This is a genomic window from Oribacterium sp. NK2B42, assembly GCF_000424445.1.
GTDB lineage: Bacteria > Bacillota > Clostridia > Lachnospirales > Lachnospiraceae > Oribacterium.
This window is the reverse complement of the sequence record NZ_AUJX01000031.1, coordinates 1-50377: the sequence shown is the minus strand read 5'-3', so window position 1 is coordinate 50377 and position 50377 is coordinate 1. Positions and strand designations below refer to the sequence as shown.

Sequence of the window (50377 nt, the reverse complement as noted above, 5' to 3'; positions counted from 1 at the left end):
GTTATGTAGGTTTTATGGCATTCCTTACAGAGGAAACGCTGTTTACCGTGCTTCTTGCCATAACGGATAACCTTTTTACCAGAGCAATATGGACAGTCATACAACTCGGTTTTCTTTTTATCCGAGTGTACGCTCTCCATAATAGTATTGAAAATGATAAGGATTTCCTCTTTGGAGAAATCCCTCAGAATGTCGATGGCTTTTTTGATATCTTTCATAGTCATATCCGCCTTTCCTTTGATATGACCATTATCTCAAATGCCTCGTGCAAAATAATGCACTACCGACCCATTTTCACACTAACACCAAAGTTAATAATGACGATGCTTTGGTGAGGGTGTTGGAGAAGTTGGAGCTAGCTACTCCACATAGAAAAGACTTATCTATGTATAGGGATATTTTGTATAAGGAATTTCAAGAAGACCGGTGCTTTTACTGTGGAAAGAAACTGACTAACAATATTCATGTGGACCATTTCATTCCTTGGACCTTTGTAAAAAACGATAATTTGTGGAATTTTGTATTGTCATGTCCGAGATGTAATCTGCGGAAGAGCAATAGCCTCGTAAGCCATGATTACATTATTAAAATAGAACATCGAAATGAGCTTATTATCGGAACCTCAACTGAAAATATTATTAGAAATGAGTTTAACGGATATTACAATGGTCTTCTTGAACGCATGTGGCGTTATGCAAAAATGAGTGGAATTAGAGAGCGGGTAGGTATTGCAGAGGCTCCTGTGAAGTAACAACTTAATAGAATGTTTTTGAAAAACATTTGATAAAAAACAGAGGATGAGACCCTCTGTTTTTTATTTTGAAAAATGTTTGCAGAAAACATACATCAAAACACTTGACAAAAAATAATACATGAAGTATCATGATCATGGATGTTTTTGAAAAACATAGGAGGTGTCGCGTGAAAACAATATGCGTACAGAAAGGAAAGCTGGGCACCACAGAGTATTATCTTGGGAAAATGCCCGTTGGTGAACTTGTAGATACAGTTGGACTGGCGGTTGAACTGCCAGAATGGAAAGATATGACTGCAGATGAAAAAATGCAGCGTGAGCCAGATATTAATAGAGTTGTAAATGAGATTTGCCCATATTTTACAGAGGATAAGGATCGGTTCTTTGGATGCGTAATCGTTGACATTTATTCGGGCTTTGAGGATATGATTTTTGAGCCTATAACGGATGTCATTCCACAGCTTAGTGCTGCATATAGAATCCCTTTAAAAGATGTTGGATTCCTTACATTACCAGGACAAGAACGGCTTATAGCTTTGGACGGGCAGCATCGTATTATTGCGATGAAGTTGTGCTTAAAAGGATCAAGTGCTATTTCTGCGGCGATGCTTGGTGGGAAGAAAATGACAACGCAGATGTTAGCCTTGGAGCCGCATCCCGAATTAGCAAAGGAAGAAATAAGCGTAATATTTGTAGAGCATACGGACAACATGAAAATCCGTAAAATCTTCAACAAGGTGAATAAATACGCAAGACAGACGGGGCGTGGACAAAACATAATCACCGCTGATGATGACATTTGGGCGTCACTGGCAAGGCGCTTATTTAGTGAAGGAGAAGTCCTTGCTAAGATTGGGGATATCGAACTGGTAAACTGGAGAAGTAATACCCTGTCGAAGCGCAGCAAACAACTTACAACAGTGAGTGCATTGTATACAATCGCGGAAACATTGGAAAAGGACCGTGGATGGTCAGCAAAGGTGCTTCCTACTGATGAAGAGTCAATAGAGGAGGCTTTTGAGAATAACACCTATTTTTGGGAACAGTTACTAAAAGGGCTGTCCATATACAGAGAGTATTTGGCTTTAACCCGTGAAGATAAAACAGTTTCAAAACTACGAGAACAGAGTCTTCTTATGAAACCTGTTACGCATATGGCACTGGCTCATGTTGCATATATGGCGCAGAAGAAGGATCTCGATTGGGCTGATATTGTTATGAAGCTTGATAAAGTTGATTGGTCTATGGATAATCCTCTCTGGTTCAATATCCTCGTTATAGGTAGTGCAAATAAGAAGATGATCACGGGCAAGGAATCTATAAAAGCTGCAGGACTAGTCATTTCTTATATGGTTATGGGTGATTATATGACCACTGAAGAAATTGAGGAAGTACGTAGAGTTATTAGCAATTCTACAAACGGAGAAAAGGACGAACTTCCACAGAAGATACAGTAACATTTGGAGGAAATTCATGAGAAAAATACTTGAAGTAAAAAATGCTACTGATGACAGAGCTTGTGATTTAGTTCGTGAGGACGATGATTCACTCTGTTATCACATGAAATACCGTGATAAACACGGCCATGCAAAAGATGTAGTAATTGCTGTCAGCGACTTGATTTACCCTGCTTGGGTACACATGACAGAACGCGAACGTAAGAGCACGTTAAGGCGCTTATCGTCATATCACGTATAAAAAAGAATAATGAGCCGAGCTCAGATCCGTTAATATCGAGGTCGTCATGCCGGAGTTGGTTTTTTCACTGGAGGTGAAGGAATTGGCTTCGGCTTTATTATTTTTGATACCACAGGAATGGGAGGTGAGGCCTATTATAAGGGCGGAAACAACTTACCAAGACCTGGTTGGGATGTTTGGATCAGACTATGAAATGCCGCCAGAAGCGGATTTCGAGAAAGGAGATGAGATTGAATATCGTTGTCCATACATTCCGAAATGTCCGGCGAAGGCTAACTGCTTTGTAGTAGGAACGCCTAAGCCGCTTCAAGAGAAGGAGGTCTTGAATATAAAATGCCGTCTTTGCGGTAATCGAAAGATACCGGTTTATGCAGGATCGGCGGCCAGACGAAAAAGATAATAGTGAGTCACTCGTAAGCCACTCAGATGCGTATTACAGGACTCAAAGACATGAAAGGTTATAGGTTTCATGCTTTGAATTCTGAAAGTAGCATCTGAGTGGCTTTTTTTCGTTTTGTGAGTTTTCAAAAACAGAAAATATCCCCTGTTTAAGTATTAGGATTCTAAAGATTTGGGTACGGATCAGAGCAGCTATCTGCGGATGACTGCTCTGATGGGTATCCACGGATGCTCAAATAAAAAATTCATATCGGCCACATGTGCGCAGTGAGGCAGGATACGACATACCACGTGAAAGCAGTTGCGATAAAGGCAACTGATGGAACGTGGGTGTAAGTACCCTTGTTTTTCTGCGCTTTTCTTAGCCGGTTCGGGGGTACTTCGATCGAAAGTTCGTACCGGGTACCCTGCTCTCACTGCCTCCAGGCCAGAACGGAGGCAAAAGATGTTATTCAGGAAAACACCGACAAGTGAGAGAGACAAGTATGTGTACAGGTTCAATGACGGGACGGTATCTGTCATTACCGAAGGCAGCGAGGCAGAGGTTTGGATCAAGGCCCTGCATTCCTTCGATGACGCTGAGGTCTACAACAACATTAAGAACAGCAGACCGCAGATGGAATCCTGGCAGAAGAAGGCAGTTGAGGAATGGAAGGCACAGCATCCGGGCGAAGAACCTGAGAAGAACTGGAATCTTTCGATGGACGGCCTTATGAAGACGGAGAACCAGGATACCAGTATCTATTCCAGACAGCTTGCGGAGATGACAGCGGAAGAGCCTGATCCGCAGAAGGAACTTCTTTATGAGAAACTGGCGGAGCTGCCGGAGGAAGACCAGGATCTGTACAGACTGTATTTCACGGAAGGCTATTCTCAGGAAGAGATTGCGGAGAAGAAAGGTGTGTCGCAGAACACCATTTCAAAGAAGCTGCGTCGCATCCAGAAGACACTGACTGAGATGTGCAGGAAAGAAATTTAAAAGTTTTTCGGAAGAGGGGTTTAAAACGCCCCTCTTTCTTTGACTGGGATATGCAAGGGAGAGGAACTTCCTGCAGAAAGCGAGGTGGAAAAGATGGCATTGAAACACAGAATCACCATCAACGTCACTGATCCACACGGCAATACCGGGACGGTTCTCAAAGGAGCGGATGTAAGGCTTCCTGCGAGACTGATCAGATTCCTGTTCGGGGATTTTACGCAGGTGTATCTGCTTAAGCCTGGACAGTCGGTCGAGTCGGTGGATGTGAAAGAAGTCAAAGAAGGAGGAAGCGGCAATGGGAAAAATGAGCGAGCTTGCGGCGGAACTTGCAGAGCTTAAGCACTGCGGCGAGGTGCTGATCGGGATCTCTGAAACGCTGACGGAGATGTTCTCCGGAGCGGACGCGGAACCGGCAGCAGAGACAAAGGAAGAAAAGCCTGCAAAGAAGACGGAGAAGAAGCAGAAGGCAAAAGAGGTCACACTTGCAGAGGTCAGGGCGGTTCTTGCGGAGAAGTCCAGACAGGGACACACCAGCGAGGTGAAGGAGCTGCTTTCCAAGTATGGCGCGGACAAGCTGTCTGAGGTAGATCCGGCGAAGTACGGTGAACTGAAGGCGGAAGCGGAGGTGCTGGGAGATGGCTAAACACGCATTTCTGTCGGCATCATCGGCGCACAGGTGGCTTGAATGTCCGCCGTCAGCGAAAGCCTGCGAAGGTGTGGATGAGAGGGCAAGTCCCTATGCACGGCAGGGGACGGACTGCCATGAGCTCTGTGCCTATCTGGTAGAAAAGGCTCTTGGAAGGGATGTGGAAGATCCGACGGAGAACCTTGACTACTACGATCAGGAAATGCAGGACTGCGCTGAAGGATACTGCTCCTATGTAATGGAACAGGTGGAAGAGGCGAAGAAGCACTGTCCGGATCCACAGATCATGGTGGAGCAGAGACTGGACTTCTCCCGATGGGTAGAGGATGGTTTCGGAACCGGTGACTGCGTGATCGTGGCGGATGATGTGCTTCAGATCATTGACTACAAACATGGTCTTGGCGTTTTGGTATCGGCAGAGAAGAATCCGCAGATGATGTGTTATGCGCTGGGAGCGGTGGAATTGTTTGACGGTATCTACGATATCAGAGAGATCCGGATGACGATCTACCAGCCACGCAGGGAAAATGTCAGCACATATTCCATGACAAAGGAAGAACTGCTTGCCTGGGCGGAAGAGGTCCTGGTGCCGACCGCAAAGCTGGCATATGAAGGCAAGGGTGAGTTTAAAGCCGGAGAACACTGCCAGTTCTGCAAGATTAAGGCGACCTGCAGGAAGCGTGCAGAGTACAATCTGGAGCTTGCACGGTATGACTTTGAGATGCCGGACACGTTGGATGAAGAAGAGATCGCGGCGATCCTGCCAAAGATCGACAGTCTTGTTTCATGGGCGGGCGATGTTAAGGAATATGCACTGCAGCAGGCTCTTTCCGGAACAGAATATCCGGGCTTCAAAGTGGTCGAGGGCAGGAGCAACCGGAAGTATACCGATGAAGCTGCAGTCGCTGAAGCGGTACAGGCAGCAGGGGAAGATCCTTTTGAAAAAAAGCTGCTTGGTATTACAGCGATGACTTCCCTGCTTGGGAAGAAGAGATTTGAGGAACTGTTGGGCGGACTTACTCATAAGCCGCCAGGTAAACCGGCGCTTGTGCCGGAGAGTGACAAACGGCCTGCCATGAATACGGCGGCTGAAGATTTCAAAGACAATTAGGAGGAAATACATTATGTCTAACAAGAATTTTATCAATCCGACAAAGGTTATCACAGGTCCTGAGACCAGATGGTCTTATGCAAACGTCTGGGACGCGAAGTCCATCAACGGCGGTGCTCCGAAGTTTTCGGTGTCGTTGATCATTCCGAAGTCTGACACAAAGACGCTGGAAAAGATCAGGGCGGCGATTCAGGCAGCATACGATGAGGGACAGAGCAAGCTGAAGGGCAACGGCAAGAGTGTTCCTGCTCTTTCCGCACTGAAGACTCCCTTAAGGGATGGAGATACGGAGAGACCGGATGATGAGGCCTATGCCAACGCTTACTTTGTCAACGCGAACAGCGGAATGGCTCCGGGGATCGTGGACGCCGACAGACAGCCTATCATTGACCGTTCGGAGGTTTATTCCGGTGTGTACGGCAGGGCTTCCATTAACTTCTACGCATTCAACAGCAACGGAAACCGTGGTATCGCCTGCGGTCTGAATAACCTTCAGAAGATCCGTGACGGCGAGCCTCTTGGAGGTAAGTCCAGGGCAGAGGATGACTTTGCTACGGATGAGGATGACGATTTCCTGTCATAACTGAAAACCAAAGCTGGCGGTAGTATAAGCTGCCGCCGGTGACAATCTAAGAATCGAGGTAAAAAGAATGGATCAGACAGTATATTCGCAGGTGCTTATTACCTGCACGACCATCAATGTGGTGATTATCATTTCAATGCTCACTATGTGGATCGGCACAAAGATCCACGACCATCGTGAGAAGAAAAAGCAGGAACGTGAAGAGCAGGCTAAGAAGGAAGAAACTGCTCAGTAAATCAGACGGAGGGCATCGGTCGGGAGCGGTCGGTGCCTTCTTTGAATGGAGGTGGATACAGTGTCTGATATTAAGACTTTGAGTATAGATATCGAGACTTACTCAGGATATGACCTGAACAAGTGCGGCGTGTACAAGTATGTGGAGCATCCGGATTTTGACATCCTGTTGTTTGGGTACGCCGTAAATGGCGGCGAAGTGCAGGTGGTCGATCTTGCCTGCGGGGAAGAGATACCGGAGAACGTGATCTCTGCCTTATCGGATGAGTCTGTGGTGAAATGGGCGTTCAATGCTTCCTTTGAGAGGGTGTGTCTGTCCATGTGGCTGCGGCGGAACCATCCGGAGCACTTCCGCAGCTATAGCATAGATGGAGATTCTGTCCGGAATTATCTGGATCCGGAGGCGTGGCGGTGTTCAATGGTGTGGTCTGCCTATATGGGTCTTCCGCTGTCACTGGAGGGTTCCGGTGCGGTGTTAGGTCTTGAACAACAGAAACTGAAGGAAGGCCGTGATCTGATCAGGTATTTCTGTGTGCCGTGTAAGGCTACGAAAGTAAACGGAGGCAGGACAAGAAATCTGCCGGAGCATGATCCGGAGAAATGGGATCTCTTCAAATCCTACAACAAGATGGACGTGGAGGTGGAGATGTCGATTCAGAAAAGGCTTTCGGGGTATCCGGTGCCCGGCTTTGTATGGGATGAATATCATCTGGATCAGGAAATCAACGACAGGGGTATTGCTCTTGATATGAAGGTCGTGGAGGAAGCAATCGAACTGGACGGACAGACACGCGAGGAACTGCAGGAGACAATGAAAGAACTGACTGACTTGGAGAATCCGAACAGTGTGGCACAGATGAAGCAGTGGCTGTCTGATCAGGGAACGGAAGTGGAGTCACTGGGAAAGAAGGACGTGGCGAAGCTAATCGAGGAAGTCCCTGAGGATCAGAAGGAAGTTTTACGACTCCGGCAGCAGCTGGCTAAGTCATCTGTGAAAAAGTATCAGGCGATGCAGAATGCAGTTTGTCTGGATGGCAGGGCAAGGGGAATGTTCCAGTTCTATGGAGCCAATCGTTCAGGCAGATGGGCGGGAAGGCTGATTCAGTTGCAGAACCTTCCTCAGAATCACATGGAGGATCTGGAACAGGCGAGGGACCTAGTGAAGACCGGGGATCTGGATGCTCTGACGATGTTATATGAGAATGTACCGGCGGTGCTGTCAGAATTGATCCGGACGGCGTTTGTACCGGCAGCTGGAAGGAAGTTCATCGTATCCGACTTTTCCGCTATCGAGGCAAGAGTATTGTCATGGCTTGCCGGGGAGCAGTGGAGAACGGACGTATTCGTAAACAACGGTGACATCTACTGTGCCTCAGCGTCTGCGATGTTCGGCGTTCCGGTTGAGAAGCATGGCCAGAATGCGGAGTTAAGGCAGAAGGGCAAGATCGCTGAACTGGCGCTTGGTTATGGCGGATCAGTCGGTGCCCTGAAATCCATGGGAGCTATCGAAATGGGACTACAGGAAGAGGAACTGCAGCCGCTGGTAGATTCCTGGCGTTCTGCAAATCCGAATATCGTTCGGTTCTGGTGGGACGTGGACAGGGCTGTCAAAAAGGCGATCCGGCAGCGGGAACCGTCTGTGCTTAAAGGCATCTGTTTTGAATGCAGGAACGGCATGTTGTTTATTACGCTACCGTCAGGAAGGCAGCTGTCCTATGTGAAGCCGAGGATGGGGGAAAATCGTTTTGGCGGTGAATCCGTTACCTATGAGGGAGTAGGTGCCACAAAGAAATGGGAGCGGATTGAGAGCTACGGTCCGAAGTTCGTAGAGAACATTGTGCAGGCGATATCCAGAGATATTCTGTGTTATGCCATGAAGACGCTTCGGCACTGTTTTATTTGTGCTCATGTCCATGATGAATTGATCATCGAGTGCAGCATGAATGTTGATTTGAACGCTATCTGTGAACAGATGGGACGGACTCCGCCCTGGGCAGATGGACTTGTCCTTCGGGCGGACGGATACGAAACCATGTTTTACAAAAAAGACTGACCTTTTTGAAATCCGGGGGTTTAAAACCTGCGGATTTCTTTGACTGGGATTCGGAGGGAACTGTCCCTCCGGATTTTTCAGTTAAAGGAGGAACTGCCATGAAAGACAGACCACGAGGTAATAAAGATGGTCGCAGGAATGCTGATCCATCCAGGAACGTGCGGACTGTAGAGCGTGACCAGAGGTTACAGCTGATGCAGGTATCCCGCAGGAAAGGAGCCAGGAGAAGATGAAGATTGCGTATGGGGATTCCAGATCAGCGAAGAAATGGAAGAACAACGAGATCTCCTGGGAGGACTTCTGCAGGAGGGTAAGCACCACGCAGGTCACAACAGAGACCGTGGAAGAGTACCAGAAGATGACGAAGGCCAGGCGCGATGCCATTAAGGATGTGGGCGGCTATGTTGCCGGGCATCTGAAGGATGGCAGGCGTAAGGTCGGGAATGTTCTCTGCCGCTCTATGCTGACACTGGATATGGATTACGGGATGCCGGGGATTCTGGATGAACTGAAGATGCTGACGGATTTCAAAATGTGCGTCTATTCCACACATAAGCATACGCCGGATGCTCCGAGACTCAGGCTGGTGATCCCGCTTAAGAGAGAAGTCAGTGAGGATGAATATCCGGCGGTCGGAAGGAAGGTCGCACAGGAAATCGGGATGGATCTTTTCGATGATTCCACCTACGAGCCGAACAGGCTTATGTACTGGCCGTCCACGTCAAGCAACGGAGAATACGTATACGAGGTCATGGACGGTGAGCTTCTGGATCCGGATGAATACCTTGCAAAGTATGACAACTGGCACGATATCTCCACATGGCCGGTATCGTCCAGGGAGTCGGAAGTCGTAAAGAGTAATGTGCAGAAGCAGGCTGATCCACTGACGAAGGAAGGAATCGTCGGCGTTTTCTGTCGTACTTACGGGATCAGGGACGCTATTGAGAAGTTCCTGCCGGATGTGTATGAAGCTTCGGCGATGGAAGGCAGGTATGACTACATTCCTGCAGACAGTTCCGCCGGCGTGCAGATCCTGGATGAAAAGTTCGCATACAGCCATCATGCTTCTGATCCCGCCTGCGGGAAGCTGCTCAATGCCTTTGATGTCGTGAGGGTTCATAAGTTCCCGGATGATGATGAGAAGAAGTCCTTCAATGCGATGGCGGAATTCGCAAGCAGCGATGAGCAGGTGAAGCTGACCATCTTTGCAGAACGGCAGCAGTCGGCAGCGATGGAATTCGACGAGGAAGATCCTGATGCCTGGAAGACACAGCTGACCTATCAGAAGAAGACGGCTGAGATCGAGAATACGCTTCATAACCTGAAGCTGATCATGGAAAACGATGAGTACATGAAGCAGATTGTGTTCAACCAGCTTGCAGACGGTATGGAGATCAGGGATCCGGTTCTGTGGAAGCATCCGTCCAAGTTCTGGAGAGACGCGGACGATGCACAGCTCATCTGTTATGTGGACGAAAAGTACGGCTCCTTCTCCCAGAGAAATTACAACATCGCGGTTGCAAAGGTCGTGGATGACCGTTCCTACCATCCGATCAGGGATTTCTTTAAGAACCTGCCGGAGTGGGACGGGGTGAAACGTGTCGAGACTGCATTGGTGGATTATCTGGGAGCGGAAGATACACCGTATGTCCGGGCGGTGACAAGGAAGCTTTTGTGCGCTGCTTATGTCCGTGTCCATAATCCGGGAGTGAAGTTCGACAACATGATCGTACTGAACGGAGATCAGGGCATCGGAAAGAGTACTTTCATCTCTAAACTGGGCGGTGAGTGGTATTCGGACAGCCTGAACCTCTCAGACATGAACGACAAGACGGCGGCGGAGAAGCTGCAGGGGTACTGGATCATGGAGATCGGCGAATTGGCCGGCATGAAAAAAGCTGACCTGGACAAGGTGAAGGCTTTCATTTCCAGACAGGACGATAAGTACCGTGCGAGTTTCGGTAGAAGGGTAACGCCGCATCCGAGACAGTGCGTATTCTTCGGTACCACAAACAATGAGAATGGCTATCTCCGGGATATTACCGGGAACCGTAGGTACTGGAATGTGAAAGTGACCGGCAAAGGAAAGCATAAAGCGTAGGATCTTGATCAGGATACGGTGCAGCAGATCTGGGCGGAAGTCAAGGTGATCGCCAAAGCGGGAGAAAAGTTATATCTTCCGGCGGAGCTGGAGGAATTTGCCAAAGATGAGCAGCGGGCGGCGATGGAGCGTGATGACCGTGAAGGTCTGGTGGTGGAGTATCTGGAAATGCTTCTGCCGGAGGGCTGGGAGTCGATGGATGTCTATAAGCGCAGGGACTATGTGCGTGATACAGGGGATCCGACACGGAAGGAAGGCGTAACGAAGCGGATGGAGGTCTCCAATATCGAGATCTGGGCGGAATGCTTCGGGAAGCCTAAGGAAGATATGAAGAATGCGGATTCCTATGCCATCTCAGCCATTATGGCAAGGCTGGACGGCTGGGTTAAGACCGGGAAGACGAAGACCATCCCAATTTACGGGAAGCAGAGGATATATGCCAGAAAAGGGTGATGGCATGGAACAAGTATACGGAACAAGGAACATAACTTGTTCCCTGTTCCCGAAGTTGTTCCTTCCAAAGTACCTGAAAACTGGCGGAAAACAGAGAATCGGAACAAACGGAACAGGAATTTCTATATAGCACAAAAAATAGGTGTTTTTAAGAGATTACACCGGCGCGTGTGTGCGTGAGCGCACGTATTACGCGCGTATAGGGATTTGGTGTTCCACTTGTTCCTTACAGAAACGGAGGATATCAAAAATGATCAGAAATGGAAGACCTTATACCAATGAAAACGGATGGGAGGATGCGGGACTTATTACTGACCATCCGGAGGAAGAACAAAAAATCGTGATGGACTGGATCCGCAGGAACATCCTTCCGAGAAAGACGGTTCTGCATGGAAGGACCAGCTACGGATTGAAGCATCTGCTTGAACATGACGTGAAGATCTATCTCACGAACAATGAGTTCAAGGACGCAATGATGATGTGCGGATTCGAGCCGGTTGATCCCAATATGCTGAACTGGATATACCGGATCAGCGCGAAGTCTCCCACATTTAAGCAATGAGGGAGAAGACAGTCGAGCAGAAGCTTGTCGCGGCGGTAAAGAAGACGGGAGGCATCTGCCCTAAGTGGGTGTCTCCCGGATTCGATGGGATGCCTGACCGCATAGTGCTTCTGCCGGGAGCAAAGATCGGGTTTGTCGAGGTGAAAGCACCGGGAAAGAAACCAAGGCCGCTGCAGGTATCACGGCTGACGCTTTTGCGGAAACTGGGCTTCAAGGTGTATGTCCTGGATGAGCCGGATCAGATTGGAGGGATTTTGGATGAGATACGATCCACATGATTATCAGAAATATGCGGTCGGATTCATAAAAGACCATCCTGTTGCGGCAGTGCTGCTTGACATGGGTATGGGTAAGAGTTCGATCACTTTGACAGCGGTGAATGACCTGATGTTTGACAGCTTCGATATACGGAAAGTGCTTGTGGTTGCACCGCTACGAGTGGCAAAGAATACCTGGTCTGCGGAAATTGAGAAATGGGATCATCTGTCGGATCTGAAATACAGTATTGCGGTCGGTACGGCAGCAGAAAGGAAGAAGGCGCTGAAGGCGGATGCGGATATCTACATCATAAACCGTGAAAACCTTCCCTGGCTTGTTGAAAAGAGCGGGATGCCGTTTGACTACGATATGGTGGTGATCGATGAGCTGTCATCCTTTAAGAACTGGCAGGCGAAGAGATTCAAGGCACTTATGAAGGTGAGACCGAGGGTGAAGCGGATTGTAGGCCTAACTGGAACGCCTTCCAGTAACGGTTTGATGGATCTCTTTGCGGAATACAAGGTTCTTGATATGGGAGAGAGACTTGGAAGGTTCATCAGTCAGTACAGGATGGAATATTTCGTACCGGATCAGATGAACGGTCCGATTGTGTACAGTTACCGATTAAGACCGGGAGCGGACAAAAGGATTTATGACCGTATCTCCGATATCACGATTTCCATGAAGGGTACAGACCACCTGCAGATGCCGGAACTGATTAATTCAGAATACATGGTGTATCTGGATGAAGCTGAGCGGAAGAAATATGAGCAGATGAAAAATGACCTTGTTTTGAGTCTTCCCGGTGGCGAAGTAACTGCGGCGAATGCAGCGTCTTTGTCCGGAAAACTGACGCAGATGGCCAACGGTGCTGTTTATTCCGATGCCGGCGGTATCGAGAAGATCCATGACAGAAAACTGGATGCCCTGGAGGACATTATCGAAGCAGCAAACGGGAAGAATCTGCTGGTGGCGTACTGGTACAAGCATGACCTGTCAAGAATTACAGAACGTCTTGATGCATTGGGCGTTCATTATGGAAAGCTTGATACAGATGAGAGTATCCGGGAATGGAATGCAGGAAGACTGGAGGTTGGACTTATACATCCGGCTTCTGCGGGACACGGACTGAACCTTCAGAGCGGAGGCAGCACTATTGTATGGTTCGGTATGATCTGGAGCCTGGAGCTATACCAGCAGACAGTAGCCAGACTTTGGAGACAGGGACAGGAATCCGGGACAGTCGTGGTACAGCATATCTTGACAGCTGGAACCGTGGACGAACGTATTATGAAAGCTTTATCCGCAAAGGACGATACGCAGGCCAGACTGATCGATGCCGTAAAAGCGGAGGTAAGTGCCTATGGCAGGAAATAAAAATCTGGCAGAGGATCCGTATGAGCGATTAGCAAATGCAATCATTCTGCAGGCAGTCGCTGATTACAGGGTGGCACTTAAGAAGATCAAGGCACATCCGAAGGATCGAAAAGCGATAGATGAGGCCTTGGAGGTCGAGAGGTTCTTTCGTTCCGGCTGGTACAGCCAGCTGACAAGCGTGGACGGTGAATACCTGATCCGAAGGCTTCAGGACGAAATAAGACAATCAGACGCCAAGCGTGCAGCGGGAAGGTCCAGTGGACCTTTACGTCGCAGTCAATCCGAGGGAGAAAAAATAAATCCAATCGGAGGTAGCTTATGAACAGACATCAGCAGGAAGCCAAGAAATATTTATCACAGGCCTTCGGGCTGAACCAGCGGATCGAGAGCAAGCTGGGACAGATCGAAGATCTTCATGACCTGGCCACTAAAGCAACGGTGACATATTCGGATATGCCGAAGAGCCCGAACAGAGATGGCTCCAGAATGGAAGATGCCATTATCAAGATCATCGACCTGGAGAATGAGATCAATCAGGATATGATGAAGCTTGTAGAACTGAAGAAGGATATCATCCGCAGGATCAAAGCAGTGGAGAGTGCAGAGCTTCAGACGATACTGGAACTGCGGTACTTGTCCTATATGAGATGGGAAGAGATCGCCATTGAACTTGGTTATGGAATCGATAATGTATTCCGTCTTCACAGGAATGCCCTGGATGAAATAATGATTCCGGAAACAATACAGTAAAATCAAGTTCGGTACAGTAAGCCTATGTGATAATGTTAAACTGGCAAAAGCGAAAGATGAGAGAGCCGTTACGGAGCAGAATACCGTGGCGGCTTTTTCTATGGGAAAGAAGGTGAAATGATGCCAAGGAAACCGAAGCATCCATGCTCTTATCCCGGATGCCCGAAGCTGACAGACAAACGGTTCTGTGAAGAGCATGAGAAGCTGAGCAACAGCAACTATGAGAAGTACGGCAGAGATAAGTCTACGAAGAAGAGATACGGTCGTGCATGGAAGAGGATCCGTGACAAGTATGCTGCGGAGCATCCCTTCTGTGAGCTGTGTTTTGAACGTGGAATTATCGTGCCGACTGAAGAGATCCACCATAAGCTGCCTTTGAGTGAAGGTGGTACGCACGATCGAAGTAACCTGATCGCGTTGTGCAAGTCGTGTCACTCAACTATACACGCGAAGAGAGGGGACTATTGGGGAAACCATCGCGGGTAGGGGCGGGTGAAATCTCTACAGGTACGGCTCCCAGGGAACGGCGCGGGGGTCACGCGTGCAAAATCGCGAAATGAAAGACGGGGGGTATGAGCCTGCATTGTCATCTCAGATTTCGATTGACAAACGGCACGTTTGGTTGTAATATTTAATTGAAATACGGCAAAAGAGAAAAATGCCGAAAATAAATTAAATGAAATCGAGGTGGAAAAGATGGCAGGTACAGCAATACTTCCTGAAGATCAGAAGATCTTTTCCATGAAGGAGCTTAAGGAAAAAGGCTTCTCGCAGTATAAGGTCAGCAGGCTGGTCGATGAAGGAAAGCTTATAAAACTGAATAAGAGCTATTACGAGAACGCAGAGTATCGTGGTGAGGAATCAGACTTCTATTATACCGTAGCATACGCACCGAGGGGTGTGATCTGCCTGCTCAGCGCAGCGGTTTATTATCATCTGACAACATTCATTCCGGATGCTGTTGATGTAGCTATACCGAGGAAGTCAAAGATATCTACCGTGCCGGACTGGCCGCAGATGAATGTCCATCATTATACTGATGACAGGCATGAGCTGGGCGTTACTACGGTTAGGGAAGGCAAGAATGAATTCCAGATCTATGATATGGAAAAAACCGTCGTGGATATCGTGTTTTACAGAGAGAAGGTCGGGATTGAAGAAACCAAGGAGATCCTTGTGACCTATCTGCAGAGGAAAGACCGGAATCTGAACCGACTTCTGAAATATGCAGAACTGATGAAATGCGACAAAGCGATGAGACAATATCTGGAGGTGCTCGTATGATAAGTGCAATATCTGTAAAGGACAGGTTGAAGAACCAGGCAGTGGCCGGCGGAAAAACATTTCAGGAAGCATTGACGGCGTATGGGTTGGAAAGAACCGTATACAGACTGTCGGTGTCAGAATATGTGGAGCGATTTACACTTAAGGGCGGGATATTCCTGTATGCGCTCTTTGAGGGAGAGTTCGCAAGAGCCACAAGAGACATAGACCTTCTGGCAAGGAATATGCCGAATAATGTGGAGGATATGAAGAAGGTATTTGAAAATATCTTCGCCATCGAGTGTGATGATGCCCTGCGGTATGATCTGGATACGCTGGAGGTAATAGACATCACCGAGTTCAAGGAATATCACGGTGTGAATGTTTCCATCATGGCATATCTGGACAGGACGAAAGTTCCGGTATCTATTGATATCGGATTTGGGGATGTTGTTTATCCGGACAGGGTGAAAATGGAGTTCCCCGTTCTACTGGATATGGAGGTTCCAGAGATTTATGCATATTCCATTTCATCGGTAATATCCGAGAAATTTGAAGCAATCGTTTCTCTGGGAGATGCTAACAGCAGATATAAGGATTTTTACGATATTTATATCCTGGCTGACAGATATGACCTTGACGGAATAGAACTGAAGGAAGCAGTCAGAGAAACCTTTGAGCATAGAGGGACGGGTTTTGATGATATCTTTGCTTTCACTGATGACTTTTTGGCCAGTGAGATTCACCAGAGCAGATGGAAAGCCTTTCTGAAAAAGAAGAAAGCGCTTGTGAATGCAGAACTGGAAGATGTGGTTAAACTGCTCAAAGCGTTACTGCTTCCAATTGTGGAGAGTATAACCGGAAACATCGACTATTCAGCAAAATGGGATCATGAATCTCGAAGCTGGAAATGAAGAAGTGAAATGAACATCAAGAGGATCATGTGAAGAGCATGGTCCTTTTATTTTGCGGAAAGGAGGGATTCCGATGGATGGGAGGAAACCGAAGCCTACAGCGCTAAAGAAGCTGGAAGGCAATCCGGGGAAAAGAAAACTGAATACGAAAGAGCCGGTGCCGGGTAAAGGAATGCCCGACTGTCCGAAGTGGCTGCTTCCGGAAGCGAAGAAGGAGTGGGAGAGACTCTGCGTGAAGTTATCTGAGATGGGTGTGCTCACTGAGATTGATATGGTAGCATTTGCTGCTTACTGCCAGTCCTACGCCAGATGGAAAGAAGCTCAGGAGCATATTGATTCTGAAGGTTCAATCTTTGAGACGGATAAAGGATATCAGCAGCAGACACCATGGGTCGGCATTGCAAACACCAATCAGAAGCTCATGATGCAGGCAGCATCTGAGTTTGGTCTGACTCCGTCTGCCAGATCAAGGATCATGGCAGCATCCGGTGTCGGAAAAGATGAAGAGGATGAGATGGAGGCATTACTTGGGGGTGAGGCTTAATGGCGGAGAGAAGACCTGCGGGTTATCCAAAGCTGAAGAATTATAAGCCGTCAAGATTCATGCTTCCGACATCTCATTATGATAAAGCGAAGGCTGACAGGGCTGTGAAGTTTATCGAGAATCTGTGTCACACCAAAGGAAAATGGGCAGGCAAACGGTTCTGGTTGCTTCCCTGGCAGGAGCAGCTGATCCGGGATATCTTCGGAATTGTTAAGCCTGACGGATACCGGCAGTTCCGGACAGCTTTTGTGGAAATATGCAAGAAGGTAGGTAAGAGCGAATTGGCAGCAGCCGTCGCTCTTTATCTTTTATATGCAGACAACGAACCATCCGCTGAAGTGTATGGCGCTGCCGCTGACCGGCAGCAGGCCAGCATCGTTTTTGATGTGGCAAAGCAGATGGTGGAGATGTCACCGGCGCTTCTGAAGCGATCGAAGCTGATGACGGCAACAAAGAGAATCGTGAATTATGGAAATTCAGGATATTACCAGGTGCTCAGTGCAGAGGTCGGGGGTAAGCATGGATTTTCAGTCAGCGGATTGGTATTTGATGAGATTCATACGCAGCCGAACAGGCAACTGTATGACGTTCTGACAAAGGGATCTTCGGATGCCAGACAGAATCCGCTGCATTTCATTATCACCACGGCAGGTACCGATAGGCATTCCATCGCCTATGAGCTTCATACGAAAGCGGTGGACATTCTGGAAGGCCGGCGTGTGGATCCGACTTTCTATCCGGTGGTCTATGGACTGAAGGATGATGAGGACTGGGAGGATGAAGCGAACTGGTACAAGGTCAATCCTTCACTGGGCTATACCGTAGACATCGAGCGCTTGCGCGATGCCTACCGGGAGGCAAAACAAAATCCTGCAGACGAAGTGACCTTCAAGTGGCTGAGGCTGAACATGTGGGTTTCAAGCACTGTGGCATGGATACCGGATGAGATATTCATGAAAGGGAATGAGGAAATTGATCTGGCAGCTCTGGAAGGCAGGGACTGTTACGGTGGTTTGGATTTATCCAGCACGGGAGATATCACGGCTCTGGTTCTGATGTTTCCTCCGAGGGATGAGGATGAGAAGTATATTCTGCTTCCGTTTTTCTGGGTACCGGAAGAAACGATACCGCAGAGAGTGAAGGCAGCATCCGTTCCTTATGACATCTGGGAGAGGCAGGGATACCTGTTATCGACCGAGGGCAACGTGATTCATTACGACTTCATTGAGAAGTTTATCAATGATTTGGCGAAGAAATACCACATCGTTGAGATCGCAGTGGACAGATGGAATGCCACACAGATGATCCAGAACCTGGAAGGCGATGGCTTCACGATGGTTCCGTTCGGCCAGGGCTTTGCTTCAATGTCCGGACCGACAAAGGATTTTTATCGTCTGCTTATGGAAGGTCAGATCATTCACGGAGGGCATCCGGTTCTCAGGTGGATGGCCGGCAACGTGGTGGTCGATACGGATCCTGCCGGGAACATCAAGGTGACGAAGGCAAAATCGAAAGAAAAGATCGATGGCATTGTGGCTGCAATCATGGCTCTTGACCGGTGCATCCGCAATCAGATGGAGCCGCAGGGGAGTGTTTATGATGAGCGCGGATTACTTGTGTTTTAACGAAGGAGGGAATTGCGATGGGAATATTGAGCGGTTTATTTCGGAGCAGGGATAAGCCCACGAACAGGACGGCGGGAAGTTCGTATTCGTTTTTCTTAGGCGGGACGGCTTCAGGCAAGTATGTTACCGAGAGGTCTGCGATGCAGATGACGGCGGTGTACTGCTGCGTGAGGATCCTGTCGGAGGCTGTGGCGAGTCTGCCATTACAATTTTACAGATATACCGATGATGGCGGTAAGGAGAAAGCGGTGGAACATCCGCTTTATTTTTTGCTCCATGATGAGCCGAATCCGGAGATGACTTCCTTCATTTTCAGGGAGACATTGATGACACACCTGCTTTTATGGGGGAATGCGTATTCGCAGATCATCCGCAATGGCAAGGGTGAAGTCGTAGCTCTGTATCCGCTGATGCCGGATCGAATGAAGGTGGATCGTGATGAGCACGGAAGGCTCTATTACGAATACACCGTTTATGATTCGGACGATGTGGACGGCAGGAAGGGCACCAATAAGGTTGGAAGAACCGTGAGGCTTCAGCCTCATGATGTGCTTCATATTCCGGGACTTGGCTTTGACGGTCTGGTTGGGTATTCACCGATTGCAATGGCGAAGAATGCGATCGGCCTGGCAATCGCCACGGAAGAGTATGGCAGCAAGTTCTTTGCGAACGGTGCGGCTCCTTCCGGGGTACTGGAGCATCCGGGGACTATCAAGGATCCGAGCAAGGTGAGAGAAAGCTGGCAGGCAACTTTCGGCGGTTCAGGGAATGCGAATAAGATAGCAGTCCTTGAAGAAGGCATGAAGTATACGCCGATTTCCATTTCGCCGGAACAGGCTCAGTTTCTGGAAACGAGAAAGTTCCAGATCGATGAGATCGCAAGGATCTTCCGTGTGCCGCCTCATATGATCGGAGACTTGGAAAAGTCCAGCTTCAATAACATTGAGCAGCAGTCGCTGGAGTTCGTGAAGTACACGCTGGATCCCTGGGTAAGCCGTTGGGAGCAGGCAATGGTGAGAGCCTTGCTGACTCCGGATGAGAAGAAGAAATACTTCTTTAAGTTCAATGTGGATGGTTTGCTCCGTGGAGACTACCAGAGCAGGATGAACGGCTATGCGACAGCCAGACAGAACGGCTGGATGTCCGCCAATGACATCCGTGAATTGGAGAACCTGGACAGGATCCCGGCAGAACAGGGTGGTGATCTGTATCTGATCAATGGAAATATGACGAAGCTGGAGGATGCCGGGATATTTGCGGCAGGCAACAACGGAAAGGAGGAAGGAGATTCCGATGAAGAAGTTTTGGAACTGGAAAAGCAGGAAGATCAGAGACCAGGCTTCCGGCGAAGAGGTCAGTGAGAGAGTGCTTTTCCTGAATGGAACCATAGCAGAAGAGAGCTGGTTTGACGATGATGTCACACCGGCTCTTTTTAGAGAAGAACTGAATGCCGGAACAGGAAACATCACGGTCTGGATCAACAGTCCGGGTGGTGACTGCGTGGCGGCGGCTCAGATCTACAACATGCTGATGGACTATAAGGGCGATGTCACGGTGAAAATCGATGGCATTGCGGCTTCGGCAGCAAGCGTGATCGCGATGGCGGGGACGAAGGTGCTCATGAGTCCTGTGAGCATGATGATGATCCATAATCCGGCGACTATCGCTTTTGGCGATACGGCGGAGATGCAGAAGGCGATCAACATGCTGGCCGAAGTGAAGGAATCCATCATGAATGCCTATGAGATCAAGACCGGCATGAGCAGGACGAAAATCTCACATCTGATGGATGCGGAGACCTGGATGGACGCGCACAAGGCGGTGGAATTGGGATTTGCGGATGATGTGCTGCAGAGGGTAGATGCATCGGAGGGCGAAGACCTGGAAGCACCGGAAGTGTCGATGCTCTATTCCAGGGCGGCGGTGACCAATTCGCTGATGGATAAGATCGCGGCGAAGTGTCACATCAAGGCACCGGAGAGCGGTGCAGAAACTGAACAGACAACGGATAACGGGCGTTCCTGTGATGAGATCAGGGAACGCTTGAATTTTATCAAGAGATTCATTTAAGGAGGAATCGAGCTATGACTATCAAAGATATGATCGAGAAGAGAGCAAAGGTGTGGGAGACCGCGAAGAACTTTGTGGATACCCACGAGAATGAGAACGGCGTTCTGTCTGCGGAGGATAACGCGACTTACAGCCGTATGGAGCAGGAAATCGAGGATCTGACTGCGGCAATCGACCGTCAGCAGAGAGCTGAGGCAAGAGAGGCTGAGTTCAACAAGCCTGTCAATATGCCTCTTACAGGAAGACCTGCAAGACAGGAAGTTGAGGAAAAGACCGGCCGTGCTTCCAATGCATACAAGGAAGACTTCGGTGCGCATCTCCGTGGAAAGAGACCTGTGCATAATGTCCTTTCCGAGGGTGTGCAGGCGGATGGCGGCTATCTTGTGCCGGAAGAGTTTGAGCGTCAGATTGTAATGGGCCTTGATGAAGCAAATGTGGTGAGAGGGCTTGCGAAGGTCATTACCACAAGCGCTGAGAGAAAGATCCCGATTGCGGCGACTCATTCTACCGCTGCATGGACGGCTGAGAATGGTGCCTATACTCCGAGTGATCCTTCCTTCGACCAGAAGACCATCGATGCCTTCAAGCTGACTGACCTTGTGAAGGTTTCCATCGAGCTTCTTCAGGATTCCATGTTTGATCTGGAATCTTATATTGCGGCTGAATTCGCAAGAGCTTTCGGTATCGCAGAGGAAGAGGCTTTCTGCGTAGGTACCGGAACCGGTCAGCCTACGGGTATCTTTACCGCGAACGGCGGACAGGTGGGCGTTACCGCTGCGGCAAACAACGCGATCACTGCGGATGAACTGATCAGCCTTGTGTATGCGCTTAAGAGTCCTTATCGCAGAAACGCGAAGTTCCTTATGAACGATGCGACTATCGCTGCAATCAGAAAGCTGAAGGACGGCAACGGTGTTTATCTCTGGCAGCCTTCTCTTCAGGCAGGCGAGCCGGATAAGCTTCTTGGCTATGACCTTTACACTTCGCCTTATGTTCCTACGGCTGCATCGGATGCGCTCACCGTGGCTTTCGGTGATTTCAAGAACTACTGGATCGCTGATCGTTCCGGAAGAACCGTGCAGAGACTCAACGAGCTCTACAGCACCAATGGCCAGGTAGGATTTGTCGCAACCGAGCGTGTTGACGGCAAGGTGATCCTTCCTGAAGGCATCCAGCTTCTGAAGATGAAGCACTAAGGAGGGCCGAAGCATGAGTGATTACAATGCAAAGAATTATACCGAGCAGGGCGGCGATGTCACCCATATCGGAGGAAAGCTGATATTTGAGGATGGAAGTTCCGTAGAGGGGCTTCCTTCTTCCTTTACACCGGCGGAGAATCAGGCGGCCAGTGAAGCGACTACGGTTGAGGCACTGAAGGAAGATTTCAACAGTCTTCTGGCAAAGCTGAAGGCTGCCGGTCTTATGACAGCGGATGATGATACTGCCGGAACAGAGTAAAAAATGCGGGGCGGTGGAGTAATCTGCCGTCCCGGTTTAAGGAGTGATGCAGATGACTGTGACTGTGGAAGAGATGAAGAGCTATCTTCGGGTTGATTTCGAGGATGATGATTCCCTGATCGAAAACTTTATAACGGCGGCAAAGAAGCAGTGCATGGATATCCTGCGGACTGACGATGAGACGGACCTGGATGCGGCTCAGAATGGGAAGATCGCTGTGATGTTCACGGTGGCTTATCTGTATGAGCACAGGGAAGAAGCCGATCATCATGCGATGGATCTGACGCTTCGGGCTCTGCTGTTCGGCAGCCGGAAGGAGGGATTCTGATGGATGTGGCAGCTTTGAGATCTAAAGTGACATTCCAGAAGAATGAAACAGTGACCGACAAGTACGGCAATCACAAGAATGCCTGGACGGATTACTATACCTGCTTCGCCACGATCGGCGGAGAAGGCCTGGCAAGTTCCAAGGAAGAACAGGCTGCCGGAACTACGGTTGAGGATTTCTCTATGACTGTATCTGTCCGGTACTGCCGGAAGGCTGCTGCAATCGATTCCACGCATTTCCGGGTGATGTTCATGGATGAAATCTACAACATCGTGAACATTGACCATATGAACTTCCGGAAGAAGTCATTGAAGTTTACCTGCAGGAAGGAGCGGCGCTGATGGCACAGACGATAAAGATCGACCAGCTGGCGGATACCGTGATGAAGGGTATGGAGGAATACGCGAAGCTTGCTGCGGATGACCTGAAGAAAGATGTCCAGAAGGCGGGCAAGACCGTAAAGCAGCAGATCGAAAGCACGGCTCCGAAGAAGACGGGAAAGTATTCCAAGAGCTGGGCGGTGAAGAAGACCAGGGAAACATCCGATTCCATCCAGATTGTAGTGCATTCCAAACGGTACCAGCTGACACATCTATTGGAGTTTGGCCATGCGAAGCGCTGCGGTGGAAGAACAAGGGCGTTTCCTCATATCGCGCCGGCGGAGCAGGCAGGTATCGAGCAGCTGACAAGGGATATCGAGCGTGACCTGCAGAAAGGCGGTTAGTAATGATGGAGATATTGCTTTTGTTATTCGTGATCGCCCTTGGGATTGCGGTGATCGGCGCTGCCGTTTACCACGGTACCCGGAGGGGCGAGGATTGTCATGGTTATCCGTATAACTGCCCAGCCTGCCGTCATGCTGCGGAATGCATTATCGAGATCGGGAGGAAGAAGAATGACGCATGAAGAAGTGATGCAGATGCTGGCGGAAACGAAGATCCCTTTTGCGTATGACCATTTTGCAGAAGGTGAATCGCCTGATCCGCCGTTCATCTGCTTTTTGTTTCCGGGTTCGGAGAACTTTGCCGCGGATGATGTGGTTTACATGGAGTTTTCCAACCTGAGTATTGAACTTTATACCGATGAGAAGGATCCGGAACTGGAAGACAGCGTGGAAGCGGTGCTGAACGCACATGAATTGTTCTGGAACAAATCGGAGGTATGGATCGAATCAGAAAAACTATACGAAGTGCTGTACCAGATGACGGTATAGCGGAAAGAGAGGTTGATTATGTCGAGTACAAATAACAAGGTGAAGTTCGGCCTTAAGAACTGCCATTATGCGAAGGCGACACTTGATCCGGATACTAATGCCGTGACATTTGGTACGCCTGTCGCGATTCCCGGAGCTGTGAATCTGTCTTTGGATCCGGAGGGAGATACCGAGCCGTTTTATGCGGACGATATGGTGTATTACACCACAGTGGCCAATAACGGCTATTCGGGTGATCTGGAGATCGCGCTGATCCCGGACAGCTTCAGGAAGGACATCCTGAAGGAAACTGAGGATACGAACGGTGTCCTGGTAGAGGATTCCACGGTGGAGCCGGAGCATTTCGCTCTGCTTTTCGAGTTCTCCGGGGACAAGAAAAAGATCAGGCACTGCATGTATTACTGCACTGCTGCAAGACCGACTATCGAGGGCAAGACCAATGAGGATTCCAAGGAAGTCCAGACGGAGAAGCTGGAGATCACGGCGACTCCGCTTCCGAACGGGCTTGTAAAGGTGAAGACCGGCGCGAATACTTCCGACGCGGTTTACAACGGATGGTATTCCAATGTCTATCAGACGGAGAGCGCTCAGGTGTCGGCGGTTCTTACAGGTATAACGATCGGAAGCCTTCAGCTTACGCCTGCTTTTGATGCCGGTACCACTTCTTACACGGCTGAGACCGTGAATGATGAGGATGCTGTATCGGCTACTGCGGCAAGCGGAACGGCGGTCACGATACTTGTAAACGGGGCGGCTCATACCAGTGGCAGCGATGCGACATGGGAGAGCGGAACCAATACTGTGACAGTGATCGCGAGCAAGACCGGAGCAGTAAGTACGGCATATACCGTAACGGTAACGAAGAACGGACAGGGTTGATAAGTGTTGAGGGCAGGGCTGTACGCTCTGCCCATTCTTGTGATTGGAGGAAAGTGAAATGGCACTTACAAAGACAGTGAATATTGATGGCAAGGATGTGACTTTTAAGGCATCGGCAGCCATTCCGAGAATATACAGAAACAGATTCCATCGTGATATTTATAAGGATCTGCATGACCTTCAGAAGAGTATCGATCAGGAAGATCCGGAGGCATCTGCTTTGGATACTTTCTCTTTGGAACTGTTCGAGGATATCAGCTATATCATGGCGAAGCATGCGGATCCGCAGGGAGTTCCCGATACTCCGGATGAATGGCTTGACCAGTTCGGGACCTTTTCCATTTACCAGGTGCTTCCTGAGATCATCGAGCTTTGGGGCTTGAATGTACAGACGCAGGTGGAGAGTAAAAAAAACTTCGAGCGACTGACCGGGAAATGACAACGCCTCTGCTTTTGCTTAGGTGTGTGCAGTTGGGAATCCATATCAGCGAATTGGAACTGTTGACGATCGGAACCATCAACGATATGTACACGGAAATGCAGAATGATGAGAACCAGGGATCATACAGCACTCTGGCATCTCAGGATGATATGGATCGATTCTAGAAGGGATAATCGTACCTTGTTGTGACTATTGAAATTACAACGAAAATGATTTAAGATAGAGTCGATGGAGGTGTCAGAATGCAGATTTCAAGCAGATTTACAATAGCGGTTCATGTGCTTATAGCAATTGAAACATTTAAGAATGACCATAAAATCACCAGTGAATTTCTTGCGTCCAGCGCAAATGTAAATCCGACGGTAATCAGAAGACTCTTGCAGCAGCTGAAGAAGGCGGAGATTGTAGCAGTGAAGCGGGGAAGCGGCGGTGCCGATATAGAGAAATCCTTGACGGAGATAACGCTTCTGGATGTTTACAATGCCGTGGAGCCTGTCGAAAATGGACAGTTGTTTCATTTCCATGAGAATCCGAATGAGTTATGCCCTGTGGGACGGAACATTCACAGGATCATGGATCACAGGCTTGAAGAAATACAGAATGCCATGGAAGATAAAATGCGGCGAATAACCATAGCTGATGTAATGGCGGATGCGAACAAGCTGATAGAATCTTAAAAAGTTTTGTTGTAACACTTGACATCACAACATGGTGGTGGTACACTTTCGTTGTATCAATCAATATCACAACAAATGGAGGTATCAGAAATGTCTAACTATAGTAAGGTAAGTGTTGCAAACGATCCGAGAACTGAACTTCATGATCAGCTGGGACTTACAGGGGCTGAGATCAGCATCAACCATCTTCCGGCAGGTGCGAGTGTTCCTTTTGTTCATTATCATAAGACCAATGAAGAGATTTACATCATTCTTTCCGGCAAGGGAAAAGCGGTAGTTGACGGTGAGGATATAGAGCTTTCTGCCGGTGATATCGTGCGTATTGCGCCGGATGGGAAAAGACAGTTCTTCGCGGCAGATGATTCTGAGATCAGCTATGCCTGTATCCAGGTGAAGGCAGGTTCTCTTGAAGCGTATACCGCCGATGATGCAGTAATCGAGTAAGTATGAGTTTTAAAGTTGTGGGCATTTCTGCAAGCAGATGTCCATAACTTTTTATGTGGAGAGCTATGAGTGTTTGTATAAAAGACAATATCCAGAATATGAACCTTGTCATCGGCTGCACGGTAGGCTGCGATTATTGCTATGCACGGAATAATGTGAAGCGGTGGCATACGATACCGGATTTCAGTAAGCCTGAATTTTTTGAAGGCAAGCTTAAAATGATGGACAAGGCAAGACCGCAGAATTTCCTTCTGACCGGTATGAGTGATCTTGCGGGATGGAAAGAAGAATGGCGAGAAGAGGTGTTTGAAAAGATCCGGAAAAATCCGCAGCATCAGTTTTTATTTCTGTCGAAAAGGCCTGATCTCCTGGATTTTGAAACGGATCTTGAAAACGCCTGGTTTGGGGTGACGGTTACCAGAAGATCAGAACTCTGGCGCATTGAAGCATTGAGGAATCATGTAAGGGCAAAGCATTATCATGTGACCTTTGAGCCGCTTTTTGATGATCCTGGAGAGGTCGATCTTTCTGGTATTGATTGGATCGTTGTAGGAACCATGACAGGCGCTCAGAGCAGAAAAATCCGTACTGAGCCGGAATGGGCATGGTCGCTTACGGATCAGGCGCATCAAAGGAATATACCTGTTTTTATGAAGGAAGATCTTGAACCGATCATAGGCGATGAAAATATGGTGCAGGAATTTCCTGAAGCATTTGAGAAGGTATTGGAGGTACAGCGGGCATGGAAGAAGTGAGAATGGAAGATATCCTGATAAGGGATGTGGAAACCAAAAATATCATGACAAAGTCAAACCTGCCGGTGGGAGGGTATTCTGTGAATCCGTATGTCGGATGCACGCACGCCTGCAAGTATTGTTACGCTTCTTTCATGAAAAGGTTTACAGGACATACGGAAGAGTGGGGAACATTTCTTGATATCAAGCACTGGCCTGAAATCAAGCACCCTGAGAAATATGCCGGACAGCGCGTTGTGATCGGATCCGTGACAGACGGGTATAATCCGCAGGAAAAAGAGTTCGGAAACACAAGGAAACTGCTTGAACAGCTGCGGGGGAGCGGAGCAGATATTCTGATCTGCACAAAATCCGACCTTGTGGTGAGAGATATTGACCTGCTAAAAGAGATCGGACAGGTAACAGTATCGTGGTCGATCAATACGCTGGACGAGAAGTTCAAGGACGATATGGATGCAGCGGTTTCCATTGAACGAAGGATTGCTGCGATGAAGCAGATATATGACGCCGGTATCAGGACAGTATGCTTTGTATCCCCGGTATTTCCGGGCATTACGGATTTTGAGGCTATCTTTGAACGTGTAAAAGACCAATGTGATCTGTTTTGGCTGGAGAATCTTAATCTGAGAGGCGGATTTAAGAATACCGTTATGGACTATATCGCTGAAGAGTATCCTGATTTAGTGCCGCTCTATGATGAGATTTATAACAAGCATAACAGAAGCTATTTCGAGGCTCTGGAAAACAAAGCCGAGAAACTTGCCGAGAAGTATGATTGCCCGTTTGTGGATAATGAAATGCCTTATGGAAGGGTTCCGCAGGGGCATCCGGTAATCGTGGATTATTTTTATCATGAAGAAATCCGCGGATCCGATAATACAGGAAAAAGAAAGCGCAAATAGCGCGTATAAACAAAGTGAAATGTTTTTGAGAAGAATCGGGAGACCGGTTCTTTTCTTTTACCCAAAATCAGGAAGGAGGGACATGAATGGCTGGACGGATCCAGGGTATCACCGTTGAGATCGGCGGCGATACCACCAAACTACAGACAGCCCTGAAGGGCGTAAATACAGAGATCAGAAATACTCAGAGCCAGCTGCGTGATGTCGATAAGCTCCTGAAACTTGATCCGGGGAACACGGAACTGCTTGCACAGAAGCACAGGCTCCTGGGGGATGCGGTCAAGGAAACGAAGGAAAAGCTGGAAACCTTGAAGACGGCGGCGGAACAGGCTGAGCAGGCACTGAAGGATGGAACGATCACGCAGGATCAGTATGATGGCCTGCAGCGTGAGATTGCAGAGACCGAGGCAAAGCTGAAGACTTTAGAAGAACAGGCAAGACAGTCTGGTACTGCACTTCAGGAGATTGCCGCAAAGGGTGAGAAGCTGAAGACAGTTGGCGACAATATCACCAATGTGGGAAAGAAGTTCATGCCGGTAACTCTGGGCGTTATGGGATTAGGTACGGCGGCGGTGAAAACTGCCGCTGATTTTGATTCTGCCATGAGTAAAGTGGCAGCGGTATCCGGTGCGACTGGCTCTGATCTGGAAGCCTTAAGGGATAAAGCCCGTGAGATGGGTGAGAAGACAAAGTTCTCTGCATCAGAAGCAGCGGAAGCCATGAACTACATGGCGATGGCCGGCTGGAAGACAGAGGATATGCTTTCCGGCATCGAAGGTGTCATGAACCTGGCTGCAGCTTCCGGTGAGGATCTGGCAACGACTTCTGATATCGTGACAGATGCGCTGACAGCGTTTGGGCTCACCGCGAAGGACTCCGGGCATTTTGCGGATATCCTTGCTGCTGCATCCAGTAATGCGAATACGAATGTTTCCATGATGGGCGAGACCTTCAAGTATTGCGCTCCGATTGCCGGTGCTTTGGGATTCTCTGCGGAGGATACGGCGGAAGCAATCGGCCTGATGGCGAATGCCGGTATCAAGGGTTCTCAGGCTGGCACTGCCCTCAGAACCATTATGAATAACCTGTCCGGGGATGTGACGATCTGCGGATCCGCAATCGGAGAGGTAATGATTGCAACGACCAATGCAGATGGCTCCATGAGGGATCTGTCGGACATTCTGGCTGACTGCCGAACGGCATTTTCAGGTCTATCTGAATCAGAGAAGGCGGCAGCGGCTGAATCGTTGGTTGGCAAGAATGCGATGTCCGGATTTCTGGCTCTGATGAACGCCGGAGAAGCGGATATCAACAAGCTTTCCAGTGCGATTGATAACTGCGATGGTTCTGCGGCAAGTATGGCTGAGACCATGAATGATAACCTTGCCGGTCAGCTGCAGATCCTGAAGTCCCAACTGGAAGAGCTGGCGATTTCTTTTGGTGAACTGTTGATGCCCGCGATCCGAACCATTGTGGGTTGGATCCAGAAGTTTGTGGACTGGCTCAATTCGATGGATGAGGGAACCAGGAAGGTAATCGTAACGATTGCCTTGGTTGCGGCTGCAATCGGTCCGGTATTGATCATAGTCGGTAAAGTCATCTCTGCGGTCGGTACTATTATGACTCTGGTGCCGAAGCTGGCAGGCGTGATCAATGCAGCGAAGGGTGTATTTGCAGCTTTCAATGCGGTATGTGCGGCGAATCCGTATGTGCTGATTATCGCAGCGATTGTTGCCTTGGTGGCGGCGTTCATTTATCTCTGGAATAACTGTGAAGAGTTCCGGCAGTTCTGGATAGACCTGTGGGAGAGTATTAAGGAGATTGCTATTGCCGTGTGGGAAGCACTGAAGGCATTCTTCCAGGCGGCGTGGGAAGCAATCAAGACCACGGCAACAACGGTCTGGAATGCTATCAAAGATTTCTTCTCCGGTTTGTGGGAAGGTATCAAGAATATCTTCACAACAGTGGTCAATGCAATCAGCACGTTCCTGACAACGGCATGGAACACGATCAAGAATACTGTGACGACCGTATGGAATGCGATAAAGTCATTCTTCATGACGATCTGGAATGGGATCAAATCAGTTATCACGACAGTGGTGAATGCGATTTCTACCTTCCTGAGTACGGCGTGGAACGGGATCAAAACCGCTATTACTACGGTGCTGAATGCTATTAAGACAGCGGTTACTACGGTCTGGAACGGCATCAAGAATACGATCACAACTATCGTGAACGCAATCAAAAATGCAGTCACGACAGCCTGGAACAATATCAAGACTGCCGTATCCAATGCGGCAAACGCGATCAAGACCGGCGTGACGAATGCCTTCAATGCTATGCTGAACGGCATCAAAAATATCTGCGGAAATATCTATGGTGCGGTGAAGGGTGGCTTTGACAAGGCTATCGGCTTTATCAAGGGACTGGCATCGCAGGCGTTCCAGTGGGGCGTTGATTTCATCGGCGGTATCGTGAACGGTATTAAGTCCATGATCGGTAAGGTCGGGGATGCAGTATCTTCAGTTGCGGATAAGATCCGGAGCTTCCTGCATTTCTCAGTCCCAGATGAAGGTCCGCTTACGGATTATGAAAGCTGGATGCCGGACTTTATCGGTGGTCTGGCGAAGGGCATTGAGAAGAGCCGGGGCATGATCGAGAATGCCATGAATGGCGTGACTTCTGATCTGACCATTACTCCGAGAGTGATGGCGGCTCAGGGAGGGTTTTCTGGATCAGCGGCATCGAGCGGTGATCTGATCTCCGGTATCAATACGGCACTGAATACGGCTCTAGCCGGTGGCGGTGCTGCAGGGGATATTGTGATCCCGGTTTATATCGGCGGTGACATGATCGATGAGATTGTGGTAACGGCTCAGCAGAGAATGAATTTAAGAAGTGGAGGCAGACAGCGGCGGCGTGACGGAGGCTGGAACCACACAGAGGGATGTTGTCCGGGAAGGCGTGGTTCAGATCGGCGTGACCTTCCGGGTATCGAAGAAGTGGCTGAATAAGTTTTCAGCGTATAAGAAGCTGGCAAGCATTACAGTCGGATATCTGGATATGGAGACTATGAACATCGTAAACACGCAGATGTACATTGACGGGTATCAGGTGAAGCTGGTCAGTGATACAAGCTATGGAAGCTTGTGGGAGGTGTCCTTCACACTGAAAGAGTTTTAAGGAGGGCGGCTATGTACCCAGTGAGCAATGCCTTCCTTGAAGCAGTGAAGGCGAATACAAGAAAATATTACTGGACCGGCAGGATCACAACGACTGCCGGAACGGTTTATGAGTTTGATCAGGATGATATGGTCAAGGGCAGCGGGTATATCACTTCTCAGTGCTGCGGATCCACGGAGATCGAACTGGGAACGGTGTACGCTGCGGAGATGGGGATTTCACTTTTCTCCGAGATCAACAGGTATACGCTGGAAGATGCGAAGGTGGAGCTGTTCTATCATCTGCAGGTGGCTGGCGGTTCCTATGAGAGAATCCCTATGGGAATCTTTGAAGTGTCGGAGGCGAACCGGAAAGCGAAGTGCCTGGAAATCAAAGCCTATGATTACATGGTGCGGTTTGAGAAGGCTTTTACTTCCCTGGAATCCATCGGTAACGCTTATGATTTTATGGTACTCTGCAGCACGGCTTGCAATGTGACGTTGGCTCAGGACAGGGCAACGATTGAGGCGATGCCGAATGGTTCTGAGAACCTGTCCATTTATTCTGATAATGATATTGAGACTTACCGCGATGTACTGTTCTATGTGGGACAAGTGCTTGGCGGTTTTTTCGTGATCAACAGAGCCGGGGAGCTGGAGCTTCGGAAGTATGGGAATACACCTGTGCTGACAGTAGAGCGGAAGCACAGGTTTTCTTCCAGCTTTTCGGACTTTATCACAAGATATACTGCGGTCAGTTCAACGAACCTTCGAACACAGATTGCGGAGTATTATGCGCTGGATCCGGATGACGGGCTGACGATGAACCTGGGCGTGAATCCGCTTCTGCAGTTCGGTCTGGAAGAGACCAGGCGGCAGCTTTGCACAAATATCCTGAATGATCTGGCCGTGGTGAACTATGTTCCGTTTGATTCGGATACCATCGGGAATCCGGCACTGGATGTTGGCGATGTTTTGTCATTCAGCGGTGGACAAGCGGACGCTACGAAGTATGCCTGCATTACATCGAACAGCATAAAGATCGGAGGCAGGCAGAGTATCAAGTGCGTGGGAAAGAATCCGAAGCTGTCCCAGGCAAAGAGTAAGAATGATAAGAACATCTCCGGGCTGCTGGCTCAGATCGAGGCAGGGAAGATCGGGATTCATACCTTCACCAATGCATCGGCATTCACGGTGGCGGATGTGGATACGAAGATCATTTCCATCGAGTTTGCTACGACTGAAGCGAACCATGCGCAGTTCTTCGGGCAGGTGATAGTGGATGTGACAGCTCAGCCGGTGACAAGGTCTGTTACAGCATCCGGGGATGTGGTGATCCCTTCGGTGAATGTTGACGGGGTGCCGGTGGATCCGGAAGATCCGGAGGAAGAGCCGGTGGTGATTGGCAATACAGAAGAGCAGACCATTACGATATCTCTTCCGATGAGCTGGCAGGAGGATGGTCATGCAGATGTGATCTTTTCCTTTGAGTTCAATAACCAGATGATCCCGGTGCATTATCCGCAGGAGAACTGGCATTCCGGCAGGCATACAATCCTCCTGTATTATCCGATCGAGGATGTTGTGCCGAACTATACGAATATCTTCAATGTCTATATGCGGTGCGTGGGCGGTACGGCTGCGGTGGATACCGGGATGTGTATTGCGTCCATTTCCGGCCAGAGCATGGGTGCTTCTGCGGCATGGGATGGCAGGATCGATATTGAAGAGTATGTTGACCTGTTCAGAATCGGCAATGGCAGTCAGAACGGACGGCTGCAGGTGAAGGCGTTCACGGAAGCGGATGAATGGGAGGTCAAGGAAACCATGAGACGGTACTATTCGGATGTGAAGAATGGCAGGACAGCCATTGGCGCTTTTGCAATGGTCGTAGATGTGCCGGGCAGTAACGCTTAAGGAGGCTTTTATGAAGAGATATACAGGAAATCTGGTCATTGAACTGGAAGACCAGAATACAGGAAATGTGGAGACGGTATCGGAAACCAACATGGTCACCAATGCCGTCAATGACATTCTGGGAGTAAATCCGATGGGTGTCATGTATAAGGCCGGCGGTCAGTATGATGATTCTCTGACCTGGAACGATGCGCTGCTTCCGATTTGCCCGAACATGATCGGAGGCATCCTGCTTTTTCCGGGTTCCATCACGGAGCAGGCGGATAACATTTATCTGCCGTCAACAAATTTGCCAGTGGCTTATGCTTCCAATGATGTCAATGCTACGGCGAATACGAAGAGGGGAAGCATGAACCTGACGGAGAGCATGAAGCTGACAGATGGTTACAAGTTCGTCTGGGAGTTTACGCCTTCGCAGGGAAACGGCACGATCACGGCGGTGGGCCTTACTTCCAAGCAGGGCGGAGCAAATGCTTACGGCTCTGAGGTGGCTGTGGATACTACGCTGCTTCAGATCAAGAAGGTCAGCCTGGATGACGGGGATGGTTTTATCAATGACCTGTTCCGGACAGTTACCGTGGATTTTGAGAATGCGAAGCTTTATTCCCTGGGATATGCGAGCAATACCGTAACAATCAAAAGATACCGGATCCCGGTGTTTGATATCGGCCTGAATGAGAAGCTGGATGATTCTACGTTGGTGCTGGAGGATACAACGGTCCTTCAGTGCAGCACCTTCCATTTCTACGGAAGCTATACGCCGTATGGAATCTTCATGGACGGTGGAGACGGGTACTGGTATGGCTTTGCCAATCAGGGAAATTCATCCGGAAATGCAACAGTGCTTTGGATCAAGATCAAGAAGAGCGATTACACCTTTACGGAAGGTCAGTGGACGCTTTCCAATGCCACGCTGATGACGATGGGAAGCTTCAAGGAAGGCTCCAGTTATCCTTCCGGGAACAGAAGTGCTGTGGTAAGAAACGGGTATTTGTATGTGCCGTCTTATGACAAGACCGGCGTGTATAAGATCAATATTTCCAACAGTACGGATGTGACGCTGATCAGTCTGGGATTTACTTCCGCCATGAGATGCATCGGGGAGACCGGAAGTACAGACTGCTGCCTGACCACCCTCAATGACATTATCGTGGCTTATGATTTTGAGATCGATGTGAATGATCATGTGATTCCGTTATTTGCCGGGGAGCATTGCGGGAATGTATCTACGCCGTTCTTCCAGTACAAGGAATATGTTTTCGCATGGGGCGGCGCTTATCTGAACCAGTACAGATATACATGGTTGCTGACTCCGTATCTGGCTACGATCTGCAATCTGAGTCAGGTAGTGGTGAAGAATGCAGATAAGACAATGAAGATCACGTATACGCTGACGGAGCAGACGGTGACGTAAGGGTTGGATAAATGAATAGGTGTTGTTAAGGCGGTTATCCCGATATGGGAGCCGCCTATTTTTATGCGAAGGAGGGCATGTGAAATGAAGGAGTTTTGGAATGTGATTCAGGCAATCTTTGCGGCGGTGGGCGGCTGGCTTGGTTATTTCCTGGGCGGAAATGACGGCCTGCTTTATGCGCTTCTGGCTTTTGTGGTGCTGGATTACATCACAGGGGTCATGTGCGCGGTGGCAGATAAGAAGCTGTCGAGCGCAGTGGGCTTCAAGGGGATCTGCAGGAAGGTTCTGATCTTTGCGCTGGTTGGCATCGGGCATCTGCTGGATACGCACATTTTCGGAGAAGCCGGTGTGCTCAGAACCGCGATCATTTTCTTCTATATCTCCAACGAAGGCCTGAGTCTTGTGGAGAATGCGGCGTATCTGGGACTTCCGATTCCAGGGAAACTTCATATAGTGCTGGAGCAGCTGCATGACAGAAGTGAGAAGGAAGATGATGGCAAGGATGGCGAGGATGGCAAGGATGGCAAAGACGAAAAGGAAGGTGAAGAATAATGACTTATACGAACAGTTCTATGGTGGTTTATAAGAAGCTTTCTCCGAACCATTCTGGCAAGAGGACGCACAGCATTGACCGGATCACGCCTCATTGTGTGGTCGGTCAGTGTACGGCGGAAGGCCTGGGAGAATGGTTTGAGAAGCAGTCCACGCAGGCATCCAGCAACTACGGCATTGATCGTGACGGCAGGGTGGCTTTGTACGTGGAAGAGAAGAATCGTTCCTGGTGTACTTCCAGCAATGCCAATGACCAGAGGGCAATCACGATCGAATGCGCTTCCGATACCACGGAGCCGTATGCTTTCAGGGATGTGGTGTATCAGACTCTGATCAAGCTCTGCATAGACATCTGCAAGCGCAACGGCAAGAACAAACTGATCTGGTTCGGGGATAAGGACAAAACGCTGAACTATTCTCCAAAGAGCGGGGAGATGATCCTGACGGTTCACAGGTGGTTTGCGAATAAGTCCTGTCCGGGTAACTGGATGTATGCGAGAATGGGAGATCTGGCTGAGAAGGTGACGAAGGCGCTGCAGGGTTCCGCTGATTCCGGTGGCGGTTCGGCTGCAAAGGGGACTCAGGCATCTGTCCTGAAGGACCTGTCTGAGTCAGATGCGATTAAGAAGGTCGGTGCGCTATTCACTGCGGATCAGAAGAAAAGCGGTATCCTGGCATCGGTATCGCTGGCTCAGTTCATTCTGGAATCTGGTTATGGGAAGAGTGAGCTTGCGCAGAATGCCAACAATATCTTCGGGATGAAGTGCAGCCAGTCCGGGAATACCTGGAGCGGGTCCAGTTGGGACGGCAAGAGCAAGTATACGAAGAAGACGCAGGAACAGAATCCTGACGGCAGTATGGTCACGATTACTGCAGACTTCAGAAAGTATCCTTGCATTGAGGATTCCATTGCTGACCATTCCGCTTATCTGCTTGGGGCAAAGAACGGTAGCAAGCTGAGATATGCAGGGCTGAAGGGATGCAAGGATTACAAGAAGGCTGTGCAGATCATAAAGGACGGCGGCTATGCGACAAGCCTGACCTATGTGGAGAAGCTTATCTCCATCATTGAGAGGTGGAACCTGACTCAGTATGATGTTAAGGACTCCGGCGGTGAGGTGATCCGCTGGTACCGTGTTAGAAAGTCATGGGCGGATGCCAAGAGCCAGAAGGGAGCTTATAAGATCCTGGACAACGCGAAGAAATGCGCGGATCAGAATCCGGGATATAAGGTGTTCGATGCGGATGGCAAGGTAGTGTATGCATCGAAGGCGGCGGAGTCTGCGGTGAAGGTGCCGTTTCTGGTGAAGGTCAGTATCTCTGATCTAAATATAAGGAAAGGACCGGGGACGGATTATGACAGGGTTCAGTTTATTCCAATCGGTGTGTATACGATCATGGAAGTGAGAACCGGACAAGGCTCTTCAGTCGGCTGGGGAAGACTGAAGAGCGGTGTCGGTTGGATTAGCCTTGATTATGCCAGAAAGCTTTAGATAACTTTTCTGTTGGGGAAGCGGATGATCTTATCATCGTCGTAAACGGTTTCGATTTCATCCGCTTCTACATCGATAACGACAGGATCCTGTGAAGGAATGTGCTGCGTAGGCTGGTCGTAAGGACCCTCAATCTTATCGATGATTGAATTTCCAAGTTTACGGAGACCGGAACGGAGAAGTGGCTCTCCGAATTCTTGCCAGGCTAAGCTGAGTAAATACATTCCCGCTTCATTTCTTCGTGCTCTTGCCTGCTCTTTACGAATAAGCTCAATGTTTGGCTTTTGGGTTACAACGGCGGGTGGCAGCGTCGGTTCTTTGTAAGGAACCGGGTTTTTGAACTGCGTCGCCAGCTTCCCGTTTTCACGAATGCCACCTGAGCTTAATTTCTGACCTTTCTTGGGCTCCGGCGCTTCAACGATATACTTTGCCATTTTTGTTTCCTCCTTGTTAGTTGTGTTGTTTCTTGTAGCTTTTGCCATGTCTGTTTACTCCTTCCTTTATGCGGCGATCAGCATGTGTGTTACACCTTGGTTACGAGGATCAGGGAACTGTTCATAGATATGATCGTTGCTGAAGTTCTGTGCAAGCATCTCCTTTATGGCGGTTCCGTGATTGTATCCGTGGATTATGACAAGCTGGAAGGCTGTTCGCACAATATTGATGATATTGTTGATGAACCGTCTTGCTTCGTAGCACTTCATGCCGTGTACGTCGGCGGTGATACGGATTTTTTCGCTGTGGCTTTCAGAAATCTTTATCCGGTTCATCTCACTTTGTGTTAGAACCATTCTCAATCTTGTGCGAATCATACGAGCCTCCTTTCATTTTTGTAAAATGCTCTTGCTTGTTCCGTGTCTTTATAGTACAATCCTTTTCACAGGAAGAAAAGAAAAATTCGTCTTTTTATAAGTCTTTTACAGATGATAAATAACAATAAAAAGATAAAAATATCTTTTTTGAAAGTGAGGGATTATTATGGCGATAAGAAACGATGATAATTTGACTCCGTTTGGACAGAAGCTTTTGGGGCTAATGTCGGAGAAAGATTGTGATACGCCAAAAGCTTTAGCGAAAAAACTGTTGGAGGCAAAGCTCGTTACAGTTAATACTAGAGGAAATGATGTATTCAAGAACAAAGATAATGCTGTAGGAAGCATCGAGAAGAAAATCCGTATCCACTTGCATGCAAAAGACGCAACATGTTTGCAGGGGGAATTTGTTAATGCCTATTGCAAGTATTTCGATTGTTCGGCTGACTTCTTATTTGGGTTTACTGACATTCGGACTCCTGATGTTCAGATTAGAAAAATATGCGAAATAACAGGATTGTCGGAAGAGGCGGTCAATTGCCTGCAAGAGAATAAGCAGGTAAATAATGATGATAATGTATTCTCATATTCATCCTGGTGGTCAGAACTGCTAAACGGAGATAGCTTTTATGCTATACCCATGTCATGGCTAGATTATGCTAGTAGAATTGTAGAAATATTAGATATTGATAAGCACATCGAAGCCGCAGAAAAAGCATCTTCAGAAGTTGAATTAGATTTAATAACAAAGCTGTTAGTAGATGATGACAATCATAAGTCGCTGCGAATCATTAGAAGGGAGAAAGAAGATTCTATTCTTGGCGCTCACCATAAAATGCTCTCTTGTATTGAACATTTTTTGAATCAGTATGCTGATCAATGGGCAGAACAGCAACACCCGAATTACGGAGAAATGTATTATAGAAGTGAACTTAACAAACGGAAAATACTAAAAGCTCATGAAAAGGACATATAACTATTCCTGGGCTGAGTGGCTGATTATGATATCTGCGCTGTAGGAGGATTAAGCACTGACGGTTGGTAGAGATTATCTCTGCTGGCCGTCTTTTTTTGTGCGTGAAAGGGTTTAAAACATGGGAAATTCTTTGACTGGGATGTGAAGGAAAAGCCACATCCCATGTGGGAGGATTCATTTTATTTGGTGTGTTCCTTCGAGATTTTGAAGGAGGTGCCGTATGTTGTTAACAGTTGAAGAGCTGAAAAGGTTGGAAGATATGGATATTCGCGATTTGAGACGAGAGGATCTGGATAATGCAGAGAATATTGTGATCGACAGACAGAAACCTGCCAATCAGCGCATGAGGGAGTTCCTGGAGAAGACAAAGAATCCCTATGCGGAAAATGTAGGGGAATACATCCTGCAGGTTACGTATTCCAGAACATCGGAGGAAACACTGGAGGATAAGATGATCCAGCTTGCGAAGCGAATGACAAGGATACCGCTTTGAGTTTTGGTATATGTTTTTCCTGTTTATTACATGGCATATTGTTCTGGTAAGACTAAATCAGCCTTTTGATTGCGGTCATATCCCGTAGGACGGATGCCTGGCTAAAATCATAAGGAGACTGAAGCCTTGAAAACGAAAGATTATTATAACGTGGCTGTCTATCTCAGGCTCTCCAAGGATGACGGGGAAGCTGGGAAGGCGGAGAGCAACAGCATTACATCGCAGAGGGATATCATCCGCAGCTTTATCAGGAAACAGGACAACATGGAGATCTTTGATTTTTATGTGGATGACGGATGGTCCGGAGCAAACTTTGACCGGCCGGCTTTCAAGCGGATGATGGGCGACATCGAGTCCGGCCATATCGACTGCGTGATCGTAAAAGATTTGTCGAGACTTGGAAGGGATTACATCGGTTCCAGCAGGCTGATACAAAAGACATTCCCGGAGCATGAAGTCCGGTTCATCGCGATCAACGATAATTATGATTCCCTGACAGCTGATTTCAATGAGGAATCGCTTGTGCTGCCGGTGAAGAATTTTATCAATGACGCATACTGCCGGGATATTTCCGTGAAGGTCAAGAGCCAGCAGAAGATGAAGCGTGAGAGCGGCCAGTACATCGGTGCTTTTGCCATGTACGGATACAGAAAGGATCCGGAGGATAAGAACCATCTTATTATCGACAAGTATGCTGCCGGTATCATCGAGAGCATCTTCGAGTGGAAGGTTGACGGATACAGCTTTGAAGCTATCGCTGACAGGCTGAACGGCATGGGTGTTCTGTCGCCTATGGAGTATAAGCGGTCAAATGGCGAGAAGTTTACCACAGGTTTCCGGACAAAGAAGCGGAGCAAGTGGTCGGCGCAGGCAGTGAGACGAATCCTGATGGATGAGACTTATATCGGTACCCTGGTACAGGGAAAGTCCGAGCGTGTGAATTATAAAGTGAAGAAATCGGTCGTGAAGCCTGCGGAAGAATGGGTGCGGGTGCCGAACGCTCATGAAGCGATCATATCCAAAGACCTGTTCGAGGTTGTGCAGCAGCTTTTGAAAACGGACTGCCGGTCCGCAAGCGGGAAGAATACATCCCATCTGTATTCTGGGCTTCTGTTCTGCGGGGACTGCGGAGAGCAGATGACAAGGCGTGTGAACCGGTACAAGGAACAGACGAAGGTTTACTTTATCTGCTCCAACTATAACAAGAATAAGAAGTGCAGTAGGCACAGCATTCTGCAGGATGACCTGGATAAACTGGTTCTGTACGGCATCAAGAGCCGCGTGGAACTGATCCTTGATCAGATTGCCGTAATCTCCAAGGTAAAAGATCTGGATATGCGCTATGACGATATTGTGGCGTTTGATAAAGAGATCGTTGACCTGAAGGCGGAACAAGAGAAGTATAAGAAGCTTCGGGCTGCCCTGTATGAAGATTATAAGAAGGGCATCATCGGTGAGGAAGATTTCAAGACCTTTTCCGCAATCTATGAGGAAAAGTATGCCGCCATTGAGTCTGATCTGGAAAAACAGATGCAGAATCTGAAGGAGCTTTTTAAGAACGGACTGGAAGCCGGGATGAAGCTGGAACAGTACAAAGATGTCCTGCAGGTGGAATCTTTGAACCGCACGACACTGGTCCATCTGGTCGAGAAGATCTATGTGTATGACGATAAGCGGGTGCATGTAGTGCTCCGTCACCAGAACCAGTTCATCAAGGTGGCGATGCTCTCTGACTTCCTGAAGCACAGTGAAGCGGAAGGAAAGGGGAAGTAAATGGCAAGAACATCTAAGAAGAGACAGGCAGCGGTGCCTGTAAAGAAGGATAAGATTTATTCTGTCGGCATTTACGCCAGACTGTCGGTGGATGGCACGGACAGGAAGAATGAATCCATAGACAATCAGCTGGAGCTTTGCCGGGAGTATGTCCGGTCGCATGAGGATATGGAAGTTTTCGACTGCTACAGCGATCTGGGCAAGACCGGCACGAACTTCCAAAGGGATGATTTTGAACGGTTGATGGCGGATGTCAGAATGCGGAAAGTGGACTGCATCGTGGTAAAAGACCTGTCGAGATTTGGCAGGAACCATTTGGAAATGGGGAATTATCTGGGAAAGATTTTTCCGTTTCTCGGAGTAAGGTTTATTGCCGTCAATGATAATTTCGACAACATGGATGGGGATCCGGAAACACTGGGAGTGCAGCTGAAGAATCTTGTCAATGAACTGTACGCAAAGGATATCGCGGTGAAGATCCGGAGTTCCAGAGTGAAGCAGTTTGAGAGGGGAAGCTTCTCAGGATGTCATCCGGTCTATGGATATGATGTCATGAAGGAAGGGAACCGCAGGGTACTTGTTGTCAATGAAGAAGCGGCGGTAGTTGTCAGGGAACTGTTTGACCGGTTCCTGCGCGGCGAGGGTTATGTGGAGATGATCGAGTGGCTTTATGCCGAGAAGATCCACAGACCGAGTGATTACAGGAAATATGGCCATGTGCATCAGAGGGATGGCGAAGAACTGCACAACTGGCATAAGGCAACGCTGAACCAGATTCTGAATAACTGTGCGTATATCGGGTGGCTGATCTGTGAACAGAAGGATGGAGAGCGCGTCACTGGAAGGACCAGCACGAAGGTTCTGACCGGGGAACTGAAAGTGCGTGAGAATAACCACGAGCCGATCATTTCAGAAGAGGTATTTCAGGAAGTGGCCAGGCAGTTCGAGGCGAGATCGCAGAAATTCTCTTCCGGCTCATCCAGGAACCTGCCGATGGAAGAGGATATCTATAAGGATCTAATCTATTGCGGATTGTGCGGAAGCAAGTTTACAAGGGAGTGCGGTCTTACCAATCGTTCCGGCGGAAAAGTCAGGAACTATCAGTACAGGTGTGTGAACAAAGAGACCATAGATGACCGTAAATGTGATAATGACAGGATTTCGCTGATCATACTGAACCGGTTGGTGGAAGAAGCGTTGGAGAAAGAGTTTTCCCTTACATCCATGAAGCATAAGGATCTGGTTACTGCAAGCAAAAGGCAGGCTGAGAACGAGAAGAAAAAGCTGGAGAAGGAGATATCGGAGATTTCCTATAAGATTGAAGAACTGAAGAAATCCGGCAGTGAGGATTATATCCGGTATCGGTCAGGGGAGATGACCGAGCAGGCCATGACGGAAGCTGCAGAGAAGCGAAAGAAGGAGATCCGCAGAATGCAGGACAGGCAGAAGGTTCTGGAAAGAAGGCTGGCTGAGATTGATGGCAAGACTGAGAAACGGAACCATTATCTGCGGACATTGATGAAGTGCAGGAAGGGAACACCTTTGACGGCTGAAGTGCTTCATGCTCTGATCGAGAAGATTGAGGTATTCAAAGATAAGAGGGTGAAGGTGCATTTCATCTATTCCGGCAAAGAGATCATGGATCTGGAAGGCGGTGGCAGGTCATGAATATAGCGATCTATATGAGGCTTTCCAAAGAGGATGAGTTCAGCCATGAGGAAAGCAATAGTATAACGATGCAGCGGCTTCTGCTCCGGGACTATGTCCGGGAGCATTTTCCGCAGGCAAAAGTTTTGGAGTTCGCGGATGACGGATATTCCGGCACGAACTTTGACCGTCCGGGCGTGCAGGCACTTCTGGACGGTGTGAAGAATGCGGAGATCAACTGCATTATCGTGAAGGACTTTTCGCGGTTCGCAAGAGATTATATTGAACTGGGTTCCTATCTGGAACAGATTTTTCCGTTCATGGGTGTGCGGTTCATCTCAATCAACGATAAGTATGACGGTGATCAGTATTCCGGCAATGTGGCGGATATCGATGTGAATTTCAAGAATCTGCTTTATGACCTGTACAGTAAGGATCTGTCCTTAAAGATAAAAGCGTCTGTGAGGGCTGTTAAGGAGCAGGGGAAAGCGGTGTGTTCTACGCCGCCGTTCGGTTATACAAAGGATCCGGACGACAGGCATAAGTTCATAATTGCCGAGGATGAAGCGGTGGTTGTCAGGCGGCTGTTTAAGATGTATGCGGATGGAATGTCCACGGTGGAGATTGCAAGGATCTTTAATGAGGAAGGGGTCAAGCCTCCTTCTCAGGTTTGGCATGAGAAGGGAATCCGAAAAGCTGAGCCGAAGGGCGGAACTTTTGTCTGGCAGCATTCCGGGATGCTCCGTATGCTGAAGAACAGGACGTATGTTGGTGATCTGGTTCAAGGTGTTACTGAATGCAAGAAAATCAGGGATGACCGGCGCGTGACGGATCCGGAGAAATGGATCATCTCAGAGAACCACCATGAGTCAATCATCGATCGGGAGACTTTCGATAAAGTGCAGGAGCGGTTCCAAAAGAGCGGCAGGAAGTGGAAACGAAGAGATCATCATGTGCTTGTGGGAAGAGTGACCTGCGGATGCTGTGGTCATAATCTGCGGCACAGTACAGGCGTTGGTCAGCCGTATTACTGGTGTCCTGGTCTGAATATCTACCATATGGACGGATGCGTGAAGCGGATCGAGGATTTCTATCTGGAAGAAGTGCTCCTGTTCCAGATCCAGCAGCATATCATGGAACTGGGAGAGTCAGATAAGCTTCTGTAGGCTGAAAAGGAAGCGGCGGCAGCAGAAGCCGAGACTTTAAGGAGGAAATGCCGGGATGCGGAAAGGGCGATAGACAAGGCGAAGGCTCAGAGGATGGCGGAGTTTGAAGCCTACGCCCTGGGACAGAAGAAAAGCTATGATGCTTCTATCGATGAGGTGGAGGCGCTTAGGAAGAAGCATGAGGCGCTGATGGAGCAGCTGTCAGAAGCAGAGGATAAGATCAGGAAACTGAACCGGATGAAGGTACATGAGAGTTTTGCGGTTACGAAGTTGACGGACGAACTTCTGGATGAATACGTGGAGAGTATTGAGGTTCATCCAGAAAATGAGGTCAAGATCAGCTGGAAGTAAATAATGTGAGCTAGGGGCTTGTCAAAGATGGCAGGCCTCTTTTTTGCTTGAAAAATCCCTAAAATATGGTATGCTATAAATTGTACAAATAAGATAATTTTGGATTTGGTCAGGGAGTCAGATCATGGTCAGAAATAATATAGAAGTAGATGTTAAGGTAAAGTGCATAGAGCAGGGAAAGACGCAGGCGAAGCTGGCGGAAGAGATTGATACCACCAAGACCTATGTGAACCGCGTGATCAAGAAGAATGAGAGCGTGGTCAATAATACCTTCGTCAAGATGATGGAGGCACTGGGGTATGATATCGAACTGCATTATGTGAAGAGGGATGAACAAGTGAATCTCTTGAAATCAAGGGATGAATGAATTCGTTTCTGTTCAGTAACCATTCATTATATTACAAAGGATTATGTTTGACATAAATGTGTAGTGAGGCATTAAGACAATTTAGAGAACTAATAAGAAATGACAATAGGTGGCCGTCTAGATCGAGAAAATTTGATAATGAAAGAAGAAATCTTGTATTCTGGTTTGTGGACAATTGTCCATCAAATGAAGGTCCGGCCAATGCAAGAGGGTTCGATGATTATGGAATCAGTCATCCTTCGGATTACAAGAGGTTAAAGAATCGAATACTTGCTGCTGTGAATGTGGAAAAAGGTACCACTTACAAGTATTGTAAAAGTGGAGAGATGGAGAATCTTATTGATGACATTTTAGATTTGTATAATAAAAGACATAAGGCAGTTATCTTTTTTTCAAAAGGGAAAAATGAAGAAATGGATTCTCTCTACATAAGAATACGCAATTCATTTGCCCACGGTAACTATTATAAAGTTGGTGGTTATTACATATTATGGAATGAAACTGGTTCCGATTCAAAGCCAAAGAAGTTGGGGGCTTTTATGATGTTAAAATATGATCATCTTAGAGCCATATACGGGGCTTTAAAACAACAGTAAATGCAGCGAAAGATGATTTCACTTATATAACACCAGATTGCTGATTTTATGGCACTTGTCGGACACGCACCGTCCGATTTTGGGGGTGATTTAGCGAGAAATCCTTGTTTTATGGGAAAAAGTTTTTCAAAAAGTTTGTGTCACAGGGTTGACATTATCGGGCTCTGGAAAAACCATGAGCATAGTGACACCGATCGTTCCATGGACGGACTGGTTAATATCTTCCTCACTCAAACCATGAACGAACTCTGCAGGGTTGCGGACAGGGAGTGTAAAAATAACTGCCTGCCGGTACCTGTCAGATTTATCCTTGATGACTTTGCAACCAACTGCAAAATCGAGGAGTTCCCGAGAATGATCGCCTCCATCCGTTCAAGAGGCATTTCCACGATGCTAATGATCCAGGCCGAGCCACAGCTCACGGAGAATTATGGTTACGATGGTAAAACGATAATCGGTAACTGCGATACCTATGTCTATCTGGGCGGAAATGACATCGAAACCGCAAAGGCTGTTGCCGAACGATGCGATATGCCGGTCAAAAAGATTTTAAACATGCCGGTTGGAACGAACTGGATCTTCAGAAGAGGACAAAGCCCTGTGAACGGGATTAACTTTGATCCGGATACATTTGAAAAGAACATAATACATTCAGAAACAGAAAGATAAAAACGTAAAAGATCAGTCGGTGGACCACCAACCCCGTCCCCCCTGGCCCACCGACTGATCTTTTACATAAAAACTATTTCAATCGTCGAAAAGGAACCCTGAAGGGTTATTTTTTTAATAAAATGGAATAGTGTAGCAGATATGGTATGATACAAGGGCGTTGACATACATGTTGACTGTGCAATGGTGTATTTCTGCTGTGCGAAGCAGCAAAACAACTGACAATAGATGTGGAACCTATACATGAGATGGAAAAGGTTCTGTTTGCTGCAGATGAACTTACAGGACTTATCTGGGCTGCGGCACTTATGAGACCATCAAAGAGCACAAAGGATATGGAATTAAAGTCCCTGAAAAAGAAGTATAAGAGCAAGGGGTTTGCCGCCGGCTGTACTGTTTCAAAAGAGGACGAAGAAAATAGAAAATTACGTATCAATTCTATGGAAAAAATATTTACTCGTATTTATAATAAAAAACAAATACGTTTATCTACTAATTATTCATAGGAGGAAACGAGTATGGAAAACGAAGAAGTAAAGGTAGTTGATCAGCCAAAGACAGAAGAAAAGCCGGCAGAAGAAAAGAAGGTTGAAGCACCTGCAAAGGCAGCTCCTAAGAAGAGAGGACCTAAAGCAAAGAGTGCTGCTAAGAAGCCGGTAAAGAAAACTGCAGCGAAGAAGGAAGCAGCTGCAGAAGTAAAGAAAGATGATGTTAAGGCTCCTGCTAAGAGAGGTCCTAAGAAGGCTGCAAAGACAACTGCTAAGAAAGCAACAAAAGCACCTGCAAAGGCTGCTCCAGCAACAAAGTTTGATTTCGCTAAAACAACTTTTGAGTATGATGGTAAGAAGTTTACTGCAGAAAGCATTAATGCAAAAGTTTTAGAGTATCTCAATAAGCATCCCTATATTAGCGCTGAAAAAATCGAGACATTCGTCAATATCGGTGAAAAACGAATCTACTTCACTGTAGACGGGTTCGGGAATGCCGACTTTACAATCGACTTATAAGAATGACAGTTCTAAAACCAAAAATAATTTTTGAAGAAAAATCCGAAATAAAAACCAATTAAATTTTTTTGAGGAAAAATCTGAAAAATGAAGAAAGCCCCATCTTGCTCAAATAGCATTGAAATATGGGAACAGGTCTCTAATCGTTTGATTAGAGACCTGTTTTGTAAATAACTACTTTGGATTCCGCTGAGTATAGTAATCAATAAAATGGTTTAGTTTACACCTTTGCCCTTTGGCATACATATCGTTTAGCTCAAACATGTATGGGGTATAAGTCTATCAAAGAATCTGCACAACAGGAAGCATAATAAAATTATCAAAAAAAGAATTTATGTATTCGATAAGGCATGACGATGGACATATATATTTACATTATTTTGAAGTTTACTTTTATAAAAAGAGGAGATAGCAATGGGAAAGTCAAAGGTATTTTTTACAGATTTCAGAACAAAGATAGGTGTTAGTCAATGTGAAAAATTAAAAAAGCTTATTCGTAAGGCTGGTATAAAAGATATCGATTTTGAGGGTAAGTTTACAGCTATAAAGATGCATTTTGGAGAGTTGGGAAACTGTGCTTATATCAGGCCAAACTATGTGCGTGCAGTGGTAGATATTGTCAAAGAGTTGGGTGGAGTACCTTTTTTAACTGATAGTAATACACTGTATCCGGGAAGTCGAAATAATGCAGTAAGGCACCTTGAATGTGCTGAAATGAATGGGTTCAATTCTGTCACAACAGGCTGCCACGTTATCATCGGAGATGGACTTAAGGGAACAGACGAAGTAGAGGTAACTGTTCCGAATGGAGAGTATTGTAATACAGCACTTATTGGCAAGGCAGTTATGGATGCAGATGTGTTCATTTCTCTTTCACATTTCAAAGGGCATGAAGACGTTGGATTTGGCGGTGCACTCAAGAACATAGGAATGGGATGCGGAAGCCGTGCAGGGAAAATGCATATGCACAGTGAAGGAACACCGGAAGTAGATCAGGAGATGTGTCGTGGATGTAAGCAGTGTACAAAGGTATGTGGCAGCAATGCTATTTCCTATGGCCCGGATCGTAAGGCGTATATAGAACCAAATCTATGTAAAGGGTGCGGAAGGTGTATCACAGCCTGCAATTTTGATGCCATAGACAGCATATACGATACAGCCAATGAAATTCTGTGCTGTAAGATAGCAGAGTATACACAGGCAGTATGCTATGGTCGTCCTTGTTTCCATATAAGTCTTATCATGGATGTTTCTCCAAATTGTGACTGCCACGACGAAAATGATGCGCCTATATTACCGAATATTGGCATGTTGGCATCTTTTGATCCGGTGGCATTGGATCAGGCTTGTGCAGATCTGTGTTTAAAGGCAACACCTATACGTAACAGTCAGTTAGGAGATAATCTGGCAAATCCAAAGTTGGAGCATCATCATGATCATTTCAAGGATAACAACCCTAATATCCGTTGGAAAGAAGCACTTGAACATGGGGAGAAGATAGGTCTTGGATCAAGAGATTATGAGCTGTGTGTTGTTAAATAAACATATTATGATGTAGAACTTTGCACACGGATCTGTGCGTTCGCGCTAATCAGTAAGTGGCAAATACTTTTGACACCTACATAACATTATGAGAGGGAAAATTATTTAAAATGGATTTTGAATCAGAAGATCGACTCATTAGGCACAGTAGTTATCGATATATATTTCCACCAATGATAGGGATGGTTTTTGCACAAATGGCGCCTGTTGTAGATGGAATTGTTGCTTCCGGAGGTATAGGAGAAGATGCGTTATCTGCAATTGGTATAGTTGGACCTTTTGTATACGTACTCAATATTATATGTGCGCTTTTTGGCATCGGATGTGGTGTGCTTATTTCGCGTTGTTCAGGAACTGGTGAAAAAGCTAAGGCGGCCAGGATATTTACCAGAACTATTATTTATATTATTACCTTGACGATATTGATATCAGTTTTAGGTATTGTTTTTATAGATCAGCTGTTGATGATTTTTTCTGCCACACCAGAAAATTTTTCTTATGCCAAAGAGTATTTTCTTGTTATTTTGGCAGGAAGTGTATTTACAGTAATTAATTTCGTAGGAGATTATATTCTTGCCAATGACAACAACGAAAATCTTGCTGTTGCCGGGGATATTACCGGTGCTGTGGTAAATATGATAATCGATTATGTTGGTATATTTGTATTGCATCAGGGTATATGGATAGTTGGATTTGGAACTGTGGCCGGTTCTTTTGTGTGCATGTTGGTTTATTTGCTTCATTTTACTAAGAAAGACAGACTATGTCGTTTGGTTAAGCCGGAATGTAAAGATGGTGATCCGAATATTTACGATATATTAAAAGCCGGGGCTGCAGAGGCAATAATGTATTTAGGATTTGCTGTTCAACTTGCGGTACAGAACTTCATTCTTCGGGATGATGGTGGAACAAGTGGACTTGGCAATTCCGCTATAATTGAGAATCTATCATTGATATTCACAATTGTTATTGCTGGTTGTACTGATGCTATCTTCCCGATGGCTTCGGCATATCATGGGGAGCAGAACAAAAGTGGTATGTTGATGGTGAAGAGAAATCTAACAAAGACCGGATTCCTGCTTTTGATGATTCCAGTCAGTATACTTATGATTTTTCCGCAACTTACTATCATACCTTACAGAATAGATGATCCGGTTATGTTAAGAACGCTTCCATCTGCAATTCGTCTGGTCAGTATCAATCAACTTGTTATTTTTATTTGCACTCTTTTCATTGATTATCTTTCTGCTACAGAACAGGAAGGTAAGGCCAATATTGCTTTTTTGGTACAATTCATCATAAATATTCCTTTGATAGTTATACTTAACAATTGGACGCATATGAATTCTCCATGGTATGCATCCATTATAGCTCAGTTCGCGGTACTCATTTATTTGTGTTTTTTCTGTGGTGATCTTCCTAAAGGAATGCGATATTACCAAAAGGAAAATTTACAGCTACTAAAAGGTGGTTATCTGACGCAGAGTTTTGTATCGGATTTTTCAAAAGAAGCTGAAAAGATAATCAGTGTTCGCCAAATTGAGATATTAAAAAAGGAAATGATAGCTCCGCTTATGCAGGTGTTGTCAGAAGAGAAAGTACGTCAATGTAGCTTTAGTATTCTTAAGCGCGATGACGATAAAATGGCGGTTAATCTTCATTATGAGTCAAAGAAAGATTTACTCGAAAATCTTCCTGAGATTGAATTGGATGACGATGATGAAGACGACAAAGATGAAGAAGTGCCGGTTGATACATGTATCAGATCAGAATTTCTTGGTATGAGAAGGCTGATGATCATTCTCAGCGATAAGTAGTAATAGGATATTTAAAAGAAGTATAGATAAAAACAACTATATTTAAGAGGGGAAGTAATGAGTTTTATATTAAATGAAAAGCATAAAATGATTGAAAATGACTCTTTTGTGTTAGATGTGGGTATAGAGGAGATAAGAAAATGGTGCAATGATAATGGGGTGAATCCGGAAGAATTTTTAGGTACTTCTTTTGGTGTAGCCCTACAGGCTTTTAACTGTTTGGAGTATGCGACATTTAACGTTATAAAAACAGACAGTGATGGATACTATGATAAAGTACAGCAGATCACCTTTGAAGTAAGTGTCGAAAAAAGAATTAAGGAGATAATTGAAGGGCTGAAGATTCATGATGTTGTTGAAAATGAGTCGGATGTACTTTATGTGTATCAAGGTGAAAACTATCAACAGGATATAAAACATTGTTCGAGGGACAAAAAAGATGCTTCAGAAAACCTTTTCGGAATCTCACAGGCATATATCATAGGTATTGAAGAAGATAAGATCATAATTAAGTCAGAGTGGGATTCTGTCAGATCAAGCAGCTATATCATAAACAGGTTTGTGAAGATGTATGATAGGATTCTTTTAGAACTGACTCGGAAAGAAACAATAGGAGATATCGAACTTGTTTCTGAAGAGGATAAAAAAGACATTCTCACTCTTCATGATACAGAGTTCACTGTTACAGAAAAGCCGGCATACAGACTGCTTCAGGACAGTGCCGAAAAGAATCCTGATAAGGTTGCCCTTGTTGCAGTTGACAGAACTCTTACCTACAGGGAGCTCAACGAAGAGGCCAATGCTGTAGGTCATGCGCTCATCGCAGAGGCACGAAAGGTTCGGACTGGTTTAATCGCTGATTCTGGTCATGGACCAGATGTAACTTTTGTTGGAAGTTTAGTACATGATACAAGCTGTGTGCCAGGCGAAAGTGCTGTGACCGGTGCAAGGTGTGGTGGTTTATCGACCGGAACAGGTGATGGGTCAGAAGGTTCATATGGTCTCGCACCTGATACAATTGTGGCAGTCATGGCAGACAGGGACAGCTATGCCTATGTGATGCGTGACGGTGTACTAAAAGCCGGAGGAGCATTTTTACCAATCGACCCAGAGTATCCGGAGGAGAGAATCAGATTCATCCTTGAGGACTCA

Annotated in this window: 61 protein-coding genes and 1 pseudogene; 59 read left to right on the top strand and 3 right to left on the bottom strand. The window is 47.3% G+C overall.

Annotation, left to right across the window (positions count from 1 at the left end; all coding sequences use genetic code 11):
• The coding region (locus G625_RS19185; RefSeq protein ID WP_044932142.1) for a transposase-like zinc-binding domain-containing protein at positions 1-224 on the bottom strand (224 nt) is incomplete at its 3' end.
• Between the two features lie 116 nt (positions 225-340).
• Here G625_RS19185 and G625_RS21235 point away from each other — a divergent pair.
• The 45 genes from G625_RS21235 (at position 341) to G625_RS0109075 (ending at position 36009) form a co-directional block, all read left to right on the top strand.
• A complete protein-coding gene (locus G625_RS21235) occupies positions 341-751 on the top strand; it encodes an HNH endonuclease (protein WP_029200911.1) in 411 nt (136 codons plus the stop codon).
• 170 nt (positions 752-921) lie between these two features.
• On the top strand, positions 922-2211 hold the full coding sequence (locus G625_RS0109295; protein WP_029200910.1) for a DNA sulfur modification protein DndB: 1290 nt from the start codon (positions 922-924) through the stop codon (positions 2209-2211).
• A gap of 16 nt (positions 2212-2227) precedes the next feature.
• Positions 2228-2452 (top strand): hypothetical protein, encoded by a 225-nt coding sequence (locus G625_RS0109290; protein ID WP_029200909.1) that lies wholly within the window; start codon positions 2228-2230, stop codon positions 2450-2452.
• Between the two features lie 46 nt (positions 2453-2498).
• Complete coding sequence (locus G625_RS0109285; RefSeq protein ID WP_029200908.1) at positions 2499-2852, top strand: hypothetical protein; 354 nt, start codon at positions 2499-2501, stop codon at positions 2850-2852.
• Positions 2853-3296: 444 nt separating this feature from the next.
• The gene (locus G625_RS21230) at positions 3297-3830 is read left to right on the top strand and encodes a sigma-70 family RNA polymerase sigma factor (RefSeq protein ID WP_029200907.1); all 534 of its coding nucleotides are present in this window, start codon (positions 3297-3299) and stop codon (positions 3828-3830) included.
• 93 nt (positions 3831-3923) lie between these two features.
• Positions 3924-4169, top strand: coding sequence for a hypothetical protein (locus G625_RS0109275; protein ID WP_029200906.1), 246 nt, complete (start codon positions 3924-3926; stop codon positions 4167-4169).
• Complete coding sequence (locus G625_RS0109270; protein ID WP_029200905.1) at positions 4126-4473, top strand: hypothetical protein; 348 nt, start codon at positions 4126-4128, stop codon at positions 4471-4473. Before G625_RS0109275 ends, G625_RS0109270 begins: the two co-directional genes overlap by 44 nt.
• The gene (locus G625_RS0109265) at positions 4466-5587 is read left to right on the top strand and encodes a DUF2800 domain-containing protein (protein ID WP_029200904.1); all 1122 of its coding nucleotides are present in this window, start codon (positions 4466-4468) and stop codon (positions 5585-5587) included. Before G625_RS0109270 ends, G625_RS0109265 begins: the two co-directional genes overlap by 8 nt.
• Before the next feature lie 13 nt (positions 5588-5600).
• A complete protein-coding gene (locus G625_RS0109260; protein ID WP_029200903.1) occupies positions 5601-6170 on the top strand; it encodes a DUF2815 family protein in 570 nt (189 codons plus the stop codon).
• Between the two features lie 67 nt (positions 6171-6237).
• The gene (locus G625_RS22390; RefSeq protein WP_156885083.1) at positions 6238-6405 is read left to right on the top strand and encodes a hypothetical protein; all 168 of its coding nucleotides are present in this window, start codon (positions 6238-6240) and stop codon (positions 6403-6405) included.
• 69 nt (positions 6406-6474) lie between these two features.
• Positions 6475-8457, top strand: coding sequence for a DNA polymerase (locus G625_RS0109250; RefSeq protein WP_029200902.1), 1983 nt, complete (start codon positions 6475-6477; stop codon positions 8455-8457).
• 98 nt (positions 8458-8555) lie between these two features.
• Complete coding sequence (locus tag G625_RS23165; protein ID WP_256377638.1) at positions 8556-8690, top strand: hypothetical protein; 135 nt, start codon at positions 8556-8558, stop codon at positions 8688-8690.
• Complete coding sequence (locus tag G625_RS19170) at positions 8687-10558, top strand: virulence-associated E family protein (protein WP_330365030.1); 1872 nt, start codon at positions 8687-8689, stop codon at positions 10556-10558. Before G625_RS23165 ends, G625_RS19170 begins: the two co-directional genes overlap by 4 nt.
• 18 nt (positions 10559-10576) lie before the next feature.
• Positions 10577-11011, top strand: coding sequence for a hypothetical protein (locus tag G625_RS23325; protein ID WP_330365029.1), 435 nt, complete (start codon positions 10577-10579; stop codon positions 11009-11011).
• A 250-nt stretch (positions 11012-11261) separates the two neighbouring features.
• The gene (locus G625_RS0109230) at positions 11262-11573 is read left to right on the top strand and encodes a hypothetical protein (protein WP_044932138.1); all 312 of its coding nucleotides are present in this window, start codon (positions 11262-11264) and stop codon (positions 11571-11573) included.
• Positions 11570-11851, top strand: coding sequence for a VRR-NUC domain-containing protein (locus G625_RS0109225; protein ID WP_029200900.1), 282 nt, complete (start codon positions 11570-11572; stop codon positions 11849-11851). The genes G625_RS0109230 and G625_RS0109225 overlap by 4 nt, the downstream gene beginning before the upstream one ends.
• On the top strand, positions 11832-13208 hold the full coding sequence (locus G625_RS0109220; protein ID WP_029200899.1) for a DEAD/DEAH box helicase: 1377 nt from the start codon (positions 11832-11834) through the stop codon (positions 13206-13208). Before G625_RS0109225 ends, G625_RS0109220 begins: the two co-directional genes overlap by 20 nt.
• The gene (locus G625_RS19165; protein ID WP_330365028.1) at positions 13195-13530 is read left to right on the top strand and encodes a hypothetical protein; all 336 of its coding nucleotides are present in this window, start codon (positions 13195-13197) and stop codon (positions 13528-13530) included. Before G625_RS0109220 ends, G625_RS19165 begins: the two co-directional genes overlap by 14 nt.
• Positions 13527-13958: a DUF1492 domain-containing protein gene (locus G625_RS0109210; protein ID WP_029200898.1), complete on the top strand. Its 432-nt coding sequence runs from the start codon at positions 13527-13529 to the stop codon at positions 13956-13958. Before G625_RS19165 ends, G625_RS0109210 begins: the two co-directional genes overlap by 4 nt.
• 120 nt (positions 13959-14078) lie before the next feature.
• Positions 14079-14444, top strand: a complete 366-nt coding sequence (locus tag G625_RS0109205) for an HNH endonuclease (RefSeq protein ID WP_029200897.1) — start codon at positions 14079-14081, stop codon at positions 14442-14444.
• A gap of 210 nt (positions 14445-14654) precedes the next feature.
• A complete protein-coding gene (locus tag G625_RS0109200) occupies positions 14655-15242 on the top strand; it encodes a type IV toxin-antitoxin system AbiEi family antitoxin domain-containing protein (protein ID WP_029200896.1) in 588 nt (195 codons plus the stop codon).
• Positions 15239-16135: a nucleotidyl transferase AbiEii/AbiGii toxin family protein gene (locus G625_RS0109195; protein ID WP_029200895.1), complete on the top strand. Its 897-nt coding sequence runs from the start codon at positions 15239-15241 to the stop codon at positions 16133-16135. Before G625_RS0109200 ends, G625_RS0109195 begins: the two co-directional genes overlap by 4 nt.
• A 73-nt stretch (positions 16136-16208) precedes the next feature.
• Entirely contained in the window at positions 16209-16679 is a 471-nt protein-coding gene (locus tag G625_RS0109190) for a phage terminase small subunit P27 family (RefSeq protein WP_029200894.1), read from the top strand.
• Complete coding sequence (locus G625_RS0109185) at positions 16679-18304, top strand: terminase large subunit (RefSeq protein ID WP_198014883.1); 1626 nt, start codon at positions 16679-16681, stop codon at positions 18302-18304. The genes G625_RS0109190 and G625_RS0109185 overlap by 1 nt, the downstream gene beginning before the upstream one ends.
• A 17-nt stretch (positions 18305-18321) precedes the next feature.
• Positions 18322-19665: a phage portal protein gene (locus G625_RS0109180; protein WP_029200892.1), complete on the top strand. Its 1344-nt coding sequence runs from the start codon at positions 18322-18324 to the stop codon at positions 19663-19665.
• Positions 19598-20374, top strand: coding sequence for a head maturation protease, ClpP-related (locus tag G625_RS0109175; RefSeq protein WP_029200891.1), 777 nt, complete (start codon positions 19598-19600; stop codon positions 20372-20374). The genes G625_RS0109180 and G625_RS0109175 overlap by 68 nt, the downstream gene beginning before the upstream one ends.
• 14 nt (positions 20375-20388) lie before the next feature.
• Entirely contained in the window at positions 20389-21570 is a 1182-nt protein-coding gene (locus tag G625_RS0109170) for a phage major capsid protein (RefSeq protein ID WP_029200890.1), read from the top strand.
• Between the two features lie 13 nt (positions 21571-21583).
• Positions 21584-21832 carry a hypothetical protein gene (locus G625_RS0109165; RefSeq protein WP_029200889.1) on the top strand — a complete coding sequence of 83 codons (249 nt, stop codon included), beginning with the start codon at positions 21584-21586 and terminating at the stop codon, positions 21830-21832.
• A gap of 52 nt (positions 21833-21884) precedes the next feature.
• The gene (locus G625_RS0109160; RefSeq protein ID WP_029200888.1) at positions 21885-22160 is read left to right on the top strand and encodes a head-tail connector protein; all 276 of its coding nucleotides are present in this window, start codon (positions 21885-21887) and stop codon (positions 22158-22160) included.
• The gene (locus G625_RS0109155; RefSeq protein ID WP_029200887.1) at positions 22160-22501 is read left to right on the top strand and encodes a phage head closure protein; all 342 of its coding nucleotides are present in this window, start codon (positions 22160-22162) and stop codon (positions 22499-22501) included. Before G625_RS0109160 ends, G625_RS0109155 begins: the two co-directional genes overlap by 1 nt.
• A complete protein-coding gene (locus tag G625_RS0109150; RefSeq protein WP_029200886.1) occupies positions 22501-22884 on the top strand; it encodes an HK97 gp10 family phage protein in 384 nt (127 codons plus the stop codon). The genes G625_RS0109155 and G625_RS0109150 overlap by 1 nt, the downstream gene beginning before the upstream one ends.
• Positions 22885-23055: 171 nt before the next feature.
• Positions 23056-23373 (top strand): hypothetical protein, encoded by a 318-nt coding sequence (locus G625_RS0109140; RefSeq protein WP_029200884.1) that lies wholly within the window; start codon positions 23056-23058, stop codon positions 23371-23373.
• An 18-nt stretch (positions 23374-23391) separates the two neighbouring features.
• Entirely contained in the window at positions 23392-24252 is an 861-nt protein-coding gene (locus G625_RS19160) for a major tail protein (protein WP_084152831.1), read from the top strand.
• A 58-nt stretch (positions 24253-24310) separates the two neighbouring features.
• Complete coding sequence (locus tag G625_RS0109130; protein WP_029200883.1) at positions 24311-24691, top strand: hypothetical protein; 381 nt, start codon at positions 24311-24313, stop codon at positions 24689-24691.
• 32 nt (positions 24692-24723) lie between these two features.
• Positions 24724-24858 (top strand): hypothetical protein, encoded by a 135-nt coding sequence (locus G625_RS23160; RefSeq protein ID WP_256377639.1) that lies wholly within the window; start codon positions 24724-24726, stop codon positions 24856-24858.
• A gap of 78 nt (positions 24859-24936) precedes the next feature.
• On the top strand, positions 24937-25371 hold the full coding sequence (locus tag G625_RS0109120) for an Rrf2 family transcriptional regulator (protein WP_029200882.1): 435 nt from the start codon (positions 24937-24939) through the stop codon (positions 25369-25371).
• 90 nt (positions 25372-25461) lie between these two features.
• Positions 25462-25815: a cupin domain-containing protein gene (locus tag G625_RS0109115; RefSeq protein WP_027424698.1), complete on the top strand. Its 354-nt coding sequence runs from the start codon at positions 25462-25464 to the stop codon at positions 25813-25815.
• A gap of 65 nt (positions 25816-25880) precedes the next feature.
• Complete coding sequence (locus G625_RS0109110) at positions 25881-26570, top strand: radical SAM mobile pair protein A (protein WP_029200881.1); 690 nt, start codon at positions 25881-25883, stop codon at positions 26568-26570.
• Positions 26558-27472 (top strand): radical SAM mobile pair protein B, encoded by a 915-nt coding sequence (locus G625_RS0109105; RefSeq protein ID WP_029200880.1) that lies wholly within the window; start codon positions 26558-26560, stop codon positions 27470-27472. Before G625_RS0109110 ends, G625_RS0109105 begins: the two co-directional genes overlap by 13 nt.
• Positions 27473-27558: 86 nt before the next feature.
• Complete coding sequence (locus G625_RS21935; protein ID WP_084152830.1) at positions 27559-30486, top strand: phage tail tape measure protein; 2928 nt, start codon at positions 27559-27561, stop codon at positions 30484-30486.
• Complete coding sequence (locus G625_RS19150; protein ID WP_198014884.1) at positions 30437-30655, top strand: hypothetical protein; 219 nt, start codon at positions 30437-30439, stop codon at positions 30653-30655. The genes G625_RS21935 and G625_RS19150 overlap by 50 nt, the downstream gene beginning before the upstream one ends.
• A gap of 11 nt (positions 30656-30666) precedes the next feature.
• Entirely contained in the window at positions 30667-32550 is a 1884-nt protein-coding gene (locus G625_RS0109090) for a hypothetical protein (protein ID WP_029200879.1), read from the top strand.
• A 10-nt stretch (positions 32551-32560) separates the two neighbouring features.
• On the top strand, positions 32561-33964 hold the full coding sequence (locus G625_RS0109085) for a hypothetical protein (protein ID WP_029200878.1): 1404 nt from the start codon (positions 32561-32563) through the stop codon (positions 33962-33964).
• Between the two features lie 84 nt (positions 33965-34048).
• Positions 34049-34516, top strand: a complete 468-nt coding sequence (locus G625_RS19145) for a phage holin family protein (protein ID WP_044932133.1) — start codon at positions 34049-34051, stop codon at positions 34514-34516.
• Entirely contained in the window at positions 34516-36009 is a 1494-nt protein-coding gene (locus G625_RS0109075) for a glucosaminidase domain-containing protein (RefSeq protein WP_029200877.1), read from the top strand. The genes G625_RS19145 and G625_RS0109075 overlap by 1 nt, the downstream gene beginning before the upstream one ends.
• On the opposite strand, the gene G625_RS0109070 is transcribed toward G625_RS0109075, so the two are convergent.
• Positions 36006-36491 carry a hypothetical protein gene (locus G625_RS0109070; protein ID WP_029200876.1) on the bottom strand — a complete coding sequence of 162 codons (486 nt, stop codon included), beginning with the start codon at positions 36489-36491 and terminating at the stop codon, positions 36006-36008. The genes G625_RS0109075 and G625_RS0109070 overlap by 4 nt on opposite strands.
• Positions 36492-36509: 18 nt before the next feature.
• Entirely contained in the window at positions 36510-36821 is a 312-nt protein-coding gene (locus G625_RS0109065) for a hypothetical protein (RefSeq protein ID WP_029200875.1), read from the bottom strand.
• Between the two features lie 166 nt (positions 36822-36987).
• Between G625_RS0109065 and G625_RS0109060 the strand changes: the two genes are divergently transcribed.
• The 14 genes and pseudogenes from G625_RS0109060 to G625_RS19125 form a co-directional block, all read left to right on the top strand.
• Complete coding sequence (locus G625_RS0109060; RefSeq protein ID WP_029200874.1) at positions 36988-37797, top strand: hypothetical protein; 810 nt, start codon at positions 36988-36990, stop codon at positions 37795-37797.
• 220 nt (positions 37798-38017) lie between these two features.
• Positions 38018-38290, top strand: a complete 273-nt coding sequence (locus G625_RS0109055; RefSeq protein WP_029200873.1) for a DUF6870 family protein — start codon at positions 38018-38020, stop codon at positions 38288-38290.
• Between the two features lie 126 nt (positions 38291-38416).
• Positions 38417-40063 (top strand): recombinase family protein, encoded by a 1647-nt coding sequence (locus tag G625_RS0109050; protein WP_029200872.1) that lies wholly within the window; start codon positions 38417-38419, stop codon positions 40061-40063.
• The gene (locus G625_RS0109045) at positions 40064-41731 is read left to right on the top strand and encodes a recombinase family protein (RefSeq protein WP_029200871.1); all 1668 of its coding nucleotides are present in this window, start codon (positions 40064-40066) and stop codon (positions 41729-41731) included.
• Entirely contained in the window at positions 41728-42876 is a 1149-nt protein-coding gene (locus G625_RS19140) for a recombinase family protein (RefSeq protein WP_049895822.1), read from the top strand. The genes G625_RS0109045 and G625_RS19140 overlap by 4 nt, the downstream gene beginning before the upstream one ends.
• Positions 42877-42969: 93 nt before the next feature.
• On the top strand, positions 42970-43227 hold the full coding sequence (locus G625_RS0109035) for a hypothetical protein (RefSeq protein ID WP_029200870.1): 258 nt from the start codon (positions 42970-42972) through the stop codon (positions 43225-43227).
• Between the two features lie 124 nt (positions 43228-43351).
• The gene (locus G625_RS0109030; RefSeq protein WP_029200869.1) at positions 43352-43594 is read left to right on the top strand and encodes a helix-turn-helix domain-containing protein; all 243 of its coding nucleotides are present in this window, start codon (positions 43352-43354) and stop codon (positions 43592-43594) included.
• 56 nt (positions 43595-43650) lie between these two features.
• Positions 43651-44190 (top strand): hypothetical protein, encoded by a 540-nt coding sequence (locus G625_RS0109025; RefSeq protein WP_029200868.1) that lies wholly within the window; start codon positions 43651-43653, stop codon positions 44188-44190.
• 111 nt (positions 44191-44301) lie between these two features.
• Positions 44302-44859 carry a type IV secretory system conjugative DNA transfer family protein gene (locus tag G625_RS19135; protein WP_029200867.1) on the top strand — a complete coding sequence of 186 codons (558 nt, stop codon included), beginning with the start codon at positions 44302-44304 and terminating at the stop codon, positions 44857-44859.
• Positions 44860-45080: 221 nt separating this feature from the next.
• Positions 45081-45365 (top strand): annotated as a pseudogene (locus G625_RS0109015) (hypothetical protein); the annotation flags it as partial.
• Between the two features lie 12 nt (positions 45366-45377).
• On the top strand, positions 45378-45866 hold the full coding sequence (locus G625_RS19130) for a DUF6465 family protein (RefSeq protein ID WP_044932131.1): 489 nt from the start codon (positions 45378-45380) through the stop codon (positions 45864-45866).
• A 414-nt stretch (positions 45867-46280) separates the two neighbouring features.
• Entirely contained in the window at positions 46281-47408 is a 1128-nt protein-coding gene (locus G625_RS0109005) for a DUF362 domain-containing protein (RefSeq protein WP_029200865.1), read from the top strand.
• Between the two features lie 110 nt (positions 47409-47518).
• Positions 47519-49225, top strand: a complete 1707-nt coding sequence (locus tag G625_RS0109000) for an MATE family efflux transporter (protein WP_029200864.1) — start codon at positions 47519-47521, stop codon at positions 49223-49225.
• Between the two features lie 57 nt (positions 49226-49282).
• Positions 49283-50377, top strand: a 1095-nt coding sequence (locus G625_RS19125; RefSeq protein ID WP_044932130.1) for an AMP-binding protein, incomplete at its 3' end; no start/stop codon positions are given.

Excerpts from the sequence above, each read along its gene's own strand:
- G625_RS19170 (WP_330365030.1), top strand. The coding sequence starts at position 8,687 with ATGAAGATTGCGTATGGGGATTCCAGATCAGCGAAGAAATGGAAGAAC.
- G625_RS0109190 (WP_029200894.1), top strand. The coding sequence starts at position 16,209 with ATGGATGGGAGGAAACCGAAGCCTACAGCGCTAAAGAAGCTGGAAGGC.
- G625_RS21935 (WP_084152830.1), top strand. The coding sequence starts at position 27,559 with ATGGCTGGACGGATCCAGGGTATCACCGTTGAGATCGGCGGCGATACC.
- G625_RS0109265 (WP_029200904.1), top strand. The coding sequence starts at position 4,466 with ATGGCTAAACACGCATTTCTGTCGGCATCATCGGCGCACAGGTGGCTT.
- G625_RS0109000 (WP_029200864.1), top strand. The coding sequence starts at position 47,519 with ATGGATTTTGAATCAGAAGATCGACTCATTAGGCACAGTAGTTATCGA.
- G625_RS0109185 (WP_198014883.1), top strand. The coding sequence starts at position 16,679 with ATGGCGGAGAGAAGACCTGCGGGTTATCCAAAGCTGAAGAATTATAAG.
- G625_RS0109085 (WP_029200878.1), top strand. The coding sequence starts at position 32,561 with ATGAAGAGATATACAGGAAATCTGGTCATTGAACTGGAAGACCAGAAT.
- G625_RS23165 (WP_256377638.1), top strand. The coding sequence starts at position 8,556 with ATGAAAGACAGACCACGAGGTAATAAAGATGGTCGCAGGAATGCTGAT.
- G625_RS0109210 (WP_029200898.1), top strand. The coding sequence starts at position 13,527 with ATGAACAGACATCAGCAGGAAGCCAAGAAATATTTATCACAGGCCTTC.
- G625_RS19130 (WP_044932131.1), top strand. The coding sequence starts at position 45,378 with ATGGAAAACGAAGAAGTAAAGGTAGTTGATCAGCCAAAGACAGAAGAA.
- G625_RS0109130 (WP_029200883.1), top strand. The coding sequence starts at position 24,311 with ATGGCACTTACAAAGACAGTGAATATTGATGGCAAGGATGTGACTTTT.
- G625_RS0109230 (WP_044932138.1), top strand. The coding sequence starts at position 11,262 with ATGATCAGAAATGGAAGACCTTATACCAATGAAAACGGATGGGAGGAT.
- G625_RS0109070 (WP_029200876.1), bottom strand. The coding sequence starts at position 36,491 with ATGGCAAAAGCTACAAGAAACAACACAACTAACAAGGAGGAAACAAAA.
- G625_RS0109220 (WP_029200899.1), top strand. The coding sequence starts at position 11,832 with ATGAGATACGATCCACATGATTATCAGAAATATGCGGTCGGATTCATA.
- G625_RS0109115 (WP_027424698.1), top strand. The coding sequence starts at position 25,462 with ATGTCTAACTATAGTAAGGTAAGTGTTGCAAACGATCCGAGAACTGAA.
- G625_RS0109025 (WP_029200868.1), top strand. The coding sequence starts at position 43,651 with ATGTGTAGTGAGGCATTAAGACAATTTAGAGAACTAATAAGAAATGAC.
- G625_RS19135 (WP_029200867.1), top strand. The coding sequence starts at position 44,302 with ATGGGAAAAAGTTTTTCAAAAAGTTTGTGTCACAGGGTTGACATTATC.
- G625_RS0109075 (WP_029200877.1), top strand. The coding sequence starts at position 34,516 with ATGACTTATACGAACAGTTCTATGGTGGTTTATAAGAAGCTTTCTCCG.
- G625_RS0109290 (WP_029200909.1), top strand. The coding sequence starts at position 2,228 with ATGAGAAAAATACTTGAAGTAAAAAATGCTACTGATGACAGAGCTTGT.
- G625_RS0109260 (WP_029200903.1), top strand. The coding sequence starts at position 5,601 with ATGTCTAACAAGAATTTTATCAATCCGACAAAGGTTATCACAGGTCCT.
- G625_RS19160 (WP_084152831.1), top strand. The coding sequence starts at position 23,392 with ATGTCGAGTACAAATAACAAGGTGAAGTTCGGCCTTAAGAACTGCCAT.
- G625_RS0109065 (WP_029200875.1), bottom strand. The coding sequence starts at position 36,821 with ATGATTCGCACAAGATTGAGAATGGTTCTAACACAAAGTGAGATGAAC.
- G625_RS0109165 (WP_029200889.1), top strand. The coding sequence starts at position 21,584 with ATGAGTGATTACAATGCAAAGAATTATACCGAGCAGGGCGGCGATGTC.
- G625_RS0109140 (WP_029200884.1), top strand. The coding sequence starts at position 23,056 with ATGACGCATGAAGAAGTGATGCAGATGCTGGCGGAAACGAAGATCCCT.
- G625_RS0109170 (WP_029200890.1), top strand. The coding sequence starts at position 20,389 with ATGACTATCAAAGATATGATCGAGAAGAGAGCAAAGGTGTGGGAGACC.
- G625_RS0109275 (WP_029200906.1), top strand. The coding sequence starts at position 3,924 with ATGGCATTGAAACACAGAATCACCATCAACGTCACTGATCCACACGGC.
- G625_RS0109180 (WP_029200892.1), top strand. The coding sequence starts at position 18,322 with ATGGGAATATTGAGCGGTTTATTTCGGAGCAGGGATAAGCCCACGAAC.
- G625_RS19145 (WP_044932133.1), top strand. The coding sequence starts at position 34,049 with ATGAAGGAGTTTTGGAATGTGATTCAGGCAATCTTTGCGGCGGTGGGC.
- G625_RS21230 (WP_029200907.1), top strand. The coding sequence starts at position 3,297 with ATGTTATTCAGGAAAACACCGACAAGTGAGAGAGACAAGTATGTGTAC.
- G625_RS0109045 (WP_029200871.1), top strand. The coding sequence starts at position 40,064 with ATGGCAAGAACATCTAAGAAGAGACAGGCAGCGGTGCCTGTAAAGAAG.
- G625_RS22390 (WP_156885083.1), top strand. The coding sequence starts at position 6,238 with ATGGATCAGACAGTATATTCGCAGGTGCTTATTACCTGCACGACCATC.
- G625_RS0109155 (WP_029200887.1), top strand. The coding sequence starts at position 22,160 with ATGGATGTGGCAGCTTTGAGATCTAAAGTGACATTCCAGAAGAATGAA.
- G625_RS0109035 (WP_029200870.1), top strand. The coding sequence starts at position 42,970 with ATGGCGGAGTTTGAAGCCTACGCCCTGGGACAGAAGAAAAGCTATGAT.
- G625_RS0109060 (WP_029200874.1), top strand. The coding sequence starts at position 36,988 with ATGGCGATAAGAAACGATGATAATTTGACTCCGTTTGGACAGAAGCTT.
- G625_RS0109175 (WP_029200891.1), top strand. The coding sequence starts at position 19,598 with ATGAAGAAGTTTTGGAACTGGAAAAGCAGGAAGATCAGAGACCAGGCT.
- G625_RS0109195 (WP_029200895.1), top strand. The coding sequence starts at position 15,239 with ATGATAAGTGCAATATCTGTAAAGGACAGGTTGAAGAACCAGGCAGTG.
- G625_RS0109120 (WP_029200882.1), top strand. The coding sequence starts at position 24,937 with ATGCAGATTTCAAGCAGATTTACAATAGCGGTTCATGTGCTTATAGCA.
- G625_RS0109270 (WP_029200905.1), top strand. The coding sequence starts at position 4,126 with ATGGGAAAAATGAGCGAGCTTGCGGCGGAACTTGCAGAGCTTAAGCAC.
- G625_RS0109030 (WP_029200869.1), top strand. The coding sequence starts at position 43,352 with ATGGTCAGAAATAATATAGAAGTAGATGTTAAGGTAAAGTGCATAGAG.
- G625_RS0109150 (WP_029200886.1), top strand. The coding sequence starts at position 22,501 with ATGGCACAGACGATAAAGATCGACCAGCTGGCGGATACCGTGATGAAG.
- G625_RS0109055 (WP_029200873.1), top strand. The coding sequence starts at position 38,018 with ATGTTGTTAACAGTTGAAGAGCTGAAAAGGTTGGAAGATATGGATATT.
- G625_RS0109105 (WP_029200880.1), top strand. The coding sequence starts at position 26,558 with ATGGAAGAAGTGAGAATGGAAGATATCCTGATAAGGGATGTGGAAACC.
- G625_RS0109160 (WP_029200888.1), top strand. The coding sequence starts at position 21,885 with ATGACTGTGACTGTGGAAGAGATGAAGAGCTATCTTCGGGTTGATTTC.
- G625_RS0109225 (WP_029200900.1), top strand. The coding sequence starts at position 11,570 with ATGAGGGAGAAGACAGTCGAGCAGAAGCTTGTCGCGGCGGTAAAGAAG.
- G625_RS0109200 (WP_029200896.1), top strand. The coding sequence starts at position 14,655 with ATGGCAGGTACAGCAATACTTCCTGAAGATCAGAAGATCTTTTCCATG.
- G625_RS0109090 (WP_029200879.1), top strand. The coding sequence starts at position 30,667 with ATGTACCCAGTGAGCAATGCCTTCCTTGAAGCAGTGAAGGCGAATACA.
- G625_RS0109205 (WP_029200897.1), top strand. The coding sequence starts at position 14,079 with ATGCCAAGGAAACCGAAGCATCCATGCTCTTATCCCGGATGCCCGAAG.
- G625_RS0109005 (WP_029200865.1), top strand. The coding sequence starts at position 46,281 with ATGGGAAAGTCAAAGGTATTTTTTACAGATTTCAGAACAAAGATAGGT.
- G625_RS0109285 (WP_029200908.1), top strand. The coding sequence starts at position 2,499 with ATGCCGGAGTTGGTTTTTTCACTGGAGGTGAAGGAATTGGCTTCGGCT.
- G625_RS19140 (WP_049895822.1), top strand. The coding sequence starts at position 41,728 with ATGAATATAGCGATCTATATGAGGCTTTCCAAAGAGGATGAGTTCAGC.
- G625_RS19165 (WP_330365028.1), top strand. The coding sequence starts at position 13,195 with ATGGCAGGAAATAAAAATCTGGCAGAGGATCCGTATGAGCGATTAGCA.
- G625_RS0109110 (WP_029200881.1), top strand. The coding sequence starts at position 25,881 with ATGAGTGTTTGTATAAAAGACAATATCCAGAATATGAACCTTGTCATC.